At 67.4% G+C, this 56,170-nt stretch carries 51 protein-coding genes, 1 tRNA gene and 1 pseudogene (1 of these 53 cut by a window edge); 25 read left to right on the forward strand and 28 right to left on the reverse strand.

Annotated elements, in window-relative coordinates:
- Nucleotides 1-253 precede the first annotated feature (253 nt).
- Together AC5P66_RS12950 and AC5P66_RS12955 are read right to left on the reverse strand one after the other, a co-directional pair.
- The gene (locus AC5P66_RS12950; protein ID WP_049413241.1) at nucleotides 254-1,048 is read right to left on the reverse strand and encodes a MetQ/NlpA family ABC transporter substrate-binding protein; all 795 of its coding nucleotides are present in this window, start codon (nucleotides 1,046-1,048) and stop codon (nucleotides 254-256) included.
- Between the two features lie 25 nt (nucleotides 1,049-1,073).
- Complete coding sequence (locus AC5P66_RS12955; protein ID WP_005419539.1) at nucleotides 1,074-2,045, reverse strand: helix-turn-helix transcriptional regulator; 972 nt, start codon at nucleotides 2,043-2,045, stop codon at nucleotides 1,074-1,076.
- A gap of 80 nt (nucleotides 2,046-2,125) precedes the next feature.
- Between AC5P66_RS12955 and AC5P66_RS12960 the strand changes: the two genes are divergently transcribed.
- Together AC5P66_RS12960 and AC5P66_RS12965 are read left to right on the forward strand one after the other, a co-directional pair.
- Complete coding sequence (locus tag AC5P66_RS12960; RefSeq protein ID WP_049413239.1) at nucleotides 2,126-2,728, forward strand: LolA-like protein; 603 nt, start codon at nucleotides 2,126-2,128, stop codon at nucleotides 2,726-2,728.
- A gap of 106 nt (nucleotides 2,729-2,834) precedes the next feature.
- Nucleotides 2,835-3,611: a DUF481 domain-containing protein gene (locus AC5P66_RS12965; RefSeq protein ID WP_049413237.1), complete on the forward strand. Its 777-nt coding sequence runs from the start codon at nucleotides 2,835-2,837 to the stop codon at nucleotides 3,609-3,611.
- 117 nt (nucleotides 3,612-3,728) lie between these two features.
- On the opposite strand, the gene hemC is transcribed toward AC5P66_RS12965, so the two are convergent.
- The 5 genes from hemC to mdoH form a co-directional block, all read right to left on the reverse strand.
- Complete coding sequence (hemC, locus tag AC5P66_RS12970) at nucleotides 3,729-4,640, reverse strand: hydroxymethylbilane synthase (RefSeq protein ID WP_049413236.1); 912 nt, start codon at nucleotides 4,638-4,640, stop codon at nucleotides 3,729-3,731.
- A gap of 546 nt (nucleotides 4,641-5,186) precedes the next feature.
- The gene (locus AC5P66_RS12975) at nucleotides 5,187-5,918 is read right to left on the reverse strand and encodes a LytR/AlgR family response regulator transcription factor (RefSeq protein ID WP_049412539.1); all 732 of its coding nucleotides are present in this window, start codon (nucleotides 5,916-5,918) and stop codon (nucleotides 5,187-5,189) included.
- Between the two features lie 10 nt (nucleotides 5,919-5,928).
- Entirely contained in the window at nucleotides 5,929-6,972 is a 1,044-nt protein-coding gene (locus AC5P66_RS12980; RefSeq protein ID WP_495216402.1) for a sensor histidine kinase, read from the reverse strand.
- A gap of 3 nt (nucleotides 6,973-6,975) precedes the next feature.
- Complete coding sequence (locus AC5P66_RS12985) at nucleotides 6,976-7,635, reverse strand: alpha/beta hydrolase (RefSeq protein WP_495216403.1); 660 nt, start codon at nucleotides 7,633-7,635, stop codon at nucleotides 6,976-6,978.
- A 50-nt stretch (nucleotides 7,636-7,685) separates the two neighbouring features.
- Complete coding sequence (mdoH, locus tag AC5P66_RS12990; RefSeq protein ID WP_049435601.1) at nucleotides 7,686-9,611, reverse strand: glucans biosynthesis glucosyltransferase MdoH; 1,926 nt, start codon at nucleotides 9,609-9,611, stop codon at nucleotides 7,686-7,688.
- Nucleotides 9,612-10,107: 496 nt separating this feature from the next.
- Between mdoH and AC5P66_RS12995 the strand changes: the two genes are divergently transcribed.
- On the forward strand, nucleotides 10,108-12,156 hold the full coding sequence (locus AC5P66_RS12995) for a TonB-dependent receptor domain-containing protein (RefSeq protein WP_495216404.1): 2,049 nt from the start codon (nucleotides 10,108-10,110) through the stop codon (nucleotides 12,154-12,156).
- Nucleotides 12,157-12,216: 60 nt separating this feature from the next.
- Here AC5P66_RS12995 and AC5P66_RS13000 read toward each other — a convergent pair whose 3' ends face one another.
- Nucleotides 12,217-12,387, reverse strand: a complete 171-nt coding sequence (locus tag AC5P66_RS13000) for a hypothetical protein (RefSeq protein ID WP_021204097.1) — start codon at nucleotides 12,385-12,387, stop codon at nucleotides 12,217-12,219.
- Between the two features lie 214 nt (nucleotides 12,388-12,601).
- Here AC5P66_RS13000 and AC5P66_RS13005 point away from each other — a divergent pair, with 214 nt between their 5' ends.
- The gene (locus tag AC5P66_RS13005) at nucleotides 12,602-12,988 is read left to right on the forward strand and encodes a DUF2628 domain-containing protein (RefSeq protein WP_049415323.1); all 387 of its coding nucleotides are present in this window, start codon (nucleotides 12,602-12,604) and stop codon (nucleotides 12,986-12,988) included.
- 77 nt (nucleotides 12,989-13,065) lie between these two features.
- On the opposite strand, the gene AC5P66_RS13010 is transcribed toward AC5P66_RS13005, so the two are convergent.
- The 3 genes from AC5P66_RS13010 to AC5P66_RS13020 form a co-directional block, all read right to left on the reverse strand.
- The gene (locus AC5P66_RS13010; RefSeq protein WP_099494901.1) at nucleotides 13,066-15,597 is read right to left on the reverse strand and encodes a methyl-accepting chemotaxis protein; all 2,532 of its coding nucleotides are present in this window, start codon (nucleotides 15,595-15,597) and stop codon (nucleotides 13,066-13,068) included.
- A gap of 212 nt (nucleotides 15,598-15,809) precedes the next feature.
- Nucleotides 15,810-16,703, reverse strand: coding sequence for an NAD-dependent epimerase/dehydratase family protein (locus AC5P66_RS13015; protein ID WP_049411964.1), 894 nt, complete (start codon nucleotides 16,701-16,703; stop codon nucleotides 15,810-15,812).
- A 98-nt stretch (nucleotides 16,704-16,801) separates the two neighbouring features.
- The gene (locus AC5P66_RS13020; protein WP_099494900.1) at nucleotides 16,802-17,713 is read right to left on the reverse strand and encodes a S41 family peptidase; all 912 of its coding nucleotides are present in this window, start codon (nucleotides 17,711-17,713) and stop codon (nucleotides 16,802-16,804) included.
- A 50-nt stretch (nucleotides 17,714-17,763) separates the two neighbouring features.
- Between AC5P66_RS13020 and AC5P66_RS13025 the strand changes: the two genes are divergently transcribed.
- From AC5P66_RS13025 to AC5P66_RS13035, 3 genes and pseudogenes are all read left to right on the forward strand, one after another.
- Complete coding sequence (locus AC5P66_RS13025; protein ID WP_049411958.1) at nucleotides 17,764-18,228, forward strand: MarR family winged helix-turn-helix transcriptional regulator; 465 nt, start codon at nucleotides 17,764-17,766, stop codon at nucleotides 18,226-18,228.
- Nucleotides 18,229-18,542: 314 nt separating this feature from the next.
- Entirely contained in the window at nucleotides 18,543-18,848 is a 306-nt protein-coding gene (locus AC5P66_RS13030; RefSeq protein WP_111096736.1) for a KGG domain-containing protein, read from the forward strand.
- Nucleotides 18,849-19,031: 183 nt separating this feature from the next.
- Nucleotides 19,032-19,157, forward strand: a pseudogene (locus AC5P66_RS13035) (TetR/AcrR family transcriptional regulator); the annotation flags it as partial.
- A gap of 15 nt (nucleotides 19,158-19,172) precedes the next feature.
- On the opposite strand, the gene AC5P66_RS13040 reads toward AC5P66_RS13035, so the two are convergent.
- Complete coding sequence (locus AC5P66_RS13040) at nucleotides 19,173-19,523, reverse strand: VOC family protein (protein ID WP_049411953.1); 351 nt, start codon at nucleotides 19,521-19,523, stop codon at nucleotides 19,173-19,175.
- Between the two features lie 104 nt (nucleotides 19,524-19,627).
- Nucleotides 19,628-19,828, reverse strand: a complete 201-nt coding sequence (locus tag AC5P66_RS13045) for a hypothetical protein (RefSeq protein WP_049411972.1) — start codon at nucleotides 19,826-19,828, stop codon at nucleotides 19,628-19,630.
- 399 nt (nucleotides 19,829-20,227) lie between these two features.
- Here AC5P66_RS13045 and AC5P66_RS13050 point away from each other — a divergent pair, with 399 nt between their 5' ends.
- Entirely contained in the window at nucleotides 20,228-23,578 is a 3,351-nt protein-coding gene (locus tag AC5P66_RS13050) for an autotransporter domain-containing protein (protein ID WP_495216406.1), read from the forward strand.
- Between the two features lie 69 nt (nucleotides 23,579-23,647).
- On the opposite strand, the gene cml is transcribed toward AC5P66_RS13050, so the two are convergent.
- Nucleotides 23,648-24,835, reverse strand: coding sequence for a CmlA/FloR family chloramphenicol efflux MFS transporter (gene cml, locus AC5P66_RS13055; RefSeq protein WP_099494898.1), 1,188 nt, complete (start codon nucleotides 24,833-24,835; stop codon nucleotides 23,648-23,650).
- A 253-nt stretch (nucleotides 24,836-25,088) separates the two neighbouring features.
- Nucleotides 25,089-25,541 carry a PA2169 family four-helix-bundle protein gene (locus AC5P66_RS13060; protein ID WP_005419568.1) on the reverse strand — a complete coding sequence of 151 codons (453 nt, stop codon included), beginning with the start codon at nucleotides 25,539-25,541 and terminating at the stop codon, nucleotides 25,089-25,091.
- Between the two features lie 467 nt (nucleotides 25,542-26,008).
- Here AC5P66_RS13060 and AC5P66_RS13065 point away from each other — a divergent pair, with 467 nt between their 5' ends.
- A complete protein-coding gene (locus AC5P66_RS13065) occupies nucleotides 26,009-26,650 on the forward strand; it encodes a glutathione S-transferase family protein (RefSeq protein WP_049438521.1) in 642 nt (213 codons plus the stop codon).
- Between the two features lie 22 nt (nucleotides 26,651-26,672).
- On the opposite strand, the gene AC5P66_RS13070 is transcribed toward AC5P66_RS13065, so the two are convergent.
- Complete coding sequence (locus tag AC5P66_RS13070) at nucleotides 26,673-27,080, reverse strand: hypothetical protein (RefSeq protein WP_049411944.1); 408 nt, start codon at nucleotides 27,078-27,080, stop codon at nucleotides 26,673-26,675.
- 46 nt (nucleotides 27,081-27,126) lie between these two features.
- A complete protein-coding gene (locus AC5P66_RS13075; RefSeq protein WP_317987335.1) occupies nucleotides 27,127-27,546 on the reverse strand; it encodes an H-NS histone family protein in 420 nt (139 codons plus the stop codon).
- Between the two features lie 118 nt (nucleotides 27,547-27,664).
- Here AC5P66_RS13075 and AC5P66_RS13080 point away from each other — a divergent pair, with 118 nt between their 5' ends.
- Nucleotides 27,665-28,063 carry a DoxX family protein gene (locus AC5P66_RS13080; RefSeq protein ID WP_049411940.1) on the forward strand — a complete coding sequence of 133 codons (399 nt, stop codon included), beginning with the start codon at nucleotides 27,665-27,667 and terminating at the stop codon, nucleotides 28,061-28,063.
- A gap of 86 nt (nucleotides 28,064-28,149) precedes the next feature.
- The gene (gene chrA / locus AC5P66_RS13085; RefSeq protein ID WP_258390905.1) at nucleotides 28,150-29,559 is read left to right on the forward strand and encodes a chromate efflux transporter; all 1,410 of its coding nucleotides are present in this window, start codon (nucleotides 28,150-28,152) and stop codon (nucleotides 29,557-29,559) included.
- Nucleotides 29,560-30,219: 660 nt separating this feature from the next.
- On the opposite strand, the gene AC5P66_RS13090 is transcribed toward chrA, so the two are convergent.
- From AC5P66_RS13090 to dtd, 4 genes are all read right to left on the reverse strand, one after another.
- Nucleotides 30,220-30,295 (reverse strand) — tRNA-Ile (locus AC5P66_RS13090).
- 40 nt (nucleotides 30,296-30,335) lie between these two features.
- Entirely contained in the window at nucleotides 30,336-30,647 is a 312-nt protein-coding gene (locus tag AC5P66_RS13095) for a hypothetical protein (protein WP_495216407.1), read from the reverse strand.
- A gap of 265 nt (nucleotides 30,648-30,912) precedes the next feature.
- Nucleotides 30,913-32,766: an RNA polymerase sigma factor RpoD gene (gene rpoD, locus AC5P66_RS13100; protein ID WP_495216409.1), complete on the reverse strand. Its 1,854-nt coding sequence runs from the start codon at nucleotides 32,764-32,766 to the stop codon at nucleotides 30,913-30,915.
- Between the two features lie 90 nt (nucleotides 32,767-32,856).
- Nucleotides 32,857-33,297: a D-aminoacyl-tRNA deacylase gene (dtd, locus tag AC5P66_RS13105; RefSeq protein ID WP_049411932.1), complete on the reverse strand. Its 441-nt coding sequence runs from the start codon at nucleotides 33,295-33,297 to the stop codon at nucleotides 32,857-32,859.
- Between the two features lie 61 nt (nucleotides 33,298-33,358).
- Here dtd and AC5P66_RS13110 point away from each other — a divergent pair, with 61 nt between their 5' ends.
- The 4 genes from AC5P66_RS13110 (at nucleotide 33,359) to AC5P66_RS13125 (ending at nucleotide 37,611) form a co-directional block, all read left to right on the forward strand.
- Entirely contained in the window at nucleotides 33,359-34,279 is a 921-nt protein-coding gene (locus AC5P66_RS13110; RefSeq protein WP_049438517.1) for a lauroyl acyltransferase, read from the forward strand.
- Nucleotides 34,280-34,366: 87 nt separating this feature from the next.
- Nucleotides 34,367-35,503 (forward strand): GTP cyclohydrolase II RibA, encoded by a 1,137-nt coding sequence (gene ribA / locus AC5P66_RS13115; RefSeq protein ID WP_049411925.1) that lies wholly within the window; start codon nucleotides 34,367-34,369, stop codon nucleotides 35,501-35,503.
- A gap of 72 nt (nucleotides 35,504-35,575) precedes the next feature.
- The gene (locus AC5P66_RS13120) at nucleotides 35,576-36,076 is read left to right on the forward strand and encodes a PH domain-containing protein (RefSeq protein WP_005419594.1); all 501 of its coding nucleotides are present in this window, start codon (nucleotides 35,576-35,578) and stop codon (nucleotides 36,074-36,076) included.
- Entirely contained in the window at nucleotides 36,073-37,611 is a 1,539-nt protein-coding gene (locus AC5P66_RS13125; RefSeq protein ID WP_099494894.1) for a PH domain-containing protein, read from the forward strand. The genes AC5P66_RS13120 and AC5P66_RS13125 overlap by 4 nt, the downstream gene beginning before the upstream one ends.
- A 118-nt stretch (nucleotides 37,612-37,729) precedes the next feature.
- Here AC5P66_RS13125 and AC5P66_RS13130 read toward each other — a convergent pair whose 3' ends face one another.
- Entirely contained in the window at nucleotides 37,730-38,788 is a 1,059-nt protein-coding gene (locus tag AC5P66_RS13130; RefSeq protein WP_049438515.1) for a CDP-glycerol glycerophosphotransferase family protein, read from the reverse strand.
- On the opposite strand from AC5P66_RS13130, the gene AC5P66_RS13135 reads away from it, so the two are divergent.
- A complete protein-coding gene (locus AC5P66_RS13135) occupies nucleotides 38,787-39,593 on the forward strand; it encodes a glycosyltransferase family 2 protein (RefSeq protein ID WP_049411918.1) in 807 nt (268 codons plus the stop codon). The two genes, AC5P66_RS13130 and AC5P66_RS13135, sit on opposite strands and share 2 nt — an antisense overlap.
- A 30-nt stretch (nucleotides 39,594-39,623) precedes the next feature.
- Here the strand turns inward: AC5P66_RS13135 and AC5P66_RS13140 are convergent, their stop codons facing one another.
- From AC5P66_RS13140 to def, 5 genes are all read right to left on the reverse strand, one after another.
- A complete protein-coding gene (locus tag AC5P66_RS13140; RefSeq protein ID WP_049411916.1) occupies nucleotides 39,624-40,880 on the reverse strand; it encodes an O-antigen ligase family protein in 1,257 nt (418 codons plus the stop codon).
- A 152-nt stretch (nucleotides 40,881-41,032) separates the two neighbouring features.
- Entirely contained in the window at nucleotides 41,033-42,742 is a 1,710-nt protein-coding gene (locus AC5P66_RS13145; RefSeq protein WP_049411914.1) for an ArnT family glycosyltransferase, read from the reverse strand.
- 22 nt (nucleotides 42,743-42,764) lie between these two features.
- Nucleotides 42,765-44,096: a 16S rRNA (cytosine(967)-C(5))-methyltransferase RsmB gene (gene rsmB, locus AC5P66_RS13150; protein ID WP_495216410.1), complete on the reverse strand. Its 1,332-nt coding sequence runs from the start codon at nucleotides 44,094-44,096 to the stop codon at nucleotides 42,765-42,767.
- Between the two features lie 3 nt (nucleotides 44,097-44,099).
- On the reverse strand, nucleotides 44,100-45,023 hold the full coding sequence (gene fmt / locus AC5P66_RS13155; RefSeq protein WP_495216412.1) for a methionyl-tRNA formyltransferase: 924 nt from the start codon (nucleotides 45,021-45,023) through the stop codon (nucleotides 44,100-44,102).
- A 120-nt stretch (nucleotides 45,024-45,143) separates the two neighbouring features.
- On the reverse strand, nucleotides 45,144-45,656 hold the full coding sequence (gene def / locus AC5P66_RS13160; protein ID WP_005419619.1) for a peptide deformylase: 513 nt from the start codon (nucleotides 45,654-45,656) through the stop codon (nucleotides 45,144-45,146).
- A gap of 126 nt (nucleotides 45,657-45,782) precedes the next feature.
- On the opposite strand from def, the gene AC5P66_RS13165 reads away from it, so the two are divergent.
- The 9 genes from AC5P66_RS13165 to AC5P66_RS13205 all read left to right on the forward strand — a co-directional run bounded on the left by AC5P66_RS13165 (nucleotide 45,783) and on the right by AC5P66_RS13205 (nucleotide 55,303).
- A complete protein-coding gene (locus tag AC5P66_RS13165) occupies nucleotides 45,783-46,913 on the forward strand; it encodes a LysM peptidoglycan-binding domain-containing protein (RefSeq protein ID WP_495216413.1) in 1,131 nt (376 codons plus the stop codon).
- Between the two features lie 110 nt (nucleotides 46,914-47,023).
- Nucleotides 47,024-48,151, forward strand: a complete 1,128-nt coding sequence (gene dprA, locus AC5P66_RS13170) for a DNA-processing protein DprA (RefSeq protein ID WP_495216414.1) — start codon at nucleotides 47,024-47,026, stop codon at nucleotides 48,149-48,151.
- A 43-nt stretch (nucleotides 48,152-48,194) separates the two neighbouring features.
- Complete coding sequence (locus tag AC5P66_RS13175) at nucleotides 48,195-48,668, forward strand: DUF494 family protein (RefSeq protein WP_005419622.1); 474 nt, start codon at nucleotides 48,195-48,197, stop codon at nucleotides 48,666-48,668.
- A gap of 39 nt (nucleotides 48,669-48,707) precedes the next feature.
- A complete protein-coding gene (locus AC5P66_RS13180; protein ID WP_134709465.1) occupies nucleotides 48,708-49,466 on the forward strand; it encodes a pilin in 759 nt (252 codons plus the stop codon).
- Between the two features lie 49 nt (nucleotides 49,467-49,515).
- Nucleotides 49,516-50,445: an RDD family protein gene (locus AC5P66_RS13185; RefSeq protein ID WP_049438510.1), complete on the forward strand. Its 930-nt coding sequence runs from the start codon at nucleotides 49,516-49,518 to the stop codon at nucleotides 50,443-50,445.
- A gap of 193 nt (nucleotides 50,446-50,638) precedes the next feature.
- Nucleotides 50,639-53,122 carry a DNA topoisomerase I gene (locus AC5P66_RS13190; protein ID WP_495216415.1) on the forward strand — a complete coding sequence of 828 codons (2,484 nt, stop codon included), beginning with the start codon at nucleotides 50,639-50,641 and terminating at the stop codon, nucleotides 53,120-53,122.
- Nucleotides 53,123-53,234: 112 nt separating this feature from the next.
- A complete protein-coding gene (gene tsaC, locus AC5P66_RS13195; protein ID WP_099494890.1) occupies nucleotides 53,235-53,825 on the forward strand; it encodes an L-threonylcarbamoyladenylate synthase type 1 TsaC in 591 nt (196 codons plus the stop codon).
- Between the two features lie 43 nt (nucleotides 53,826-53,868).
- Nucleotides 53,869-54,558, forward strand: coding sequence for a DUF4124 domain-containing protein (locus AC5P66_RS13200; RefSeq protein WP_111175349.1), 690 nt, complete (start codon nucleotides 53,869-53,871; stop codon nucleotides 54,556-54,558).
- A 34-nt stretch (nucleotides 54,559-54,592) separates the two neighbouring features.
- Entirely contained in the window at nucleotides 54,593-55,303 is a 711-nt protein-coding gene (locus tag AC5P66_RS13205) for a hypothetical protein (RefSeq protein ID WP_049438507.1), read from the forward strand.
- Nucleotides 55,304-55,399: 96 nt separating this feature from the next.
- On the opposite strand, the gene AC5P66_RS13210 is transcribed toward AC5P66_RS13205, so the two are convergent.
- A protein-coding gene (locus tag AC5P66_RS13210; protein ID WP_014038643.1) for an SDR family oxidoreductase crosses the window boundary here: on the reverse strand, nucleotides 55,400-56,170 show its 3' portion. It continues 6 nt past the right edge of the window; the window shows 771 of its 777 coding nt (coding positions 7-777); its start codon lies off the right edge, out of view; it ends in the stop codon at nucleotides 55,400-55,402.

The following is a 56,170-nucleotide window of genomic DNA, read 5'->3' on the forward strand; positions in this document are numbered from 1 at the left end:
TATCGACGTTAAGGTGCGGGATGGGGATCGCTCGGCTCGTCTGTCGGCTGCTATCCGCAGATATCATGTTGACGGTCCCTCCACCCTGGCTCCTACATACCGCGTAGGAGCCGGGAGGAACATACAAGCCCATGCTCGGCTGCCGCTGGTGAAATGCCGGAAACTGCAGAGCCGAGCGTGGGCTCGGCTCTACAGGGAAGGCAGTGTCGACCAAGGTCGACACTCACCATTCAAATCAACAGATCAGCCGCAATCAGAACGCCGGCAGCACCGCGCCCTTGTACTTGGTCTCGATGAAGGCCTTTACCTGCGGGCTGGTCAGGGCCTTGGCCAGCTTCTGCACACGGGCGTCGTCCTTGTTGTCCGGGCGCGCGACCAGGAAGTTCACGTACGGCGAATCCTTGCTCTCGATCGCCAGCGCATCCTTGGTCGGGTTGAGGCCGGCGTCCAGCGCGTAGTTGGTGTTGATCAGGGCCAGATCGACCTGGTCCAGCACGCGCGGCAGCATCGCCGAGTCCAGCTCGCGGAACTTCAGGTTCTTCGGGTTGGCGGTGATGTCACGCTGGGTCGACAGCGCGTTGGCCGGGTCCTTCAGTTCGATCACGCCGGCCTTGTGCAGCAGGATCAGCGCGCGGCTGTTGTTGCTCGGATCGTTCGGGATCACCACGTCGGCACCGTCGCGCAGCTCGGCCAGCGACTTGACCTTGCGCGAGTACGCACCGAACGGCTCGATGTGCACGCCGATCACCTTCACCAGGTCGGTCTTGCGGTCGCGGTTGTAGGCATCCAGGTACGGCTCGGTCTGGAAGTAGTTGGCGTCCACCTGCTTCTGCACCAGCTGGTCGTTGGGCTGCACGTAGTCGTTGAATACGCGCACGTCCAGGTCCACGCCTTCCTGTTTGAGGATCGGCTTGACCACCTCGAGGATCTCGGCATGCGGCACGGCCGTGGCGGCCACCACCAGCTTCTGCGAGGGCTCGCCGGACTTGCCGCAGGCGGTCAGGGCCAGCGCAGCGGCGAGCAGGGACAGCAACAGGGTCTTCTTCATGGGGGACGGGGTTCTCGGGGGAGTGTCAGGATTTTTCGTAGTTGCTCAGGGCCAGCTCAAGCAGCGCCTTGGCCTGCTCGCGCAGCATGATCGGCTCGATGATCTCGGCATCCGAACCATAGTGCAGCACGTCCATCAGCAACTCACGCGAGACGCTGTACGGCACCTTCAGTTCGTAGCGGCCATCGGCCAGGAAACGACCCTGCTGCTTGGAATGCCAGTGCTCGTCGGCCACCCAGCGCGCAGCCTTGGCGCTGAACAGGATGGTCGCCCAGCCCTTCGGCGCACCCGAAAAAATGCCATAGCTGGCGCCGAGCTGCTCGTCCAGCTCGCTGTCTGCGACATCGCGGGCGGCACTGTCGATTACCCGTGCCTTGTGGATGCGGTCCACCGCGAAACTGCGCAGCGCCTCGCGGTCATGGTCCCAGGCGTCCAGGTACCAGTTGTCGCGGTAGTGGGTGAGGCGCTGCGGCGAGACGGTGCGCTTGGTCGGCTCATCGGTGGAGCGGGCGCGGTACTCGAACGCCAGCTGGCGGCGCTCCAGCACCGCCGAGGCCACGCTGCGGAAGCTGCCTTCGTCGAACTTGCGGCCACGGTGCGGAATCACCCGCACGCGGTCGACCGGCCAACTGGAAACACCGGCCTGCGCCGCCAGCAGGCTCTCGATGCGCTGCTGCAGCGGCGCCAGTACCGACGACAACACGCCACCGCCGGTGCGCGCCAGCAGGTGTTGCGAGGCCAGCAGGGCATGCAGCTCCTCCGAGCTGAGCCACAGGCCGGGCAGCTCGAAGCGGTCGCTCTCGTCGGCCTGGTAACGGAAGCCCGCCTCGCCGTCGCCCTCGATCGGTGCCATCAGCGCATCGCGCAGGAAGGCCAGGTCGCGGTAGACGGTGGCACGGGAACAACCGAGCTTGTCCTGCAGGGTCGCCACCGTCACCGGATAGCGCGCGGACTTGAGCAGACGATGCAGGGCGGTGATGCGTTCGTATCGGTCCATACCCCCGATTATGTCCGAGTCGCGGGTCTTGTGTGGGACGTTTGGGCTATCGTGGTCGCCCCCACCCCATGGAATGCCCGATGCGCCGGTTGCCTGCCCTGTTCCTGCTGGCCTGCCTGCTGCTGGCTGCCTGCGATCGCGCACCGGCGCCGGCGGGCACCGAGGCCCCGGTACCCGCCGCCGATCCGGCACAGGCGGTGCTGGGCGCCAGCCAGCGTTTCGCCGCCCTGCGCAGCTTCCACGCCGAACTGGAGGTGCTGGGCGCGCCGCAGCCGGTACGCAGCGCCATGGACTTCGTTGCACCCGACCGTTTCCGGGTGGAGACCCCGGCCGGGCCGCAGACCATCATCGGCGACACCCTGTTCCTGCAGGCCGACGGTGCGATCCGCCAGGTGCCGGCCCCTCCCGGCCTGCTCGAGCAGTGGCGCAACCCGCTGCCGGCCGACGCCCTGCCCGCCGACCTGAAGGCCGAAGACCTCGGCCGCCAGGCGCTGGACGGGGTCGAGACCCGTCACTACCGGCTGCGCGGCAGCCAGCCCGGCGAACGCCTGGAGTACTGGGTGGACGCCCAGGGCCTGCCACGCCAGATCGTGCGCAGCGGCAGCAGCAATGGCCGCAGCTTCCAGCTCCGCCTGCGCTATTCGCGCTTCAACGACCCCGCATTGCGTGTCGATCTGCCCTGAATAGGCGATCGCGGCAACGTTCGCTGAAGCACGCTTTGGATCGATTCGGACCGCCATCACGCTTCCAGTATCATCACCGGCTGTTAACCGTTCCGGAGAAGCCTCGATGTCCCTGCGCGTGTCCCTGCTGATCCCCCTGCTGCTGTGTGCACCGCTCGCATACGCGCAGGATGCCTCCGAACTGGCGGCGATGTCCTCGCCGTGGAGTGGCAGCGGCGGCGAGCTCGGCTTTGCCTCGGCACGCGGCAACAGCAGCACCGAGAGCTTCAACGGCCGCCTGCGCCTGCGCTACACCGACGGCGACTGGGTGCACAGCATGGACCTGTTCGGCCTGCGCTCCAGCTCCAAGGTGACCGAGACCAACGACGACGGCACCACCACCCGCCGCAGCAACACCACCGCCAACCGCTACACCGGCAGTGCGGGCAGCGCACTGCAGCTGGGCGAGCACCGCCAGCTGACCGCCACGGTGCGTACCGAGCGCGACGACTTCGCCACCTACGACCGCCAGAGCTCGTTCGGTCTGGGTTACGGCACCCGCCTGTGGAACACCGAGCGCTTCTCGTTCGACGCGCAGATCGGCCCCGGCGTGCGCCGTACCCACAGCACCGAGGATGACCGCACCCGTACCGGCATGATCGGCCGTGGCTTGTTCGACCTGAAGTACTCGCTGACCGACAACACCGACCTGGTGAACACGCTGCTGGTCGAGTCCGGTTCGTACAACACCTTCGGCCAGAACGACTTCGGTGTCTCGGTGAGCATGAACGAGCACCTGGCGCTGAAGGCCGGTTGGCAGGCGCGTTACAACAGCGACGTCGCTGTCGACAAGCGCAAGACCGATACGCTGACCACGATGAACGTGGTCTACAAGTTCAAATAAGCAGAACGGGCGCCCAGGGCGCCCGTTCTTCTTTCGGTAGTGCCGGCCGCTGGCCGGCAACTGCACTCAATCGGGGCAAGAGGTTGCCGGCCAGTGGCCGGCACTACCCGCGATGGCTCAGACGTTCAGCAGTTCGCCAGCACCATCGTCCAGCAGCAGCCGCGCCACCTGCTGGCCCAGCGCCTCCGGATCCCGGGCCGGGCCCACCGCTTCGGCACGCACGGCGCGGCCATCACTGGCGCTGCCGACCAGGCCCTGCAGGTGCAGGTCGTCGCCCTGCCACTGCGCGATCGCCGCCACCGGCACGTGGCAGCTGCCATGCAGCGCACGGTTCATCGCCCGCTCGGCTTCCACGCAGGCGCGCGTAGCAGCGTCATCAAGCGTGGCGAACAGCGCCATCAGGCGCGTATTGCCTCCGTCGCACTCTACCGCCACCGCGCCCTGCGCCGGCGCCGGCAGCCATTGTGGCGGCTGCAGGCGTGCGACGATACGCTCGCCCAGGCCCAGGCGCTCCAGGCCGGCCACGGCCAGCACGATGGCGTCGTAGCCACCGTTGTCGAGCTTGGCCAGGCGGGTGTTGACGTTGCCGCGCAGATCCAGCAGTTCGAGGTCCGGGCGCAGCGCGCGCAGCTGGGCCTGGCGGCGCAGCGACGACGTGCCGACCCGCGCGCCGATCGGCAACGCGTCCAGCGAGGCATACAGGTTGGAGACGAATCCATCGGCCGGGTCGTGCCGGGTCAGCATCGCCGGCAGTGCGAAGGGCGCGTCCAGTTCCATCGGCACATCCTTCAGCGAGTGCACGGCGCAGTCGGCCTCACCCCGCAGCATGGCCAGCTCCAGTTCCTTCAGGAACAGGCCCTTGCCACCGATGGCGGCCAGCGAGCGGTCCAGCACCTCGTCACCGCGGGTGCTCATCGGCACCAGTTCCACATGCAGGCCAGGGTGGGCCTGGCGCAGGCGGTCGGCGACGTGTTCGCTCTGCCAGAGGGCGAGCGGGCTCTTGCGGGTAGCGATGCGGACAGTTTCCATCCGGTCATTATCGCGCCTTCGGCGCGGATACGGCCAACGGCGGAGCCCCTCGTGGCTGGTGCATCGGCTGGATCTATCGCGCTTGGCCGGGCGGGGTGGGTTCGCGGGGGACGCCGTGAATCCGTCCGTGGAGGCTTGGCCGCGGCATCCATGCCGCGGACACCCCCGCGAACCCACCCCGCCCGGCCTTTGACAGTTTCCGTGTGCGCCAGCCACGGAAGATCAAAAAAAAAAGAGTGCAGAAGCAAAGGCAACAGCCGACGGCTTCCGGGGTCAGATCCCTTTTCCGCAGGAAAAGGGATCTGACCCCTCTTCCCCCCTCGATAACAACAATGCCCTTGCCGTCCGTCACCGGGAAATTCGCGAGGGTGAGGCGGGATGGGCGGGCGGGACCGTTGGCGCCATCGAGCCCCCATGGATGGGTTTACGGCGTGTCCCGCCCGCCCATCCCGCCTCACCCAACACGCAACAACACAGAGCCGACAACCCGCTGTTGCTGTTGCTGTTGATTTCACAGCAGTCGCGGCCGCAGGCCGCGCGGACCACTCACAGATGCCGCAGTTCCTGCTTCAGCATCGCCACGCACCGGCGGCTGACTTCCAGCGGCTGCTTGCCATGCCGCAATACCGCCTGCACCTGCCCGCCCGAGCCTCGACGCAGCTCCACCAGCTCGTGGCGTGCCACCAGGCAGTTGCGATGGATGCGGATGAAACGACTGGCGAACTCTTCTTCCAGCGACTTCAGCGATTCCTCGATCAGGTCCTCGCCGCGCGCGTGGTGCACCACCACGTACTTCTCCTCGGCCTGCAGGTAGTGGATATCGTCCAGCGGAATCAGGCGCAGGCTGCCGCGCAGGCGTGCGCACAGCACGCTGCGTGCCTGCTGCCCGCTGTGCTCCTGTGGCTGACCATCGCGGCCGGCCAGGAACGTGCGCGCACGTGCGATCGCCGCCGCCAACCGTTCGGCACGCACTGGCTTCATCAGGTAGTCGATCGCTGCAGCCTCGAACGCCGACAGCGCATGCGCATCGTAGGCGGTGCAGAACACCACCGCTGGCCGGGGTTCGAAGCTGGCCAGGTGGCGGGCCGCTTCCAGGCCATCCAGCCCGGGCATCGCGATATCCAGCAGGACCAGGTCCGGCTGCAGCTCCGCGCACGCGTGCAGGGCCTGCTCGCCGTTGCCGGCCTCGGCCACCACGTCCACGCCGTCCTGTGCCGCCAACAGGCTGCGCAGGCGCTCGCGCGCCAGTGGTTCGTCATCGGCGATGACTACCCTCACGATCGTTCCCTCACTGGATCGGCACTGTCACCTGGCAGGCATAGTAGCCCTCGCTCCAGCCAGCCGTCATCCGCGCCGCGCTGCCGAAGCGCCAGGCCAGCCGATGGCCGATGCTGTGCTGGGCATGGCCGGCGCCGCGTGCCAGCGCCAGCCCCGGCGCCTGCGGATCGGGTGCCGGGTTGCGTACGCGGATCTGCAGCTCATTGCCCTCGCGCGCCAGCTGCAGTGCGATGGTGCCGCCGTCGGGCAGGCGCGAGATGCCATGCAGCACGGCATTTTCCACCAGCGGCTGCAGCACCAGCCTTGGCAAGGGCAGGTCCCATGGCAGCGGCTCGTCGCGCTGCCAACGCACCTGCAGGCGTTCGCCCAGGCGCAGCGATTCGATCGACAGGTAGCGCTCGGCCAGCTCGCATTCGTCGCGCAGGGTGGAATCGCCCTCGCCCGCCCCAAGCGCGGCACGGAACAGATCGGACAGGTCCAGCACCGCGCGCTCGGCGACTGCCGGGTCACGATGCAGCAGGCTGGCGATCAGGTTCATGCTGTTGAACAGGAAGTGCGGGCGGATACGCGCCTGCAGCGCGTCGGCCTGCGCGCGCGCGTTGGCCTGCACCTGCGCGGCCCAGCGATCGCTTACGTAGAAGTAGCGCAGCGCCAGCGCGGCGATCAGCGCCGTGGTTGCCGCGCTGCCGAGGGTGAAACGCCAGAAGCTGATGCCACTGGCGAAGTTGTCGCCCAGCACCGCGTACAGCGCGTGCACGATGCCGGCGCAGACCACCGCGATCAGGGTGGCCAGCACGGTCGCCGCAATGGCGCCCAGCACCGGCGGCAGCCGCGACAGGGCCTGCCGCAGCAGGCAAAGGCTGGCGGTCACCGCCAGCGCCAGCCACAGCGCGAATCCGCTGGCCGACAGCAGTTCGCCGAAGGTCCAGTGACGGCTGCCGTCCGGCGCCAGCGCCAGTACCACCACCACCAGCTCGGCCAGGCCGAGCATCGCCGCCAGCCGTGGCAGGCGGCACAGTTCCGGCATCCACGGTGGTGTGCTGGCCGGCGACATGGCTCAGGCGGCGCCCAGGCGTTCCTGCAGCCAGTCAGCCAGTGCCTGGATCTCCTCGGCATAGACCTGGTGGGCCATCGGGTAACTGTGCCACGCCACGTCCAGGCCCAGCGTACGCAGCGCCTGCGCGCTGTGCGCGGCGACGGCCTGCGGGATCACCGGGTCGCCACTGCCATGGGCCATGAACACCGGCACCTGCACCGCGCCGTCAACACGCGTGGCGCTGTCGGCTTCGGGCAGATAGGTCGACAGCGCGATCAGGCCGGCCAGTGGCGCGGTACGCGACAGCGCGGCAGTCAGGATGATCGCCCCACCCTGCGAGAAGCCTGCCAGGAACATCTTCTCCGGCGCGATGCCGCGCTCGATCTCGCGCGCGATCAGTGCGTCCAGCTGCACCACCGATTCCTGCACGCCGGCCATGTCGGCGCGCGAACGGAAGTCCATGCCCACGATGTCGTACCAGCCGCGCATCGGCACGCCGTTGTTGATGGTGATCGGCCGCACGGGTGCGTGCGGGAACACGAAGCGCAGCGCCGGCCAGTGCGGCCGCACCAGTTCCGGCACGATCGGCGCGAAATCATGGCCGTCGGCGCCGAGGCCGTGCAGCCAGATCACCGACCACTGCGGCGAGGCGCCGGTTTCCTGTTCCACCGTTTGCAGCATGATGCGGCTCCTTCAAGTTCGAGCCGCATTATGCCGCCGGCGCGGGGCAATCAGTACAGCGGCGGTTGCTCGGCCGCTTCCCGCCGCAGCTGCGCGGCGCGTACCAGCACCGGTGGCGGAATGTTCTCTTCGGGAATATCGAGCAGGCCGAGGCGATGCAGGAAAGCACCGGGGCCGCGCGAGGAGGTCAGCGCCACCACCGGAACGGCCAGAACCATACCGATCACCACCGGCGCCATCCAGGCCGCCAGCGACGGCGATACCGCCCAGGCCAGCACGCCCATGAAGGCGCCGAACACACCCAGGCCACCGTAGCCACGGATCAACGCCATCCACGAGATGCCGCCGTCGTCACGCTGCTGCGCATCCCAGCCGGAATCGCGCCCGGACAACACTTCGGCCACGCCGCGTGACTGCACGTACATCACCACCGGCGCCATCAGCGCGGCCAGCACGGTTTCCACCAGCATCGATACGAAGGCACGGATCGGACCGCCACAACCGCGGCGGTCGACCGGGTCCAGCAGCATTGCCAGGTAGCCGAGCACCTTGGGCAGCAGCAGCACCGCCATGGTGGCGGCGAACAGGCGCACCACCTGCTCTTCATCCTGTGCGCGCCAGTACACGCTGGGCGACAGGTGCAGCAGGGCGTTGAAATCAATGCCTTCCTGGAACAGCGGGATGGCGATGCCGATCAGCATCAGCATCGCCCACATCGGTGCGGTGAAATAGTGGCCGATGCCGATCAGCATGTGCGTGCGGCTGATCCAGTGCAGGCCGCGGCTGCCGACCACCTTGCCGTGCTGCAGGTTGCCCTGGCACCAGCGGCGGTCGCGCACCAGCAGGTCGGTCAGCGTCGGCGGGCCTTCCTCGTAGCTGCCACCAAGGTAGGGCACCATGTGCGCGGCCCAGCCGCCACGGCGCATCAGCGCTGCTTCGACGAAGTCGTGGCTGAGCACGTGGCCGCCGAACGGCTTGCGCCCCGGCAGCGCCGGCAGGCCGGCGTGGTCGGCGAAGGCGCGGGTGCGGATGATCGCGTTGTGGCCCCAGTAATTGCTTTCGGCGCCATGCCACCACGCCACGCCACGGGCGATCACCGGCCCGTACACGCGCCCGCCGAACTGCTGCATGCGCGCGAACAGGGTGCGGCCGCCGATCACCGACGGCAGGGTCTGGATCAGTCCGACGTCGGCGTTGTGTTCCATGCCGGCCACCAGGCGCACGATGCTGTCGCCGGTCATCAGGCTGTCGGCGTCAAGGATCAGCATCTGCGGGTAGGCACCGCCGAAGCGGCGGACCCAGTCGGCGATGTTGCCGGCCTTGCGCCCGCTGTTGTCACCACGGCGTCGATAGAACAGGCGCGCCTGCCCCTCCGGCACACGCTCGCGCAGCTCGGCGAACACCTGTTCCTCGGCAGCAGCGATGTCCTCGCGGCGGGTGTCGCTGAGCACGAAGAAGTCGAAGCGGTCGAGCTGGCCGGTGGCCGCCACCGACTCGTAGATCGCTTGCAGGCCCGCCAGCAGGCGGCGCGGGTCTTCGTTGTAGGTCGGCATCAACAGCGCAGTACGGCTGTGCACGGCCGGCAACGGCTTGTCCGGGTCGATGCCGAGCCGATAGCCCCGGTCGAACACCGCGGTCAGGAAGCCGGCCAGGGCGCTGGCAAACGAGAGCGCGATCCAGGCAAACAGGCCGACGAACAGCACCAGCAGGCAGGCTTCGAGCACGCTGATGCCATTGGCCGACAGCACCCGCCACATCATCCGCGTAGCCACCGCGGTCATGCCGAGCGTGCCACCAAACAGGTACAGCCGGCGCAGGCCGATCAGGCGCGGCGAGGTGCGATGGCGCCGGACCTTCAGTGCGCCTTCGCGCAGGGTCTGTTCGGGCATCGGCAACGGCGATTCAGCGGGCAGCAGCGCCCAGCCGGCATCGAGCCGGGGCGTTCCTGCTTCCGCATGGATGGTCTGCACCCCCATCGTCGCTTACTCCGCGCCGTCGGCACGGCCGGCCATCCCGGCCGGGCTGCATGCACCAAGGTTCCCGGCGCGCTTTCCCGGCGCCCGCACTTGTCCTGGCTGTGTCGGCCTCACGCCGCACAGTCGATGTCTGTCACTACCGGAACCCACACGATCTCCAACGGGGCGGAATCGAAAATGCGGCCCAGTCTAGGGCCCAGAATGTAAGCCGGGTGCGAAGGTCTACACCGGGATTTGTCCCCATTCAGCAAGTAGCAGGCGATCACGCCAGGGCATGGCCAGATGTCACGGCATCGCCCCCGATACTGGATCGTAACAAACGCGAACGGTTATCATTTCATTAACCAGGCAGGTCACCGTCTTCCGCACGGCCGCGACCCACCCAGCTGCGCCGGTCCAGACCGCGCACCCGATGACCCACGGAAGGGGTGGCTGCCTGCTGTCTACCTGCGCCTGCTGCTTCCACCGGGTCACCCCACCCCCCATGGAAGCCGTCATGTCCCTGTCGTCCCGTTCCCGTTCCGCGCGCCTGCCGCGCACCCGCCTGGCCACCGCCCGCCTGACCACCGCCTGCCTGCTGGCCTTGCCCGGCCTGGCCGCCGCAGAGGCCGCCGCCGATGCCTCCACCAAGGACCTGGATACCGTGGTGGTCACGGCTTCAGGCAGCCAGCAGTGGATCAAGGATGCCCCGGCCAGCATCAGCGTGATCGGTCGCGAGGACATCGAGCGCCAGCCGGTACCGGACCTGGCCGCCCTGCTTAGCCGCGTACCGGGCGTGACCGGCGGCCTCAGCGCCGTCGGCGAGCAGTCCAAGATCAAGCTGCGTGGCATGCCGTCCAACTACACGCTGGTGCTGGTGGACGGCAAGCGCATGGGCAGCTCGGCCTCGACCCACTATCGCCCCGACCTCGGCCGCCAGGACCTGAACTGGATCTCTCCGGACCAGATCGAGCGCATCGAGGTGGTGCGCGGGCCGATGTCGTCGCTGTATGGCTCCGATGCGATGGGCGGGGTGATCAACATCATCACCCGGCGCATCGGCGACGAATGGAACGGCAGCGCCACCCACAGCTACACCCGCCCGGCTGACGGCAAGCGCGGCGATACCCAGCAGATCGGCGCCACTTTCTCCGGACCGCTGGGCGAACGCTTCGGCCTGCGCATCGGCGCCAACAGCATGCGCCGCGATTCGGACCGCTCCAACGGCGGTGTCTACGGCAATGCCTATGCAGGCGAGAAGGATCGCAATGTCGATGCGCTGCTGCAGTGGAAGCTGAGCGACGCACAGGAACTGTCACTGGAAGCCGGGCACGGCGTGCAGCAGGCCTTCATCGATGCGTCGCTGGAAAAGCAGGACGAAGGTGCCTGGGGTGCCAGTGAGCTCAAGCGCAGCTCGCTGGCGCTCAACCACGATGGCAGGTGGCGCTTCGGCAATTCGAAGATCAGTGCGTACTGGACCGAGTACAAGAACGACATCGGTGCTGCCGGCCGTTCCGAAGCGACCGATACGATCATCGAGGGCAGCCTGACCACGCCGTTCACCCTCGGCGTTGAGCACCAGTTCGCCGCAGGCGGCCAATGGAAGCGGCAGGAGCTGACCAACACCGACACCATCGGCCGCGCGCCGATCGACTATGCCGGCAACGCGGTCAGCGGCTCCACTCTGGACGTGGACACCTGGGCGCTGTTTGCCGAGGACGAGCTGAAACTGCACCGCACCCTGGCCCTGACCGTGGGCGCGCGCCTGGACCATCACGAGCAGTTCGGCGGCCACGTCAGCCCGCGTGCGTACCTGGTGTGGCACCCTGCCAAACAGTGGACGATCCGCGGTGGCGTCTCCAAGGGCTTCCGTGCGCCCAGCCTGACCGAGAATTCGGCCAGTGCCGCTACCCAGTCCGGGGGCCGCGGCTGCACCTCGCTGATTCCGCTGGGCTACACCCGCGGCGGGTGCTACATGGCCGGCAACCCGGACCTGGATCCGGAGACCAGCACCAACCGCGAGATCGGCATCAGCTTCGACAATGACCTGATCGATGTCGGCGTGACCTATTTCCACACCGACTTCCGGAACAAGATCGAATACGCACCGCTGGGCCGGTTCAATGGCATCTGGTGGACGCGCATGAGCAACGTACAGCGCGCGCGCACCCGCGGCATGGAAGGCAACCTCAACGTCCGCTTCGGCGAGCAGTGGCGCTGGCGCACCTCGGCGACCTGGATGAAGGAAGCCAAGAATCTGACCACCGGCCGCAACCTGATCGATACGCCGGAGTTCTCCGGCTATTCGTCGCTGGACTGGACGCCCAGCACGGTGTTTTCCGGCAGCCTGTCGGCGCAGTACACCGGCAAGCAGACCGGCACCGCCACGACCTTCCTCAAGGCCTATACCCTGTATGACCTGACCGCGGCATGGAACGTCAACCAAGTGCTGACCCTGCGCGGTGGCGTCAGCAACCTGGCCGACAAGAAGCTGTATGCGGAAGGCTCCACCGACTACTTCGTCGCCGGGCGCAGCTACTTCCTGAGCATGACCGCGCGGTTCTGACCGGCGGCACGCGCCGTGATCGCGCTGGCGACATGCCAGCGCGATCGACGGTGTTGCCGGTTACTCGCTTTCCAGCGCGGCCGGTGCCGCATCCCGCGTGGCGGCCGTGCGCGCACGGTCCATCGCCACCGCCAGTTGCTGGCGTGCGAGCAGTTGTTGTGCCTGCACCACTTCAGGTGTCGGCAGGAGCACCGGTCCCGGTGCGTTTTCCGGTGTAGCAGCTGTGGTCATGCAACCTCCATGGACATCCCGCCGCCGCACGGGTTCAGCCGGGGCGGCAGCGGAACTGCGCACCCTATCCTAAAAACAAGGCGGGTGGGTGACGGCGCGGCGCTTGGCCGCAGGCGCGGGAACAAGGCAGGCGTCACATTCTTGACGGTAGCGCTTGGATCCTGAATAGGACTTGTCCTATCATGAAAACGTTTTCTCACAGGGATGTTTCCCAATGAATACCACTGACCTCTCCCAGTTCAGCCCCAAGTGGCAGTTCCGCTTCAACTTCTTCCGCCAGCACGGCGCCCCCAAGAACCCCGGCTTCAAGCAGGCCTGGAAGGCACTGTCCTTTGGCGACCGCCTGAAGATCAACCTGAACTTCTTCGCGTTGTTCTTCGGTGCCATCTACCTGCTGATTCTCGGCATGTGGCGCAAGGCACTGGTGGTGATCGGCATCAACATCGCGCTGGCCATCGTCACCATGTTCCTCCCGGACATCGTCGGGCGCATGTTGTTCATCGCCATGAACCTGCTGGTCGCCTCCAGCACCAACTACAGCTACTACCTGGAAAAGGTGGAAGGACGCGCCAGCTGGAATCCGTTTGAAGGAATGTTCTGAGCCATCAGACCTGCGCAGGATGCGCGGCAAGGATGCATCCGACGCCCGGCACCCGCCGGGCGTCTTCGTTTCCGGCATCAGGCCGCGCGGCGGGCCATGCCCTCCGGCTCGGCCTGCAGGCGGAAGCGCGACACCGCCACCGCCAGCTGCTCGGCCTGCTCCTCCATCGCACGGGCGGCGGCACTGGCTTCCTCCACCAGCGCGGCGTTCTGCTGGGTGGTTTCGTCCATCTGCACCACGGTCTGGTTGACCTGCTCGATGCCGGCCGACTGTTCGCGCGACGCGGCCGAGATCTCGGCCATGATCTCGTTGACCCGGCCGACCTGACCGACGATGTCCTGCATGGTGCGCCCCGCACCGTGCACCAGCTGCGCACCGGCACCGACCTGGGCCACCGAGGCGTCGATCAGCTCCTTGATCTCCTTTGCAGCACCCGCCGAACGCTGCGCCAGCGCCCGCACTTCACTGGCCACCACTGCGAAGCCACGGCCCTGTTCACCGGCGCGCGCCGCTTCCACTGCGGCATTCAACGCCAGGATGTTGGTCTGGAACGCAATGCCGTCGATCACCGAGATGATCTCGGCGATGCGCTGCGAAGACGCCTCGATCTGCTCCATGGTGTGCACCACCTGGCTGACCACCTGGCCGCCTTCGCTGGCCACGCCCGCTGCGGAACCGGCCAGCGTGTTTGCCTGCAGCGCATGGTCGGCGTTCTGGCGCACGGTGGAGGTCAGTTCTTCCATCGACGCGGCGGTTTCCTCCAGGTTGGCGGCCTGCTGTTCGGTGCGGCGCGACAGGTCGCTGTTGCCGGCCGCGATCTCACCGGCGGCCAGGCGGATACTGGCTGCCGACTGCTGGATCTGGCCCACGATCTGGGTCAATTGCTGCACGGTGCTGTTGGCATCGTCGCGCATCACCGCAAACACCCCGTGGAAGTCGCCCTGCATGCGGGTACTGAGGTCACCGGCGGCGATCGCGCGCAGCAGCGTCGACAGTGCCGCCAGGTTGTGGTCGCTGACCTGCATCATTGTGTTCAGGGTCTCCACCATGCGGCGGAAATCATGGTCGAAGCGCAGTGCATCACCGCGCACGGCGAAGTCACCGGCGGCGGCGGCGGCGGCCAGCTGCTGGATCTGCTCGTTGATCGCAGCCAGGTTGCGCTTGGTGGTCGCCATTGCGGCAGTGAACACCGCCTTCTCGCCCGGCAGCGCTTCCATGTCCACGCTGAGGTCGCCCACGGCATAGCACTGCATCACTTCAACCAGGCGCTGGGTGACCGCATTGCTGGAGGCCACCAGCTGGTTGCTGTCGGCCACCATGCGGCCGTACTCGCCCGGGAAGGCCGCAGCATCCATGCGATAGCTGAGTTCACCGGCATCGTGGCGGCGCGCCATTTCGGCCTGCGCAGCCATCACCGACTGCAACTGCCCACGCATGCCCTGCATCGCGTCCAGCAGGCGCCCCACTTCGTCGTTGCTGCGCGCCGGCAGCGTGCTGTCCAGCTTGCCGGCGGCGACATCCCCGGCCACGCGCACCGCTTCGGCCAACGGGCGGATTGCCAGGCGGCGCAGCAGCACGTAGACACCGGCGCTGAGGGTCAGCGCGGCGATCACGCCGACCAGCAGGGTCAGCCACAGCAGCTGGCGTGCCTCAGACACGATCACCGCATGCGGCATCACCACGCCCAGCGCGAAGCGTTGCGGGGCTTCGCCCACGCGCAGCGGCACGTACACGCGTACGTTGCCGGCCGCGTCGGGGCTGAAGGCCTCGAACGGACGGTCGGCGGCGATGTCGGCCAGCATGCTGCGGGTCAGCGCATCGTTGCGCGGCTTGCCGATCTCGGCGGCATTGGCCGAGGCCAGCACCACGCCCTTCGGCGACAGCAGTTCGACGCGGCCAGCCCCCATCGGCTTCAGCGTTGCCAGATGCTTCTGCAGCGCTGCCAGCGAGAAGTCGACGGTGAATACACCGAGGAACCTGTCGTTCTCGATGATCGGCGTGCTCAACGTGCTCATCAGCACCTGCTGCCCGGCGATGTCATACGCATAGGGTTCGCTGACCTTGGGCAGCTTGTCGCGGCTGGGCACCATGTACCAGTCACCGGAACCGCTGGCAGTCTCGGTGTAGTCGGTCATCACCGACTGCTGCGGTTTGCCGTCTTGCCAGGCCCAGTAGCTCATGTAGCGGCCGGTGGCATCGTGTGCTTCGGTATTGACGAACTCCGCATCCTTGCCGTCGAAGGCATCGGCCTCCCACATGGTGCTCTTGCCCAGCCATTGAGGATGAGCACGCAGCTGTTCGCCGAGCACCGCCGCCAGGCTGGCGCGGTCGGGGATGTCACCACGGGCACGCTGGGCCAGCACGGCCTCGACCATGGCGTCATTGCTGGCGAAAGCGGTGCCCAGATCAGCCGCCACCTGGCGCGCCTCGGCGTTGGCCTCGCTGGTCATGGTCTGGCGCGAGGCGCTGATCAGACTGGCGCTGGCCTGCCGGTAGATCAGGAAGGCGGTCAGGCCGAAGCACAGCAGCGCGATCACGGCGGTGCCCAGCATCAACTTGTGGGCGATGCTGCCCGGGCGTTGGGCAGTGGCAGAGCGGGAAGAAGACATGGGAGGGTCCGCAGGGCAGTTCAGGACGACCGGCACCACGAGGGCACCGCGCAGGCGCGCGATCCGTCGCGCAGGCCACCGGCCGCCGGGGCGCGCCCGGCGCTGGAAGCGCACTGGGTTAGCGGCCGCCCGCCAACGAGGTTGAGGCGGTAGGCCTGCACATTCCTGAATCCGCTCAGGGTCGGCTCAGCGCCCCCCCCCTCGCGATGCCCTCACTCGGCCACGCGGTCCTTGATCCACTGTGCCCGCGGCAGTACCTCGATGCTGCCGACGGCATACTGCTGAAGCACGTCGTCCGGCCCGAAGCACGGTTTCCAGCCCAGCGCGCCGCGCAGGCGGGCACTGTCGTAGACACGGTCGATGCTCAATGGCAGCGGCCAGCCACGGCGTTCGAATTCGGCCAGCAGCTGCGGCGCGCGACGGGCCAGCACGCTGCGCGGGTGGGTGGCCAGCTCCAGGCAGTCCTCGCGCCGGAACGGCGTCGGCGCACAGGCAAGGTAGCGCGCGAACGGGGCGCCTTCGTCGAGCAGCAGTGCAGCATGTGCGCTGGCCACATCGCGGGCGTCGATGCCGCGGTGCAGGCGGAACATCGCCATCCGTTCGGGCGGTTCCGGGAAACACCGGCCCATGCGCAGCACGCGAACGCTGAAGCCCGGCGTAGCGGCGGCTTCGGCCAGGGTCTCTGCCTGCAGCTTGGTACGGTGGTAGATCGTGCGCGGCAGCGGCTCGGTGTCTTCGTCGATCCAACGGCAGCCACCGGCCACCACGGCATGGCCATACAACGCAGTGGTGCTGGTCAGCACGAAGCGCCGTGCACCGGCTTCGCGTGCCGCCTGCAGCAGGTGCGCCGTGGCATCCACGTTGATCTGCTGGAACACCGCATCCGGCACCAGGCCGACATGTGGGGCATGCAGGGCCGCGGTATGGATGACCGCATCCACGCCCTGCATCGCGCGCGCGACGGCCTGCCGATCGCTGACATCGGCAATGATGCGCGTGGTGGCAAAAGGGCTGCGGTCCAGCCCCACCACTTCGTGGGCGGCCGCCAACGCACCGAAGATCGCGCGCCCGATGCGGCCGGAACTGCCGGTCAACAGAATCTTCATTGAGTCCATTCACTCGAAGCGCCCGGGAACTACCGGGATGCTTCGATTCTAGGCATGCAATCGCGCATCCGCGATAGGACAGCCATGCAATCGTGCGTTCATCTTGACGACTTCGCAGGCGCCAGCAGTTGCCGCGCGATGAACAGCGGATCGTCGCCGCCGGCCACATCAGGCCTCACGCCAGTACGTTCCCAGTTGCCACCGGTGCGCAGATTGATGGGTTGCCGGTCGGGAATACTGATCTGATAGCCATCGGGCAGAAGCACAGGATCACCAAACATATGCGCGGCACCGCCACTGCGCGTGCCGACAATCCGCGCGCGGCCCAGTGCCTGCAGCGAATAGGCGACGAATTCGGCCGCCGAAGCGGTGCGGCGGTCGATCAGCACCACCAGCGGTTTCAGGTACGCAGGCAGGCTGGCAGGCGGCAGCGGTACCGGCGTGCGCCGGCCGCGCTGGTCCAGCTGCTGCACCGCGTCGATCTTCGCGTCCAGCAGCGTGCGTACCAGCAGGTCGGCACTTGCATCGTCGCCGCCCCCGTTCTGGCGCAGATCCAGCACCAGGCCATCGGTGTCAGCCAGCACGGTAAGGGCCGCAGCGAACTTCGGGCGCGCCAGATCCAGCGGATAGAAGGTACTCAGTCGCAGGTAGCCAATGTTGCCCTCCATCACCCGCACCTCGCGCACGCCGGCACCATTGCTGCGGGCATCGGCGCGCCAGGCCATCAACCAGTCGTCCTGGCCGGCCGCTGCGTCCACGCGTTCAACGTGGAAGTGGCCATCGAACATGTCCAGGTCCTGGTTCAGGCGTGCGCTGAACGCAACCGGATCCGAACAGCTGTCCGCATAGCGCTGCTGCATCGACCAGGTGCGCAGGGCATCGGCGATACGGGCGCCCTCCGCCTCGTCAAGGTACTGCGCCTGCACGGCGGTGGCCGCCGCGCGCAGCACTCCATCCTGCGCCGGGCAGGCCGCTACCAGCAACGCACCGAGCATCCAGGACACTGCCATCAACCACCTCCGCGTTGAAGATATATAAGCACTTATATATCATCCCGGTCATGGATCTCCAACACGCCACGCTCGGCACGTTGCTGCGCGCCCTGCTCGACCAGCTGGACCCGGCGGTCGAGCAGGCCTACCGGGACCTGCAACTGGACTACCGGCCCCGCTACACACCGGTGCTGCGCACGCTGATGGCGCGGGGCCCCTGCCGGATCAAGGACCTGGCATCGGCCTGCGGGCTCAGCCATTCGGCGCTCAGCCAGACCGTGGCGGCGATGGTGCGCGATGGCTGGCTGCACGCGGCCAGCGGCGACGATGGACGTGAACGCATCCTGCAGCTGAGCCCGCGCGCGCAGCGGGCGCTGCCTGCGCTGCAGGCGCAATGGCAGGCCACTGCCGTAGCGGCGCGCAGCCTCGATGCCGATCTGGGGCAGCCGCTGGAGCAGGTACTGCGCGAAGCACTCGCCGCGCTCGAACAGCGCCCCTTCACCCAGCGCCTGCAGGACGCGCGCCGGCGCTGACGCGCTCCTGCTCGGCGGCCATCTCGATTTCGCTGACGAAGGTCCAGCTGCCGTTGGTCACGCGCAGTCCGCCTGGGCCGGCGCAGCGCAGGCCAGCAAGACAAGCCATCCGAATCTGTGGATGGTCCTTCCCTGTGCGGGCAGCCAACCCCATGTTCGCCCGCCCTGGCCAAGCAGGGCGGTGCGCGCAGCAGGGTACTTGCGCCGTGAAAGGCAGCACGGTGCGGCGTGAAGGCAGCAACGCCGGTGCGGACACTCCCTTAGCCGGGCAGCGGCAAGGATGAGCTTCCCTTCCATGCAACGGGAGACTTCCCATGGCCGACCAGCACCACGGCACTTCCCATCGTGGCTTCGCCTCGATGGACCAGGACAAGCAGCGTGCGATCGCCGCAAAGGGGGGACGCGCCGCGCATGCGTCCGGCAATGCACATGAGTTCAGCCCGGCCGAGGCACGCGTGGCCGGCCGCAAGGGCGGCGAGGCGATCAGCCGCAACCGCCGGCATATGGCAGCGATCGGTCGCGAAGGCGGGCACGCTCGCCATGCCAATGCACGGCAGCAGCAGCGGCAGGGGGCCGAAGCGACGCCAACGAGGGACGGTCCACAACGCCAGCAGGGCTGACCGCGGCGCGTTCAGGCGCGTCTGCGCTGCCGGAGCAGCCCGGGTGCCGCGAGCAGGGCCAGCACGCCGGAGACGGTCATCGCCCAGCCGGAGCCGCTGGCCATCGCGCCGCGATGCCAGGCCAGCGTCTACGTCCCGGGCAGGGATGACGGCGGCTGCAGGATCAGCGCGCGCGCCTGCGTGGCCACCGATGACCTGATCGCTGCGCCCGCGCAGGACGCGGACACCTTCATTGCGGCGGTGGTGGCCGATTGCCTACGCATGGTTGGCGTGTCACCTCGCCCCGCGCGCGCCACCAGGCGCGGCTGAGGCACTATCCACCGCTCAGGCGTGGGCGAGGATGTTCAGCAAGCGACCGAACGGATCGCGGACGAAGAAGCGCCGCACGCCCCAGGGTTCGTCGGCCGGGCCATATTCCAGCGCAATGCCCGCCGCGCGCATGCGCTCCAGCACGTCCTGCAGATTGTCCACTTCGATCGACAGGTCCGGCACTGGCGTGCCGGAGCCTCCTTCACTGGCGAAGCTGACCTGCGCCAGCGCACTGCCCTGCCCGCCGTGGGTGACGATCCAGCCATGGTCCATCACCACCGGCATGCCGAGGAGCTCGCCATAGAACGCCGCGGCACGTGCGGGATCGGGCGTGGCGATGTTGGCGACGACACGCTTGACGGCCATGTTCCACTCCAGCAGGAAGAATGCGTCGAGACTGCCCGACCTCGCGCACGAACAGAAGAGCCCCGCCACGGACGGGGCCCGTCTTCAGCCGAGCATGGCCGGGCTTACACCGCGCCGCAGCGCTCCATGACACATCGATCGTATTCGTACTGGCATTCCATGGCATCACCACCACCGGATACACACGCCTGGTAAGCCTTCCAGCAGGGCAGATCGCAGGGCTGGACCGGTCCGGCCACGGCCACCGAGCCGCTGCAGGCCAACGCGAACACAGCACCGGCGATCACTTTCCTGAAAGTACGCATCGACATCACTCCTTGATAAGCCTGGTGAGCCCAGGCCAGGCCACCATAGCGCTGCACACAGGACGCCGGGTGAAGGCGGCTGCGGCTCGACGCAGTGTTGCAGCAGACCCAGCACACGCAGCGGCGCGGCCAGCTCATCCCGGCTGCGCCACGGCAGGATCGGGGAATTGCCGCGCTCGTCCGGCGGGTTGTGCGGCAGCGCGTCGGACCCGCCACCGGCCCCGGCAAGACGGCTCCAGCGCCTCGGAAAGAGGTCACGGTGCGCTGCCCGGCGGAGCCGCCGCAGATGCCCGTCACAGAAAATTAACGCGTTCATAAAATTGTCTTCACATCACTGGGGGATGTCGCCTTGCCTTGCCGTTAACGGCCTTGATGTCCGTCAACCAAGGAAGTTGTCCGATGAATCACCCGCTGTATGGCCGTTCGTCCCGCTCCCTGTCGCACCGCCCGCTGGCGCTTGCCGTCGCCAGCTCGCTGCTGCTGGCCACCGCCCTGCCAGCCATAGCCAGCGAATCACTCGAGGCCTGGCAGCAGCAGCGCCAGCTGCAGGCCGCGTGGGCGCAGCCCGCTGCCATTACGGCACCCGCAGCGACAACCGCTGCACCTGCCGCCAGCAGTACCGCCGTTCTTGGCACCGCCGGCGATCCCGCCAGCTGGCGCAGCGATGAATTCAACGCCGATTGGGGCCTGGGCGCGATGGGCGCGGACTACGCCTATGCACGCGGCCTGACCGGCAAGGGCGTACGCCTGGCGCTGTTCGACTCGGGCTCCGCGCTGGCGCATCCGGAGTTTGCAGGACGCAATACCTCCAGCATCACCATCGGTGCCGACTGTGCGACGCCGGGTGTGGTCGCCGGGACCGGTGCCTGCGGGCAGACGCGCGGCGAACAGCCCGGCTACAACTACTACGGCCTCGGTGCCGGCGTTCCGGCCGCACTCGCGGCACGTCTGATCGCCGCCGGCCAGCCCTATGGCTTCAGCTATGCCGACCACGGAACGCATGTGCTTGGCACCATCGGCGCCAACCGCAATGGCAACGGCATGCATGGCGTGGCCTTTGGTGCGGATCTCACCGCTGCCCGCGTGTTTGGCGACACCTACTATGAGTGGCGCCTGGATCCGGACAACTACTATCGCCCGCGCGCGGTGTACCGCACCGATCCGGATGACGCCGCCACGCTGGACATGTATGCACAGATCCAGGCGCAGGGCGTGCGTGCCATCAACCACAGCTGGGGCATTTCCACGCGCAACATGACCGCCGCCGCGCTGGACCAGCAGTACGCCAGCATCGGTGCCGACTACGGCGTGTACGGCAGCATCTACGCCAGCAATGGCGATACTCCGGGCTCCACCCTCATCCAGGTGTGGTCGGCTGGCAACGGCAGCGGCGCCGTCGCCGGAATCACGGCCGCCATGCCGCGCTGGAAGCCCGAACTGGAACCGTACTGGCTGGCGGTCGCCAACGTCCGCCGGCCCAACGCCGCTGCGGGCGAAACGGACTACGTGATCGATGGCAGTTCCAGCATCTGCGGCGTTGCCGCCAACTGGTGCATCTCGGCACCCGGTACCGACATCGTCAGCACCATCGTTTCCGGTGATATCCAGGGCCGCATCGAAAACACCTCCGCCTACGTGCGGCTGATCATCGACAGCGAGAACACCCAGTATGTCTATGGCACCAAGACGGGTACGTCGATGGCGGCGCCGCACATTACCGGCGCGCTCGGCCTGCTGATGGAGCGCTTCCCCTATCTGGACAACGCCCAGGTCCGCGACGTACTGCTGACCACCGCACGCGACCTGGGTGCAGCAGGCATCGATCCGATCTACGGCTGGGGCATGGTGGATCTGAAGAAGGCCATCGAAGGCTATGGCTCGCTGCGCGTGGACACCAACGTGGTGATGAACCAGAAGGCCGGCGGCCTGAAAGTCTGGGAAGGCGATGCCTGGGACAACTGGACCAACGACATCGGTGGCCTTGGCAAGCTGACCAAATCCGGTATCGGCTGGCTGCGCCTGAGCGGCAACAACAGCTTCAACGGCGCGGTACTGCAGGACGGTACGCTGGAATTGAACGGCGCCAACACGCTTGCCTCGGCGGTCGAAGTACAGGGCGGTCAGTTGCTGCTCAACGGCAGCCTGGTCTCCACCGCACTGACCACTACCGGTGGCGTGAGCACGGTCAGCGCCAGCGGCGTGCTGAACAACAGCAACCTGGTGATCAACGGCGGCGTGGTGTCCTTCAACGGCACGCAGGCCGGCGGCACCACCACGGTCGGTGCCAATGGCCTGCTGAAGGGCGTCGGCACGCTCGGCAATACCCGCGTGGACGGCATCATCGCGCCGGGCAACTCGATCGGCACGCTGACCATCAACGGCAACTACGTGCAGGGCGCAACCGGCGTCTATGCCGCCGAGCTGGCCCCGGGTGGCCGCAGTGACCAGTTGCACGTGACCGGCACCGCCACCCTTGGCGGCACGCTGGTCGCGCTGCCGGAACCGGGCGTGTACTACCTGGGCGAGCAGTTCAACTTCCTGCGGGCCGACGGAGGCGTCAACGGGCAGTTCGCCAGGACCGACTTCAGCGCGTTCTCCCCGTTCCTGCAGTTCAGCCTGGCCTACGGCGCCAACGGCACGCGCATCGATGTGGCCCGTGGTGCATCGCTGACCACCGCCGCGCACACGCCCAACCAGCGTGCCGTGGCGGCCGCCGCCGACCTGCTGCCGATCGCCCAGGGCCTGCCCAAACCGCTGACCCAGCTGTTCCCGCAGCAGGTCGGAGGCGTGCTCGATGGCCTCAGCGGCGAGCTGCATCCGGCCACGGCCCTCGCCCTGGTCGAGGGCAGCCGCTACGTGCGCGATGCCGCGTTATCGCGCCATGCCGGCGCCGCCGCGCCCGGTAGCGACGTGGCTGATGCGACGGGTGCGTGGGTGCAGGCCATCGGTGGCAACGGCAAGCTGGACGGAGACGTCAACACTGCCCTCACCGAAGCCAACAGCAACGGCCTGCTGGTCGGCATCGACCGCGAGTTCTCCGGCTGGCAGGTCGGCGTGCTGGCCGGCACGGGCCGCACCGACGTGAAGCAGCAGGAGCGTCGCGCCAAGTCGAAGATCGACAACACGCACTTCGGTGCCTACGCCAGCCACAACTGGGGCGGTTTCGGCCTGCGTGGCGGTGTGGCGTGGAGCAAGCACGAGGTGAAGAGTACGCGTGACGTCGCCTTCGCAGGCTTCAGCGACAGCCTGAGCGCGCGCTACGACGCCCGTACCCGCCAGGCCTTCATCGAAGCCGGCTACCGCTTCGGTGGCCCGGAAGCCGGGCTGGAGCCCTACCTGCAGGTCGCACGCGTCGAAGTGGATCTCAAGCGCGTCAACGAACGCGGTGGAGCGGCGGCACTGCAGGGCAAGGTGGACGATACCGGAACCACGATTGCCACTGCCGGCCTGCGCTTCGACAAGGGACTGAAGGCTTCGTTCCAGCAGGAGAGCTGGCTGCACCTGCGCGGTGGCGTCGGCTATCGCCGCGCTTCCGGTGATCGCAGCCAGGTCGCCAACTTGGCCTTCGCCAACGGTAGCACGGCATTTGCGGTCAATGGCGCACCGATTGCCGACAACGCGGTGGTGGCCGAACTGGGCCTGTCGGCCTGGCTGACCGCGCGCCAGCAGCTGGAGCTGGGCTACAGCGGCCAGTTCGGCAATGAAAGCCGCGACCACAGCGCCAACGTGCGCTGGTCGGTACGCTTCTAGTTCCAGTCACCTGTTCTCATGAAGGATTGGGGCGGCCTCATGGCCGCCCCTTTTTTCCACCGGCCGAGGCTAGCGGCGGCCGCGCAACATCGCCGCGGCGACCAGGCTGGCCACTGGCAGCAACAGCCCATAGGCCACCAGCGGCCATACCGTATCGCCCGGCAGCAGCACCGTAGCCAGTGTCCCGAAGCAGGCCACGAGCAGGCTCTGCATCGCGTAGTAGAGCGCCACCGCCGTACCCGACGCATCGGCAAATTCACTCAACGCGCCGTTGGCAGCCACCGAAACCACCATCACCAGCCCCACCGCGATGCCCCACATGGGCAGCACGACGCTGGCGAATGACCGTGGCAACTTCGCAGCGAGCGCCATCACCAGCACACCCACCACCATCACGCACAGGCCACGCACGAAAGTGCCAGGCACTGCCCAGCGTGCAATGAACGTCTTTGCCACGCGCGACGTGAGGATCATCACCAGTGCCACCGTCGCGAACGCCAGGCTGAAGGTGATCTGGGAGTACTGCATGCGCTCGACCAGCACGCGCGGTGCGATCGAGAAGAACACGAAGAACGTACCCATCGCGGCACTGAATCCCAGCGTGTAGACCCAGAAGGCACCACTGCGAAGAATTTTCTGCAGTGCCGGTCCAGCGCCTCTGCGCCCTGCGGGTCGGGTTTCCTGCCACTGGCGTTGCGCGCGCAGGCCGGCGATCAGGCCAAGCACACCCAGCAGCACGAAGATCGCGCGCCAGCCTGCTGCCGCAGCCACCAGTGCGCCCAGCATCGGCCCCAGCGCCGGTACGAAGGCCAGCATCGAAGCGAACAGTCCATACAAGGACGCCCCCTGCGGTGCATCCGCGTACACGTCGCGGACGGTGGCAAACGTCGCTACCAGCGCTGCCGACGCGCCAATCGCCTGCACTGTGCGCCAGGCCAGGAAGATCACGCTGTTGCTGGACAGCGCCAGCGCAAACGAGGCGACAGTGAACAGCAGCGCCCCCAGCAACAGCACCGGGCGGCGCCCGATCCGGTCGGACAACGGGCCGAACAACAACTGGCCCAGGCCCAGCACCAGCAGGTAGATGCTCAGCGTCAACTGCACCCGCGCAGGCGATGCGTCCAACGCGCTGGGCATCAAGGGCACTACAGGTAGATAGATATCCATGGCCAGCGAGGCCAGGATATCGAACGGCGCCATCAGGACAAGCGCCGACGGCAGCGAATGGGCCCAACGCGGGGCCTGTCGATTGAGCATGGGGAGTCTCCGCCAAGAGTGAGTCCGGCGGTGATCCATCCACTTCGCATGCATCGCAGGGATGTTCACCGCAACAACGTCTGCGTCGTTGTTGCGGCTCAGCGAACTGTCTGCGGACCGTTCCCGTTGTTCATGGTGCTGATCGTTGGCAGTGCGGGACCAGCAAGAGTGTAGCAGCGACCGATTCAGGGTGGCCGGGGCAGCGGTGCCGCCCCGGCCGCGGCGGCCCTGGGGAGTGGGCCGCCGCTGATCGTCAGGCCGCCTTCATCGCATGCTTGCGCGCGCGCATCACGTTGTGGCACTCCTGCACTTCCGGCAACAGCTGGGTGACTTCCTGACGTACCGCCGGCGGAAGCTCGTTGTCCTTCAGCACGTCCTTGAACGCGCCCAGCAGGCGGTCTTCCGATTCTTCCAGCTCGGCCACATAGCCATAGTTGGTGTCACCGAAGGCTGCACGCACCTTGCCGTAGAACTGCTGCATCGAACCCACCACGGTGCCATGCTCGGCCGGCTTGCCGCCGCTGGCAGCCACCGAACCGCTCAGCGCCGCGACGATGCGGCCCTTGACGCCGGCGATACGGGTGAACAAGGCCGACAGCTCGGCATCCTTCACCTTGGTTGCGGCCTCTTCGTAGAACGACTTGCCGTCACGAGCGATCTCGATCAGGTCGTTGAGGCGATGTTCGATGGTGGACTGGGTGCTCATGGCGTTGCTCCTGTATCTTCGTTTCAGGGGAGAAAAGCAGCCTCGACTGCGCTGCCTGCGGATCCACTCTGGACACGCCCCTGTGGTTCCCGGGTGAGCAACGATTGATACGCACATCACGTCACCCAACCCGCACTGACTTTTTCACGCGGCGGTGGCGCGTGGATCACATCGAGCGATCCTGGGCAGGGTCACCAAGGGACGAAGAGGATGATCAGCACGATCACCAGGACCGCAACGAGTGCTCCCATCAGCACGTTTCTCTGGCGCCAACTGGGTTTCGGTTTTCCGGGAGTATTCATGCCTGCTACCTGTCTCTGCGGATGACCCCGGCAGACTGATGGATCGGCGACGGTGCGTGCGTGCAGGACACGTGCAGGCGACGTGCAGGGCACCGCCCCCATGTCGATTTTCGGCACACTCGCTCGTCAGACCATCAAAGCCATCCTTGACTGCGGACTGCTCCCATGCCTCCCATCCTCACCGCCTTCGCCACCTCCCCCGACCGCGGCCAGGGCCTGGCCCGTGACATGCGCGTGCGCTGGGCACTGGAGGAGCTGGCCGTAGCCTACGACGTACAACTGCTCACCTTCGCCGAGATGAAGCAGCCTGCACACCTGGCACGGAATCCGTTCGGGCAGATTCCCACCTGGCAGGAGGGCGACCGGACCCTGTTCGAATCCGGCGCCATCGTCCTGCACCTGGCCGAACAGCACCCCGGCCTGCTGCCGCGCGATCCGGACGCCCGCATGCGCGCGCTCATGTGGGTGTTCGCTGCGCTGAACACGGTGGAACCACCCATCGTTGAGCGCTCCATGGCCTGGGTGCTGGAGCGCGAGCAGCCGTGGTACGCGCAACGGCTGCCGATGCTGGATGAGCGGGTTCGGGCGCGACTGGCGCAACTGTCGACATGGCTGGCCAAGGCGCTGTGGCTGGACGGCGAGTTCAGCGTGGGCGACCTGATGATGGTCTCGGTGCTGCTGCGCCTGAAGAGCAGCGGGTTGCTCGACGAGTATCCGACGGTGGCCGCCTATGTGGCCCGCGCGACGCAGCGGCCCGCCTATCAGCGTGCGTTCGCCGCGCAGCTGGCGGTGTTCCAGCACGCCTAGCGCTGCGCCCCGCGCGGAGTCTTCAGCGCAACCTGCGCCGGCAGGCGGCCTGCACCAGCATCAGCTGCGCCACCAGGATCAGCATTGCGCAGCCCGACAACAGCCAAGGGTCGATGTACCACTGCTCATTGAAAGTGAAATCACCGGCGGAAATGCGTTTCCAGCCGTTGAAGTGCTGCATCGCTGCGACCACGAAGGCGAAGCCACCCGCTGTGTACGACAACCAGGGCACGATGAGGCTCCCCGGGCGCGCGAACAGCGTCAGCAGGCCGAGCACGCCGATGACCGTTCGCTGCACGCGGCAGTACGGGCAGACATAGGCCATCCCGCTCCATTCCACCGCCCAGGCCAGCAGGCTGACCAGCACGGCCGCGCCTGCGGCTGTGTGCAGGACTTTCGGCGTGATCGTCATGCCACTCTCGTGTGCCATCCCGTGCTCCTTTGAAAGACCCGGGCAGGGTAGCAGTGCTGCAGCCTCATCCCTTCTTGATGACGGTCCGCTTGCCGATGGTGCTGGTCTTGCCAGCGGTCGGCCTGGCCAAGCCAGGAATCAGGAAATCGGTGACCTTGTGGCCCATTGACACCTTGGACACCAACCAGCGCGGCATGCGCCCGCGACCGGTCCAGGTCAGGCGCTTGTATTCCGGGTCGCGATACTTGGGTGCGACTTTGCCGGATCTACGGCGGGCGGGTTTGCGGGCGGGCGCAGGTGTTTCCGAGGCTTGGCCACCAAAGAGTTCTTCAAGGGTATAGCCGGCTTCGGCGGCGGCGGCCTTCAGCATCCGCCGCACCGCACTGGCCGGACGGCGGCTGGAAATCAGCTGTTTCCGCTGTTCAGCGGCAACCACCAGGGCACCCAGCTCGCGAAGGCTGAGCGATTCAATATCGATCGTCATGCGGGAAAGGTCTACTGCAGCGCGGCAGCTGTCAAGGCGCCTTGTCCGGCGCGTAGACACAGGCTTCACCGCCGGTGGGCTCCGATCGCTCGGGTCGGCCATCTCCGAGGACATCGACGTGAGCACTTCATCGCATTCGCTCGCCTACCTGCTTGCGCGCATCCTGCTGATGGCCCTGTTCCTGGTCTCCGGGCTGGGCAAGCTCGGCGATCTCAGCGGTACCCAGGGCTACATGGAGGCGATGGGAGTACCCGGCATCCTGCTCTGGCCGACCATCGCCTTTGAGATCGGCAGCGGCCTGTGCATCCTTCTCGGCTTGCAGACCCGGCTGGTGGCGGTCGTGCTCGCGGGTTTCAGCCTGGTCACCGCTTTCATCTTCCACCACGACTTCGCCGATCAGACCCAGCAGATCATGTTCCTGAAGAACCTGGGCCTGGCCGGTGGCTTCCTGCTGCTGGCCTGCACCGGGGCGGGACGCTACAGCATTGATGGGCGGAGGCGGCGCACGCAGCTGTAACGCCAGTCCAGGGCATCGAGAGTACCCTCGCCGGATGCGGGAGGCACCGGACCAGGACGATCAACGGCTGACCGCGACTTCCGTCATTGCTGACGGCTGGCTGGCCAACCTCGTCAGGGAATCGTCTCAACGTGAAGCACACAGTGCAGGACACGCAGGATCCGCTGCAGCCACCGCGATCGGTCAGCTTCCGGGAGGCCGTTGCCTTCTGGCTGAAGCTCGGCTTCATCAGTTTTGGCGGTCCCGCCGGCCAGATTTCGATCATGCACCAGGAGCTGGTCGAGCGTCGGCGCTGGATTTCCGAACGGCGCTTCCTGCATGCACTGAACTACTGCATGTTGTTGCCTGGCCCGGAAGCCCAGCAACTCGCCACTTACATTGGCTGGCTGATGCACCGTACCTGGGGCGGGGTGGTTGCCGGGATGCTGTTCGTGCTGCCCTCGCTGCTCATCCTGATCGGGCTGTCATGGCTCTATGTGACGTTCGGTGAAATGCCCGTGGTGGCCGGGTTGTTCTACGGGATCAAGCCGGCCGTCACGGCCATCGTGGTGCATGCCGCCTATCGCATCGGCACGCGCGTGCTGAAGAATGCTTGGCTGCAGGTGATCGCCGCTGCTTCGTTTCTGGCCATTTTCGCCTTCGGCCTGCCCTTCCCGCTGATCGTACTGGGTGCTGCGCTGATCGGTTATTGCGGCGGACGATTCGCCCCACGGATGTTCGGCGTCGATGGCGACCAACGTGCCCCGCAGCAGACGTTCGGTCCTGCGCTGATCGACGACGACACCCCTGCGCCGGCGCATGCGCGCTTTCGCTGGCGGCGCCTGATCGTGCTGGCGGCCACAGGCGCGGCGCTATGGGCGTTGCCCATGGGCGTGTTGATCGCGCTGTATGGTTGGGAAGGCACGTTGACCCAGATGGGCTGGTTCTTCACCAAGGCCGCACTGCTGACCTTTGGCGGCGCCTATGCGGTGCTGCCCTATGTCTACCAGGGCGCGGTGGGCCACTACGGCTGGGTGACGCCCACGCAGATGATTGACGGCCTGGCCTTGGGCGAGACCACGCCGGGACCGCTGATCATGGTGGTGGCCTTTGTCGGCTTCGTCGGTGGGCATGCCGCGCATGCAGTGGGTACTGGTCAGGCATTCCTGGCTGGCGCGGTGGCTGCCAGCGTGGTCACCTGGTTCACCTTCCTGCCCTCTTTCCTGCTCATTCTCGCGGGTGGCCCGCTGGTGGAATCGACGCACAACGAACTGAAGTTCACCGCACCGTTGACGGCCATCACCGCCGCCGTGGTCGGCGTGATCCTCAACCTGGCCCTGTTTTTTGGCTACCACGTGTTCTGGCCGCAGGGGTTCGTCGGCCCGCTCGACTGGCCATCGGCACTGCTCACGCTGTTCGCCGCCGTGGCCCTGTTCCGTTTCAAACGGGGTGTCATCCAGGTATTGGCCTGCTGCGCGCTGCTGGGTTTGGCTGTGTACCTGATGCGGAACTGGTGAGTGAGCGTGCGCGTGGAGCACCATGGGCCGCACAGGGGCGTAGGCCACTGGCGCACAGCCCGGCGAACGTCTGGTGGAGGCGACGTGACTGTCCCTGAAATCCCGTTCGCCGATCTCCTGGGTTCCGGCACGGCCCGTACTGCGGCAGGGTGGTCGGGACACGTTGGCGAAGATCTGGATGGATACCTCTGAACCCGACATTTCCCTGCAGGAGATCAAAGCTCTCCGCCAGCAGTTGGCGGTCCTTCGTTTCGATATTTCAGGCAAGGAGTGGCTCACTGTTGACGAGGCCGCGCACTATTGCGGCAGTCGTCCGGCCAGCTCCGGAAGAACGCTCCTGATCTCGGCCTTGTCCCTGGGAACTTCATGGGCAAGCAGCTCTATGAGAAGAGTGAACTGTATAGGGCTGTTCACAATGCCAGCGACTGGGCCATGCGTGGGCGTGTTGGCTCCAACACTCCATCTGCTGCACCGAGGTCTGCGCGGGTGGAAGAGGCTCGTGCCCGCTTGAGCCGCTGTGACCAACGAAGGGGGAGCCGCTGATGGATCAGGCTAACAAGCTGATGACGCTCGCTCAGGCGGCGGAGCTTTGTGCATGCCACCGGGTCGCGCTGGCTCGACGAAAAAGACACTGCAGATAATTCTAAGTGCCTGATTCGATGGTGGGCCCACCAGGATTCGAACCTGGAACCAAGGGATTATGAGTCCCCTGCTCTAACCGTTGAGCTATAGGCCCTGCGCAGCGCCACAGTGTAGTGGAGGCCACGCTCGATCGGCTACCCGGCAGCAGCCAGAGCCTCAGCAACACGCCCCAACCGCTTCTCCGCCACGTCCACAAACCACATCTGCCGACGCAGATGTGCCTGGAACAGCGCCACCGTCCTCCTGGCCTCTTCCAGTCCCTGCTGATTGTCGCCGCTGAAGCCGGCAAGCAATCCAGCCTCAGACAGCGTCAGCAGCGCATACGTCGTCCGACGTGCAAACCCCAGCGGATCCTCACCCTCATCCCGCATCACCTCATCCCAGTTCAGCAGCAGCGGGAAATCGATTTGCACGGGCTCAGGCATATCGTGCTCCACGTCATTCATGGCGTGACTCCAGATGCATGACGAATCAGTGCCGCAGGCCGCATGTGATGTACGTGACCTGCTGCGCGCTTGCATCAGCGCCGATGAAGATCGGCTTGCCTACGCGATGTGTTGAGCATCTGCACGGTCAGCGTGCGGCCGCCGCGGGACGTAATCAAATGGCAGGTGCGACATCGTCAGGATCCGATCGGCATGGCCGGGAGCTACCAAAGAAAAACCCCGCACCAGGCGGGGTTTCTCTCAACGCTTCAACAGGCGCTGGCTATCAATCGATATCCAGGAAGCTGCGCAGCTGCTCCGAGCGGCTCGGGTGACGCAGTTTGCGCAGGGCCTTTGCTTCGATCTGGCGGATGCGCTCGCGGGTCACGTCGAACTGCTTGCCGACCTCTTCCAGCGTGTGGTCGGTATTCATGTCGATGCAGAAGCGCATGCGCAGCACCTTGGCTTCCCTCGGGGTGAGGCCGGCCAGCACGTCGCGCACGGTTTCAGACAGGTTGATGTTGGTGGTGTTCTCGATCGGGGACTCCACGTTGGTGTCCTCGATGAAGTCGCCCAGATGGGAATCCTCGTCGTCGCCGATCGGGGTTTCCATCGAGATCGGCTCCTTGGCGATCTTCATCACCTTGCGGATCTTGTCTTCCGGCATGTCCATTTCCTTGGCCAGCTCCTCCGGCGTAGCCTCGCGGCCGTACTGCTGGAGCATCTGGCGGGAAATGCGGTTCAACTTGTTGATCGTCTCGATCATGTGCACCGGGATACGGATGGTGCGCGCCTGGTCGGCGATCGAGCGGGTGATCGCCTGGCGGATCCACCAGGTGGCGTAGGTCGAGAACTTGTAGCCGCGGCGGTACTCGAACTTGTCCACGGCCTTCATCAGGCCGATGTTGCCTTCCTGGATCAGGTCGAGGAACTGCAGGCCACGGTTGGTGTACTTCTTGGCGATCGAGATCACCAGGCGCAGGTTGGCCTCGACCATTTCCTTCTTGGCCTTGCGCGCCTTGGCTTCGCCGTAGGCCATGGCACGGCTGATTTCCTTCAGCTCTTCCAGGTCCAGCTGGGTCAGCTTCTCGATGTCGATCGTCGCCTGCTGTTCGGCGATGATCTGGTCCTTCACTTCGCGCAGGGCCGACGACCACTTCTGCTTGCGCTTCAGTGCGTCTTCCACCCACTCCAGGTTGGTCTGGTTGCCTTCCCAGGAACGGATGAAGTCCTTGCGCGGCATGCGCGCGGTGACGGTGGCCAGGTTCAGCACACGGCGCTCATGCGACTTGATGTCGGCCATGGTGTCGCGCAGCTGCTTGGTCAGCACGTCGGTCAGCGGCAGCGGCAGCTTCAGGGTGACGAACACCGCCGACATCTCTTCGCGCAGGCGCGGCAGGTTCTTCTTGTCGCCCTTGGTCGCGGCCTTCTTGAAAGCGTTGAAGGCATCGCTCAGTGCCTGCATGCGCGCGGCGACTTCCTCCGGATCCGGACCGGTCGGTGCGGCTTCTTCATCGCCACCGTCGACATCGTCGTCCTCGTCCTCGTCGCCTTCGGCGTCCGCATCGGCGCTGTCATCGGCAACGACCGCCGGCGGTGCCGGCTCTTCGTCGACCAGGTCATTGAAGCCGACGATCACTTCGGCCAGGCGCTTCTTGCCTTCCTTGTGGGCTTCGTAGTCGTTCAGCAGCGACTCGACCGAGACCGGGAACTGGCCCAGGGCGGCCTGGACCTGCGAAAGGCCTTCCTCGATGCGCTTGGCGATGGCGATTTCGCCTTCGCGGGTCAGCAGCTCGACGGTGCCCATTTCGCGCATGTACATGCGCACCGGGTCGGTGGTACGGCCACCTTCGGTGTCGAGCGCGCTCAGCGCGGCGGCAGCTTCTTCAGCCGCAGTGTCATCGACTTCGCGGTTGCCGGTGTTGCCATCGTTGAGAAGCAGGGTTTCCACATCCGGCGCAACTTCATGGACATCGATGCCCATGCCGTTGATCATGCCGATGATGTCTTCGATCTGTTCCGGGTCGACCATGTCGTCCGGCAGATGGTCATTGACTTCGGCGTAGGTCAGGTAGCCCTGTTCCAGGCCCTTGCTGATCAGTTGCTTGATTTCGGATTGGGCAGGACGTTCGTTGGCCATGTAGTGCTCGCGCCACCGGCTAGGGAGAAATAGGGAACGTAGCATTATACCAGCCCGGGGCCCCGCCTGCCGGGCGGTGGTCCCGCAGGCTCAGGGCCTGAGAAGGAAGGTCACGGGACCGTCATTGACCAGGCTGACGACCATATGGGCACCAAATCGGCCCGTTTCCACCCCGGGCGCGTGATTTTCACGACAGATGTCGACAAATCGATTGAACCCGCGTTCAGCCTCGTCCGGCGGTGCGGCGGTCGTGAAGCTGGGGCGCATGCCCGAACGGGTATCGGCGGCCAGGGTGAACTGGCTGACCAGCAGCAGGCCGCCGCCGGTGTCGCGCAGCGACCGGTTCATCTTCCCGGCCTCGTCGGCGAATACCCGGTAGCCCAGCAGGCGCTCGGCCATCCGTCGCAGCTGGGCCTCGGTATCGCCCGGTTCCATGCCGACCAGGGCCAGCAGGCCGGGACCGATCTGCCCCACCACTTCCTCGTCGACATGGACGGCGGCCTGGCTGACGCGCTGGATCAGGACGAGCATCGTGGGCTTCCAATGAACAGGGCCGGCCACGATAGCAGCGCCCTTGGCTAAACTGGCGCCGATGAATCCGCAACGCAAAGCCCGGCTGGTCTACCGCGCCACCACCCTGTTCGCCCGCCTGCCCTGGCCAGTCCTGCGGGGGTTCGCGCATGCCCTGGCGTGGACGTGGGTTCGTCTCAACGCTCGCGAGAGCCGCGTCACCCGGCGCAACCTGGAACTGGCCTACCCGGAACTGGACGGTCCGGCGCGCGACCGCCTGCACCGCGAGCTGCTGCGCTCCACCGCCCTGCAGGCCATCGAGACTCTGCGGCTGTGGAGCCGGAGGCCGGCCGACAACCTGCACCTGCACCTGAAGCAGCGCCACGGCGAAGCCCTGTACGACGCGGCGCTGGCCAGCGGCAAGGGCGTGATCGTGGCCGCACCCCACTTCGGCAACTGGGAGCTGCTGAACCAGTGGCTGGCCTCGCGCGGGCACATCGCCATCGTCTACAAGCCTCCGGAGGACGAGGCCAGCGACGCCTTCCTGCAGCTGGTGCGCGGCGGCCAGAACGTGCAGCAGGTACGCGCCGAGGGCCCCGCCGTGCGCCAGCTGTTCAAGGTACTCAAGGACGGCGGTGCCACCGGCATCCTGCCCGACCAGCAACCCAAGGCCGGCGACGGCGTGTTCGTGCCGTTCTTCGGCGTGCAGGCACTGACCATGACCCTGGTCAACCGGCTGGCCGAGCGCACCGGCGCCACCGTGCTGTATGGCTGGTGCGAGCGCATCGGGCCGGACATGGAATTCGCCCTGCACATCGAGCCGACCGACCCGGCCGTGGCCGACCCGGACCCGGAGGTGGCGGCCACCGCGCTCAACGCCGGCATCGAGCGCATCGCCCGCCGCGACCCGACGCAGTACCAATGGACCTACAAGCGCTATACGCTGCGGCCACCGGGCAGCGGCGAGGAAGACCCTTACGCGACCGAAGAGCATCCGCACTGACGGTCGCACCACGCGGGCCCGTCCGGCCCCTGCGACCGGCGGCCGCACCACGTTGAATACGACGCCGTCGCCCCCATAGAGACTGCGATGTCCGCCTCCCCCGGTCCTGCCATGCCTGCTGCCTCTTCCCTGTTCGGCGACCCCGCCGCGATCCGCTGCGAACGCGCGGTGGCCGAACTGCGTGCCGGTCGCCCGGTACTGCTCCACGATGGCCAGGGCCAGCGCCTGGCGGTAATTGCACTGGACAGCGCCACTGCCAGCAGCTTCGCGACGTTCGCCGGTGCCGCGCGCGAGCGCCACTACCTGTTCCTGACCGCCACCCGCGCCCGCGTGCTCGGCGTGGAAGCGCCGGAAGGCGCGCGCCTGCCGCTGGCCGGCATTGCCTTCGATACCCTGCCCTCGCTGGGTTACCTGCGCGAGCCCGGCCCGATGCCCGACGGCTGGGCAGCCGGCGACGCCTTCGATGCCGGCGCGGTCGAGCTGGCCCGCCTGGGCCTGCTGCTGCCGGCGATGGTCGCGGTGCGCCTGGACGTGGATGACCACACTTTCGACGGTGCCGCCGAGGTGGCCCTGTGCGACCTGGCCGAAGGCGCAGCACATGCGGCCCACGACTACGAACTGGTGGCGCGTTCGCCGGTACCGCTGCGCGACGTCGGCATGACCACCTTCGCGGTGTTCCGCGGCGGCGTGGCCCAGCGTGACCAGGTCGCGATCATCGTCGGCGAACCGGACCTGTCGGCGGTGGTACCGGTACGCGTGCACTCCTCGTGCCTGACCGGCGACCTGTTCGGCTCGCTCAAGTGCGACTGCGGCGACCAGCTGCGGCGCGGCCTGCGCAAGCTGAAGGAACTGGGCGGTGGCGTGCTGCTGTACCTGGACCAGGAAGGCCGCGGCACCGGCATCGCCGCCAAGATGCGCGCCTACGGCTACCAGCACGACGGCCTGGACACCATCGACGCCGATGCACAGCTGGGCTTCGGTGCCGACGAACGCCGCTACGGCAGTGCGGTGGCGATGCTGCATGGCCTGGGCATTTCGCGCGTGGCCCTGCTCAGCAACAACCCGACCAAGGCACAGCGCCTGCGCAATGCCGGCATCGAGGTGCTGGACTGCATTCCGGTCACCGGCGAGATCACCGCCGAAAACGAACACTACCTGCGCACCAAGGCCGATCGTGCTGGCCACCTGCTGGATGTCGATGCGCTGATCCAGGCTGCCCAGTAACACAGCCGACCTGCTACCGTCTGCGCGGTGCGGCCACCGCCGCCGCTCGCCCTGCCACCTGACGGAGCCCGCGTGACCGACGTCGCCCCCATCGCCCCGACCACCGAAGCCTGGCAATCGCTACCGCAACGTGCCGCCCGCCTGGCCGCACTGGAAGGCGCCTTCGGCGGACTGTTCGTGCCGGGTCTGCCACTGGCCGCAGCTGCCTGGTTCTTCGATCTGCCCGGCGGCCTGTGGACTGCCGCCCTGGGGCTGCTGATCGGCATCCTCTTCGGCGCCTGGCTCGGCCGCCGGCGACTGACCCGCACCCGCTGGCGCCTGGATGACCAGGGCCTGGGCCTGCGCCGCGACCTGATGTGGCAGCTGGAAACCCGCATTCCCATATCGCGCGTACAGCACCTGGACCTGCGCCGGGGCCCGTTGGAGCGCCGCGCCGGCCTGGCCACGCTGATCGTGCACACTGCCGGTACCCGCATGAGCGCGGTCACCGTCAACGGCCTGGATGAGGCCGACGCCGAGCGCCTGCGCGACACCCTCTCGCACCAGCTCGACCAGGACGCCGACGCCCTGTGAGCCTGCCGCCGCCCCTGCCCGCATCGCTGCCTGCCGGTGGCGAGGATCATCGCCTGCACCCGTGGTCGTGGCTGTTCGTGCTGCTGATGCAGCTGCGCCACTACTTCCTGCCGCTGGTCGCGCTGCTGGTGTTCGGCCAGCGTGGCGAGCGCGACCCGATGTGGGCGCAGTTGATTCCACTGTCGGCGATCGCGGCACTGGTGCTGGTCTCGGTGCTGCAGTACCTCAGCTACCGCTACCGCATCGGCAGCGATGCCATCACCGTGCGCAGCGGGCTGCTGGCGCGCAACCGCCGCGAGATCCCGTTCGCCCGCATCCACAACGTGGAAGTGCGGCAGAACCCGTTGCACCGGCTGTTCGGTGTGGCCGAGCTGCGCCTGGAATCGGCCGGCGGCGTGCGGCCGGAAGCCGAGATGCGGGTACTGAAGCTGGACCAGGCGCTGGCGCTGGAACGGCTGGTGCGCCAGCGTGGGCAGGCACCGCAGACCGCCGACGTCGTCGCCACTCCCTCGATCACCGGGGCGGACACCGAACAGGTGCTGCTGCGCCTGTCGAGCTGGGACGTAGTGCGCATGGGCCTGCTCTCCAACCGCGGATGGGCACTGGCGATCGCCGCCTTCGGCGTGCTGTTCCAGACCGTGCCGCGCCCGGTGATGGACGCGGCCATCCAGCGTGGTGGCAGGGAGGCCTTCGGCTACGCAAGCCACCTGCATCCCGGCATGGCCGGCGCCTTCCTGCTGCTGGCCGCAGCCCTGCTGCTGGGCTGGCTGGCGCTGCGTGCGTTGTCGGTGGTGCTGACCCTGCTGCGCTATCACGGCTTCACTCTCAGCGAGCAGGATCGCCGGCTGACCGTCTCGGCTGGCCTGGTCAGCCGAACCCGCAGCAGTGTCGCGCGTCGCCGCATCCAGGCCTGGACGCTGTACGAGACCACCCTGCATCGCTGGTTCGGCCTGCGCCAGCTGCGCGTCGACAGCGCCGCCGGCGGCCCTTCGCGGGACCAGGACCGCGCTCTGCGCGAGCTGGCACCGCTGGCCCCGGCAATGCGCTGCGAGCAGTTGGTGCAGCACCTGTTGCCTCAACTGCAGTGGCCACCGGCGCAATGGCAGTCCATTCCGCAGCGTGGCTGGTGGCGGCTGTGCCTGGGTGCGCTGCTGCTGGTCCCCGTGCTGGCCGCAGCCGCGTACTGGCGCTGGGGATCATGGGGCCTGATCGTGCTGGCCTGGCTGCCGCTGGCGCTGCTGGTGGCACATCGGCAGATGGCGCGCATGGGCTGGTATCTGGATGACCACTACGTCGCCGTGCGCGGCGGCTGGTGGAAGCGCTGGTGGCGCTGGGCCGAGCTGGACAAGGTGCAGGGCCTGCGCCTGCTGCGCTCGCCACTGGACAAGCTGTTGGGCACCAGCAGCCTGCAGCTGGATACCGCCGGCGCGCATGGTGATGTGGCGTTGATCCTGCACTACCTGCCGCAGGCGCAGGCGCAACAGGTGATGGATCAACTGGCGGCCGCGCTGGCGCGGCGCAAGCTGCGCTGGTAGGGAGTGCCGGCCGCTGGCCGGCAACCGCACACATCCCCGAGGTTGCCGGCCAGCGGCCGGCACTACCGCGGCGAGCGGGATCGCGCATCCACGCATGGCGTGTATCCGCATCAACCCATCAGCGCTGCGACGGCCCCCAATACCCCAGGTCCTTGCGGATCTGCAGGTCGCGCACCCAGCTGCCGAACGGCTTGCGCCGCAGCACGCCCATTTCACCGGACAGGAAATCCTCGGTAGCCGCAATCACGCGCTCGCTGGACAGGCCATCGCGGTACGGATGGATGGCATCGGCGTAGCGCACGATCTCCGCCTGCAGCGCGGCGTCGGGATGCAGCGCGCGCTGCAGCATCGCCGGCAGCTGCACCGGGTCGTCGAAGTCGATCATGTGCGGCTTGGGCACCCGGTTGCGGAAGGTCACCACCGGCTTGTGCTGGACGATGAACTCCGAAACGATCGACGAGGTATCCGACACCAGCACATCGGCGGCGCGCTGTGCGGCCATCACCTGCTCCGGCTCGATGAAGCGCGCATTGGCGCCGGCCAGCGCGCGGTAGCGTTCGAACAATTCCGGTGGGCACTTCGGGTGCAGGGTCAGCAGCCAGTAGCGGTTGCCTTCGGCGATGTCGGCGGCGATCTGCGCATGCAGGTGCGGGGCTGCGCTCAGGCGTTCGGTGAAGGTCGAGCCGAACAGGATCACCGGGCGTCCTCCAGCGGCGGCGCGCAGCGCGGCGCTCTCGCCACCGTCGTCGCGGAACAGCGGATCCAGCTTTGGCCAGCCGGTCTCGGCCACCGCGAAGTGGCCCTGCAGGGCCGCGATCTCACGGAACGGCGCGGTGGTGGCCGGCCCCTGCGTGCAGTAAAGGTCGAACATGCCGCGCACCCGGAAGTGGCCACGCGCGCTGTCCCGCTTCTCCACGTTGAAGCCATGGAAAAGCTGCACCTTGGCTCCCGAAAGGAAGGTCGGCACCCAGTTGGCGGCGCTGAACACCGCCCGCGGCCGCAGTGCCAGCGCCTGCTTGAGGCCGATGTTGGGCACTCCTGGCAGCTGGCTGCCGGCCGCGCCGCCCTCGAACCAGGCTGCCACCTCCTGCCCGGAGGCGTGCAAGGCCTGCGCCAACGGGGCGAGAATAGGCAGCGCATAGCGCTCCGTCGCAAACAACAGGTACCCGGCCATCATGTCCTCCACGACCGCTCCCATCGAACGGCCTCGCATCTCGGCCTGCATTATCGCGTTCAACGAGGCCGGCCGCATCGGCGACTGCCTGGCCTCGCTGGCCTTCTGCGATGAGATCGTCGTCGTGGACTCCTACTCCACCGATGCCACCGTGGCCATCGCCGAGGCCGCAGGCGCCCGCGTGCTGCAGCGCCCGTTCGACGGCTTCCGCAGCCAGAAGGCGTACTGCGTCGAGCAGGCCGGCCACGACTGGGTACTGTGCCTGGACGCCGATGAGCGGATCAGCCCGGAACTGCGTGCGGCCATCGAACAGGCCCGCGACGGTGGCTTCGCTGGCCATGCCGGCTATCGCTTCGCACGCCTGTCGGAGTACTTCGGCAAGTTCCTGCGCCATGGCAATGCCTACCCGGACCGGGTGATGCGCCTGTTCGACCGCCGCCGTGGCGGCTGGCGCGGCAAGCGCGAGATCCACGAGGCCGCCAGCGTCGATGGCAGTGTCGGTACCCTGCGCGGCGACCTGGTCCACTATCCCTACCGCTCCTTGCAGCAACAGCTGGCCAAGACCGAGAAGTACGCGCGGATGATGGCCGAGCACGAGTTCGCGCGCGGCAAACGTGCCACGCTGGGCAAGCTGGTGCTGGCACCGGCCTGGCGGTTCTGGCGCGGCTTCGTGTTCCGTGGCGGCTTCCGCGACGGCTGGCATGGCCTGGTCTACGCCTATGTGCGCGCCAACTACGTGCGCCAGAAGACCATCATGCTGTGGATGCTGGGCAACGGCCAGGCCGTGGCTGATCCGCCCAGTCCCTGATCGCCGGGCCCTGCCCGGCGCGCCGATGCGTCACGCCCCGGTGACTGCCCGGTGGCGCGCGCCTTCGACGATCGACAGGCCGGTCAGCAGGCCGACCAGGGTCACGTAGAAACTGGCCGTCATCTGGTGCGCGAACATCGACTGGGTCAGGCCGCACAGCGCATAGGTGATCACCAGCATGATGCCGGCTGCGGCCGGCCCCCGGAAGGTCGACCGTCCGCTGCGGCGATGAAGCCGCACGAACAACCCTAGCGGGATGCCATACACCGCCAGCAACAGCAGCAGGCCCGGTACGCCCTGGGTCGCTGCCCATTCGGCAACATCGTTGTGTGCATGCCCCAGGTGGCAACGCAACTCTTCCGGATTCTCACGGCAGACCGGCACGCGCAGCATCGCGCTGTCGAAATGACCGATGCCAACCCCCACCAGCGGGTGATCGAGGAAGGTCTCCCAGGCCACCTGCAGGCGTTCCACGCGGGCACCGGCGGAAGAATCACTGTCGCCCAGCTCCATCCGCTGCACGTCACTGTGCAGCTCGCTCAGGCGCACCTGGTGACGCAGCTCCGGCACCGACAGCAACAGGGTCGCGCCGATCGCCAGCATGCCGGCCAGCACCGACAGGCGCGCCGCACCGGTGCGCCAGCGCAGGCTCAGCGCCAGCACCACCAGCAGCGCCAGCAGGGCGGCGAACACGCCGCGGCTGCCGGTCAGCACGATGGTGCCGCAGCCGGCGGCCATGCCGAGGATCACCAGCGACCAGCGCCGCGACGGGCGACAGAACACCAGCAACACCATCAACACCATCACGATGTCGGCCAGCACGATGGCGTTGGTGAACAACTCTGCGCGCGGGGCGCCACCCAGCACCTGCCACAGCGACATCGCGAAGGTGGCGAGCAGGCCGGTCAATGATCCGTACCAGAGCCACCGCAGGTTGGGACGCAGCGCGCAGACCCAGAGCGCGATCCACGGGATCACCACGAATCGCGAGCGGTTGTCGACGTCTCGCAGGCCCTGCTCGAACAACACCACCGACAGTACGCCGAGCGCCAGCACCGCCAGCATCAGCCAGGCCAGCACTTTCACCGGCTGACCGGCCATGCCGCGCGCGCGCCACAGCAGCTCCGGCGCCAGCAGCGTGCTGAGCAGCAGCAGCAGGCCATACGGCAACAGGTTGATCGGCACGGTCAGCACCAGTGCCGGCAGGCAGAACAGGCCCAGCTGGGCGAGCGCATGCGCGACCCCATGGCGCCCACCGGCGGGAACGCCCAGCGGGTTTCCGGCCATGGGGTTCAGGTTGTCCGGTGAAGCTGGCACGTCGGGAAGTATCGCTGCAATCTGAGGGAAGAACGGGACGGGCCAACGCAGGCCGTCCCAGCCTGCTGTTTTACTGCCTTTGGGCCCGCTTGGGCAGACTGGACAAGCCGGAATCGTGGTGGCTAGTCATGTTCCTGCAAACGCCGTTCACGTTCGCGCTCCTCTGCAGTGACCACGCAGGGCACCTTCACCGCTGCTGCCGGCACCAGCCACCAGCGCCGCCGGTTGGCCACGCCGGCCAGTTCAGAACGGTTGCGGTCGACGCACGACAGCATCGCGTATTCGTGCACCAGCAACCAGCGGCGTCCGGGCGCCAGCCGCTGCCAGCGCGTGGCCGCAATCAGCTGCTCGTCCCAGTCCGTCTCGAAACCGAAGGTCGCTGCAGGACGGTCGGCCAGCAGCAGATGCTGCTCCTTCCAGGCCACCAGCCCCAACTCGGCATCCGGGCCCAGACGGCTACCAACCGTGCGCATCAGGCCGCGGGCGGAACTGGAATCGTTCAGCAGCGGATAGCCGACCAGGCTGTACAGCACCCAGACCATCGCCAGGGTCGACACCAGCGCCAGATGCCGGCGACGGCCGCAGGCCAGCAGGCTCAATCCGCCCCACACACCCATCGCCAGGATCGTCCAGGCCAGTGCGTCGACGGCGCCGGGCCCCAGCCCGCGGCTGTGGGTCAGGCGCAGCTCGAAGGCCGGCTCGCCCAGCACCGCCATCGCACCGGCCAGGGCCAGGCCCAGTGACAGCAGGCCGGTGAACGCCCCCACCACGGCCTGCACATCGCGCCGCCTCAGCAATCCAGGCAACAGCGGCGCCAGCACCAGGCAGAACATCGGCAGCGCCGGCAGGATGTACACATCGCGCTTGCCGGCGGGAATCGAGAAGAACAGCACCACCATCAGCCACCAGGCCAGCGGCAGCAGGTAGCGCGGGTCGCGGCGGCGCAGCCGGCGGCGCCACGCCGGAATCGCCCAGGGCAGGGCCAGGAACGCCGGGATCCACATCAGCGGCATCGTCGCCAGGAAGTACCAGGCGGGCTGATGGTGGTCCCAGGAATGGGCGTAGCGCCGCGCCGTCTGCTGGAACAGGATGTCGTCCATGTAGGCCCGGTACTCGTCCGAGCCGGTGGCAAAGCCGGCCAGCAGCATCGGCGCCAGCCACAAGGACACGGCCAGCAGGAAGGCCAGCGGCGCCAGCCAGAAACGCGCGTCGCGCGCATGCAGTCCCACCCGTGGCCACTGCAGCGCCGCGGCGATCGCCGCAGGCACGAGCATCAGCAGCGCCAGCATCCCCACGCCCTTGGTGATCACGCCGATGCCAGCAAAGAACCAGCCCAGCCACCACCAGCGCCAGCTTGGTCCCAGCAAAAGGTGGCGCAGCAGGCCGTAGTTGGCCAGGGTGATGAACAGCAGCAGCAGTGGGTCGATCTGCGCCTTCTTCGCCTGGAAGGTGAACTGCAGCGCGAACAGCAGCGCCCAGCCGGCATACAACCCCACCCGCCGCGTCCACAGGCGCCGCCCCAGGTCGACCACGCACCACAGCGTGCCCAGCGCCGCCAGCAGCGACGGCAGCAGGAAGGCCACGCGCCACTGCCCGACCAGGCTGTACAGCGTGGCCTGCCACCACATCAGCATCGGCGGCTTGTCCGAGTACAGCTCGGTGCCGCGATGCGGGAACAGCCACTGCCCGCTGTCGAACATCTGCTTGGCCACCAGTGCGAAGCGCGGTTCGTCCGACGGCCACGGATCACGAAGGCCCAGCCCGGCCCCCAGCACCAGCAGGGCCATCACCACGAACAACCACGTCTCGCGCGACGCGCGGGATTTCAGCATGGGACTCGGAACGTCAGCGGGGTCAGGCTGTTTTTAGCAGACGCGCGTAAAAGAAACCGTCGGCATCGTTGTCACCCGGCAGGCGCTGGCGCGCAATCCCCTCGCAATCCAGGCCGAATGTGTCATCCAGAGGCTGTGCCGCTGCGTCCGGATGCCACTTCAGGAAGGCTCGCACCTGATCGACGTTCTCGGCGCGCAGGATCGAACAGGTGGCGTACAGCAGCACGCCTCCCGGGCGCAGCATTGACCAGCACGCCTCCAGCAGGCGGGCCTGCACGCCGACCAGCGCATCGATGTCCTCGGCGCGGCGGTGGAACATCACGTCCGGCTGGCGGCGGATCACGCCGGTGGCCGAGCACGGGGCATCCAGCAGGATGGCGTCGAACGGCGTGCCGTCCCACCAGGCCCCGGGATCGCTGGCATCGGCCACCCGGGTCTGCGCGCCCTCGCCCACACCGGTGCGGTTATAGGTATCGCGGGCGCGCGCGAGGCGACGCGCATCGATATCGAGCGCCAGCAGGCGCAGACTGGGGTCACGTTCCAGCAGGTGCGCCGACTTGCCACCGGGCGCCGCACAGGCGTCCAGCACGCGGGCGCCGGTCGCGGGCGCCAGCGCGTCGGCTGCGCATTGCGCCGACAGGTCCTGTACCGACAGTGCACCGTCGGCAAAACCCGGCAGCTGGTTCACGGCAACCGGGGCCGCCAGGCGCAATGCATCGGCGCAGAGCGCGCTGGGTTCGGCGGCAATGCCCGCCTCGGCCAGTGCCGCCAGTGCCTTGTCACGGCCACCGTGCTGGCGATTGGCACGCAGCCACAATGGGGCCGGTTGCAGGCTGGCGCTGAAGATGGCGTCGGCCTGTGCCGGCCAATCGCGTTCCACCGCATCGGCCAGCCATACCGGGAAGGCATCGCGCGCCGGCTGCTCCGGGAAACCCTCGCGCTGCGCGCGGCGCAGGATCGCATTGACCAGGCCGGCCTGGCGCTCGCGGCCCAGCGCACGCGCGGCATCGACCGTGGCCGACAGCGCCGCATGCGCCGGCAGTTCCAACACGTCCAGCTGGGCAAAGCCCACCATCAACAGGGTGCGCAGGTCGGCGTCGCGCGCCGACAGCGGCTTCTGCATCCACGACTGCAAGGCAGCGTCATAGGTACTGCGGCGACGCAGGACCGCAAAGCACAGCGCTTCCAGCAAGGCACGATCGCGGCTGTCGGCCAGCTTCGGCAGCGCCCAGGCCAGTTCGGCCTTCAATGAACGGCCACGGGTGAACACCTGTGCCAGCACGCGTGCGGCCAGCATGCGCGTGGACGCGCCCGGCGCCGCCTTGGCCACGGAGAAATCGTTCTGCTTCGACACCGCTTATGCTCCCACGCGCAGATCACGGCGGGCGTTGAGGTAGTCGGCGGCGGTGATCGCCTTGCCGCCTTCGCGCTGCAGCGTACGCAAGCGCAGTGCGCCCTGGCCACAGGCGATGTCGATGCCATCGCGGCTGGCCGCCAGCACCGTGCCCGGCGCCTGGCCGTGGGCCTCGTCCAGCGCCACCGCGCCATGGATGCGCACGCGTTCGCCAGCCAGCGTCGCTTCGGCGATCGGCCACGGATTGAAGGCACGCACGGTACGCGCCAGCACATCGGCGCCCTGCGCCCAGTCCAGACGGGCTTCGGCCTTGTCCAGCTTGTGCGCATAGGTCACGCCCTGCTCCGGCTGCGGCCGTGCGATCGGCTTGATGCCGGCCCGCAGCAGGCCCAGGCCGTCGGACAGGACCTGTGCACCCAGCTCGGCCAGCTTGTCATGCAGCTGGCCACCGGTATCGGTGGCAGCGATCGGCAATTCCTGGTGCAGCAGCACCGGGCCGGTATCCAGGCCCGCTTCCATCTGCATCAGGCACACACCGGTCTTTGCGTCACCGGCCTGGATCGCGCGCTGGATCGGCGCAGCACCGCGCCAGCGAGGCAGCAGCGAGGCATGCACGTTCCAGCAGCCGTGGGTCGGGATCGCCAGTACCGCCTTGGGCAGGATCAGGCCGTAGGCCACCACCACCATCAGGTCCGGCTGCAGCTCGCGCAGCTGCTGCTGTGCAGCCTCGTCCTTCAGTGATTCGGGCTGGTAGACCGGAATGCCACGGGCCACGGCCTCGAGCTTGACCGGCGACGGTGCCAGGCCACGGCCTCGGCCGGCCGGCCGGTCAGGCTGGGTATAGACGGCCACGACCTCGTGGTGGCGCGCCGCGGCGCGCAGCGACGACACCGCGAATTCCGGCGTACCGGCAAAGACAATCCTCATGGCTACCCCACTTGCAGGATGGATTCGTGCAGGAAAGAAAACGGCGCCGTCGGCCGGCGCCGTGCAGCCCGCGCGCGTCGCGCAGGCACGGGCCACCCGAAGGGCGGCCCTGATGGGCGATCACGCCACGTGCTTGCGCTGCTTGGCCAGCTTCTTGCGGACCATCTCGCGCTTGAGCGGCGACAGGTAGTCGATGAACAGCTTGCCGTCCAGATGGTCCATCTCGTGCTGGATGCAGGTGGCTAGCACTTCACCGGCCTCCAGCTGCTGTTCCTGGCCGTTGCGGTCCAGGTACTTCACGGTGATGGTGTCGGCGCGGGTGACGTCGGCGAAGATGCCCGGGACCGACAGGCAACCCTCCTGGTACACCCGGCCCCCGTCCCTGGCGACGATTTCCGGGTTGATGAACACATGCGGTTCATTCTTCTCTTCGCTGACATCGATGACCATGAAGCGCTTGTGCACGTCCACCTGGGTGGCCGCCAGGCCGATGCCCGGGGCGTCGTACATGGTCTGGAACATGTTGTCGATCAGTTCCTGGAAGGCCGGCGTGGTGACTTCGGCGGCGTCGATCAACGCAGCCTTGGTACGCAGGCGCGGATCGGGGAACTCGAGAATGGGGAGAAGGGCCATGGCTGTTTCCGGATAGGGGGCCGGCACGCCGGCATACGTCGCAGATTCTAGCTCCAACGCTTGCCTTGCGCCCCGGTTTCTGGACTATAGTGCGCGGACCTGTTGGGGAATCAGGGCTTCACACCTATGTTGCTTCGTTTTCGTACGGTCGTCGCCGCGGCGATGCTGACCGTGGCTGCCTATGCTACCGCCGTGGAAGTGAATGGCGGGCACCCGGACACCTATGTGGTCCGAAAAGGGGATACGTTGTGGGATATCGCCGCACGTTTCCTGCAGAAGCCTTGGCTGTGGCCGGAGATCTGGCAAGCCAATCCGCAGATCGCCAACCCGCACCTGATCTATCCAGGTGACGTGCTGAGCCTGGCCTACCTGGACCGGGTGACCGTGTCCCAGGCCGGCCCGCGCCAGGAGGCCCCGATCGACGCCATTCCGCTGGCCCAGGTCGAGCCGTTCCTGAAGCAGTTGAGCGTTGTCGACAGCATCAAGCAGCTGCCCTACGTGGTCGGCCTGGAGGACAACCGCCTGCGCGTGTCCGGCGGTGACACCGTCTACGTGCGCCTGGCCGATGCCCAGGTGGGCCAGCGCTGGGCCGTGGTACGCCCGACCGTGCGGTACGCCCAGCCCAAGCCGACCGAAGACCTGACCGCCAATGGCGACGTGACCCCGGGCAGCGGCAACCTGTGGAAGGCCTACAACGCGCCCAACGCCCGCCGTGGCGTGCTCGGCTACGAGCTGGCCCAGGTCGCTACCGGCACCATCACCCAGATTGCCGACGGCAAGGTCGAGGCCTCCACGCTGGTGCTGGACAAGAACGACGGCGGCCGCGAAGTGCGCGCCGGTGACCGCCTGGTGCCGGTCGAAGCCAAGCCATACGACCTGCAGTTCGTCCCTCACGTACCCGCTGCCGGTGTCGAGGGTGTGGACGTGCGCGTGCTGGCCGTCACCGACATGTTCAATGCCGGTGGCCCGCGCGACGTGATCGCGATCTCGGCCGGCCGTGCCCAGGGCGTGGACAACGGGACCGTGTTCTCGCTGTGGCGCCCGGGCCGCCATGTGGCGCACCGCATGAAGTACCCGGGCTCCTCGCGCATGGACGACTCGCTCAGCACCGGCGCCGGCCGGGTCTCGCTGCCGGACGAGTATGCCGCGCACGCGATGGTGTTCCGCACCTTCGACAACGTCAGCTACGCGCTGGTGATGCAGGGTGTGAAGCCGGTGCAGGTGGGGTACAACGCGCTGCACCCGGACGCAAAGTAACCATTGCCGGGCGTGCCGGCCGCTGCCCGGCGGGCGTCTGCGGGAAAACCTGACGATCACGTGCGAAGGCGCCCTAGGGCGCCTTTGTTGTGTGCGGCCGATAGTGGGGGATGATCACGCATGCATATGAGGCGCTGCTGCGCCTGTTGGTGGCGGGAGGCGCACTGGCGCCACGACGGGCCCTGCTGCAGGCCGCGGGCGGTGCGCAAGCCGCCATCGCGCAAGGCCCGGCGAACTGGCGCGCGCACGGCTGCACGCCGGAGCAATGCGCCGCGCTGGAACGTCCCGACGCCCGGGTGTGTGCAGCCGCCCTGCGCTGGCTGGAACAGGACAACCATCACCTGCTGCCCTGCACCGATCCGGCCTTTCCACCTTCGTTGCTGGAGGTGCTCAACCCGCCGCTGGCGCTGTTCGTCGCCGGTGACCCCAGCCTGGCCTGGCGCCCGTCGGTGGCGCTGGTCGGCAGCCGTTCCCCCACCCCGGGTGGGCGCGCACTGGCCGCGCGTTTTGCCGGCTGTTTCGTCGAGGCGGGCCTGGCGGTGACCAGCGGCCTGGCCGCAGGCATCGATGCGGCTGCGCACCAGGCCACGCTGGACGCCGGCGGCTGCACCGTGGCGGTGATCGGCACCGGTCCTGACCGCGCCTATCCGGACAGCCACGCCCGGCTGCAGGCGCGCATCGCCGCCGAGGGCGTGGTGCTCAGTGAGTACCTGCCGGGTACGGCGGCCCGCCCAGGCCACTTCCCCGCGCGCAACCGGCTGGTAGCCGGGCTGGCGCTGGCGACCGTGGTGGTCGAGGCCGCCCAGCGCTCGGGCGCGCTGATCACCGCGCGGCTGGCCGCCGAGGCAGGCCGCGAGGTCTGTGCCCTGCCCGGATCGGTGCTCAACCCGCGCGCGGCTGGCTGCCACCGCCTGATCCGCGAGGGCGCGGCGCTGGTCGAGCGCCCCGAGGAGGTTCTGGAACTGCTCGCCCCTGCCCTTCGCCAGCAGCTGCCGGGCTTGCAATCGCGGCTGGCCACCCCCACTGAACAGGCACCGCCGGCCCTCCTGCCGGCGCGCTGGGCCGACGACCCGGACTACCAGTGCTTGTGGCGGGCCCTGGACCACAACCCAAGCGGTATGGATTCACTGATCACGCGCTGTGGATTGACGGCGTCCCAGGTGTCCTCCATGCTGCTGGCCATGGAACTGGCGGGAATCGTGGTGTGCGTACACGGCCGCTACTGTCGAACTCCCTAGTTTCTTCACCTCCACAGCGTCGCGCGACGCAGGCCGAGGGGCAATGAAAGAGAGCATCCTGGATGTACTGCTGTACCTGTTTGAACACTATTTCAGCGAAGATGCGGACCTGATCCGTGACCGCGATTCGCTGCAGAACGGCCTGATCCAGGCCGGTTTCAGCCCCACCGAGATCAACAAGGCGTTCGACTGGCTCGATGCCCTGGCCGCGCAGCGGCCGAGCGTGGCCCAGGCGCGGGTCGATGGCCCCGTGCGCATCTACCATGGCCCCGAGCTGGACAAGCTGGATGTGGAATGCCGCGGCTTCCTGCTGTACCTGGAACAGCACGGCATCCTCGACGCCGACCAGCGCGAGCTGGTGCTGGACCGGGCGATGGCCCTGGACCAGGACGAACTGGACCTGGACGACCTGAAATGGGTCGTGCTGATGGTGCTGTTCAACCAGCCCGGCTCAGAAGCGGCCTATGCCTGGATGGAGACGCAGATGTTCATGGACGAGCCAGAACCCCTTCACTGACCGTACACTTGGGGGCATAGCGCATTCAGGAGCGTCCCCGTGAGCGAGTGGTTCCATGCAGAAGGCAACCGGCAGCAAGGCCCGCTGCCGGCGGAACAGTTGGTCGAGTTGTTCCGAAACAACCAGATCTCCCTGGACACCCTGGTCTGGCGCGACGGCCTGCCGCAATGGCAGCCGTTGCGCACCGTTGTCGACGAGCTGGGCCTGATCGTGCCGGCGCTGGACGTTGCTGCGCCGGCCCAGCCACCCGAGCCGGAACCGGAACCGGTGGCCCCCCCTCCGCCGCAGCCGCCTGTGCTGCCGCCGTCCACGCCCTATGCCACCCAGGCGGCAGCCGGGGTCCTGCCACCGCCGAAGAAGAAGCTCTCCGGTTGCGCCCTGACCGCGATCATCGGCGGCGGCCTGCTGCTGGTACTGGTACCGATCATGGCCATCCTCGCGGCGATCGCCCTGCCCGCATACAACGACTACACCGTGCGTGCCAGGATCGCGACCGCGGTCAATGCCCTGCAGCCGCTGAAACAGCAGGTGCAGCACTTCGCCGACGATGAAGGCCGCTGCCCCGGCGCCAACGATGCCGGTTTCCCGGCCCCGGGTGACTTCAGCCAGGCCGGCCTGTCGGCGGTGAACATCGGCCGCTTCAACAACGGCCACTGTGGCATCGAAGCAACGCTGGCCGTGCCCGGCAAGAGCCTCGATGGCGACCTGCTGTGGCTGGAATATGATCGCGACAGCGGCCGCTGGGAATGCAGTGGTGAAAGCGACGACAAGTACCTGCCGACGTCATGCCGCGGCTGAGCCACGCGCACGGCAGCACCTCCAAGGACGATCCAACAGGGAACATGCAATGACTGAGTGGTACTACGCCGAAGGACAGCAACGCCAGGGCCCGCTGTCGGTCCAGGAGATCCGCCAGCGCTTCCAGCGCGGCGAACTGAACCTGGACACCCTGGTCTGGCGCGAAGGCATGGCCCAGTGGGCTGCACTGCGCCAGGTGGTCGATGAACTGGGCCTGCAGACGCTGGCCGGCGCCAGCACCGCCACTGCCAGTGGCGGCTTCGACCTGCGCAGCGACTACGCTGCCATCGACAACGGCACTGCGCCGCTGCCTGGCACGGGCGCGCTCAGCAGCTCGCCCTACAACGCCCCGGCCGCCGCCGCTGCCGGTGGCGCGCGGCCGGTGATCGGCGGCGAGGTGGTCTACGCCGGCTTCTGGAAGCGCGTCGCGGCCTACATGATCGACTACTTCGTGCTGGCCGTGCCGGGCGGCATCATCGGCGCCATCATCGGCGTGGTGCTTGGCGCCAGCATGGGCGCGGTGGGCAGTGGCGAGACCTCCATCGAAATCGTCGCGCAGCTGGCCAGCGCGCTGATCAACATGGCCATCGGCGTGGCCTACTACACCTGGTTCCATTCCTCGCAGGGCGGCGCCACGCTGGGCAAGATGGCGGTCGGCATCAAGGTCGTGCGCAGCAACGGTGACCGCCTGACCCGTGGCCGCGCCTTCGGTCGCTACTGGGCCATGCTGCTGAGCAGCTTCACCCTGGGCATCGGCTTCCTGATGGCCGCCTTCACCGAGCGCAAGCAGGGCCTGCACGACATGATCTGCGACACTCTGGTGGTCGACCGCTGGGCCTATACCGACCAGCCGCAGCTTCAGCGCCATGAGCTGGGTACGGTCACCATCGTGATCCTGGTGCTGACCGGCCTGCTGGCGGTGGCGGGCCTGGTGCTGCTGGTGGCTGCGGTCGGCTTCATCGCCAAGATGGCCTCATGAACGGCCATCCTCACGTCTGGCTGCTTGACAGGGGCTGGCCGGGCGTGATTCCTCTAATAAGGTGAAACCTGAACGCCCGGCACACTACCGGGCGTTCAGCGTATTGATTTGTCCGTGGCCGCTTCACTAATGCGGCCGTTTGCTCCACCCTAGCGGCCCCTTCCCTGCGGCTCGCCCCACAGACACTGCTGCCATGCCCAAGCACCTGCTCATCGTCGAATCGCCGGCCAAGGCCAAGACGATCAACAAATACCTCGGCAAGGACTACACCGTCCTGGCCTCGTATGGGCATGTGCGTGACCTGATTCCGAAGGAAGGCGCGGTCGACCCGGACAACGGGTTCGCCATGCACTACGACGTGATCGACAAGAACGAAAAGCATGTCGATGCGATCGCCAAGGCCGCCAAGGGCGCCGACGACATCCTGCTGGCAACCGACCCGGATCGCGAGGGTGAAGCGATCAGCTGGCATATCGCCGAGATCCTGAAGGAACGCGGGCTGGTCAAGGACAAGCCGATGCAGCGCGTGGTGTTCACCGAGATCACCCCGCGCGCCATCAAGGAAGCGATCAGCCAGCCGCGCGCGATCGCCAGCGACCTGGTCGATGCCCAGCAGGCCCGCCGCGCGCTGGACTACCTGGTCGGCTTCAACCTGTCGCCGGTGCTGTGGCGCAAGGTGCAGCGCGGCCTGTCCGCCGGCCGCGTGCAGAGCCCGGCGCTGCGCATGATCGTCGAGCGCGAGGAAGAGATCGAAGCCTTCATCGCCCGCGAGTACTGGTCGATCGCTGCCGAGTGTGCGCACCCGTCCCAGCACTTCAATGCCAAGCTGGTCAAGCTGGACGGGCAGAAGTTCGAGCAGTTCACCGTCACCGATGGCGACACCGCTGAAGCGGCGCGCATGCGCATCCAGCAGGCCGCGCAGGGCTCGCTGCACGTCACCGACGTGGCCAGCAAGGAGCGCAAGCGCCGCCCGGCACCGCCGTTCACCACCTCCACCCTGCAGCAGGAAGCCTCGCGCAAGCTCGGCTTCACCACCCGCAAGACCATGCAGGTGGCGCAGAAGCTGTATGAAGGCGTGGCCATCGGCGACGAAGGCACCGTCGGCCTGATTTCGTACATGCGTACCGACTCGGTGAACCTGTCGCAGGACGCGCTGGCGGAAATCCGCGACGTGATCGCCCGCGACTACGGCATCGCCTCGCTGCCGGACCAGCCCAACACCTACCAGACCAAGTCGAAGAACGCCCAGGAAGCGCACGAAGCGGTGCGCCCGACCTCGGCCCTGCGCACGCCGTCGCAGGTCGCCCGCTTCCTTACCGACGACGAGCGGCGCCTGTACGAGCTGATCTGGAAGCGTGCGGTGGCCTGCCAGATGATCCCGGCCACGCTCAACACCGTCAGCGTCGACCTGTCGGCCGGCAGCGAACACGTGTTCCGCGCCAGCGGCACCACCGTGGTCGTGCCTGGCTTCCTGGCCGTGTACGAGGAAGGCAAGGACAACAAGAGCGCCGAGGACGAGGATGAGGGCCGCAAGCTGCCCGCGATGAAGCCGGGCGACCGCATCCCGCTGGAACGCATCCTGGCCGAACAGCATTTCACCCAGCCACCGCCGCGCTACACCGAAGCGGCGCTGGTGAAGGCGCTGGAAGAGTACGGCATCGGTCGTCCCTCGACCTACGCCTCGATCATCCAGACCCTGCTGTTCCGCAAGTATGTGGAAATGGAAGGCCGCAGCTTCCGCCCATCCGACGTGGGCCGCGCGGTGTCCAAGTTCCTGTCCAGCCACTTCACCCAGTACGTGGATTACGACTTCACCGCCAGGCTTGAGGACGAGCTCGATGCCGTCTCGCGCGGTGAGGAAGAATGGATCCCGCTGATGGCCCGTTTCTGGGAGCCGTTCAAGGAACTGGTCGAAGACAAGAAGGAATCGGTCGACCGCGCCGAGGCCAGTGGCGCGCGCGAGCTCGGCACCGACCCGAAGACCGGCAAGCCGGTCAGCGTGCGGCTGGGTCGCTTCGGGCCATATGCCGCCATCGGCAGCACCGCCGAGGACGCCGAGGAAAAGCCGAAGTTCGCCTCGTTGCGCCCCGGCCAGTCGATGCACACCATCTCGCTGGAAGACGCGTTGGAACTGTTCCTGATGCCGCGCGCACTGGGCGAGGACAATGGTGAGCCGGTCAGCGTCGGCATCGGTCGCTTCGGCCCGTTCGCCAAGCGCGGCAGCACCTACGCCTCGCTGAAGAAGGAAGACGACCCGTACACCATCGACCTGGCCCGCGCCGTATTCCTGATCGAAGAGAAGGAAGAAATCGCGCGCAACCGGATCATCAAGGAGTTCGAGGGCAGCGACATCCAGGTACTGAACGGCCGCTTCGGCCCGTACATCAGCGACGGCAGGATGAACGGCAAGATCCCCAAGGATCGCGAACCGGCATCGCTGACCCTGGCCGAAGTGCAGCAGCTGATGGAAGAAACCGGCAAGCCGGTGCGCAAGGGCTTCGGCGCCAAGAAAGCCGCCGCGAAGAAGGCGCCGGCCAAGAAGGCTGCGGTGAAGAAGGAAGCAGCGCCGAAGAAGGCCGCGGCCAAGAAAGCACCGGCCAAGAAGACGGTGAAGAAAGCTGCCGCAAAGAAGGCACCGGCGAAGAAGGCCGTCAAGAAGACCGCTGCAAAGAAGTAGATGAGGGGTAGTGCCGGCCGCTGGCCGGCAACCCCGGAAACATCAGATGCCGGCCAGCGGCCGCCACTACCGAGTGGTGCGTTCCACCCCTTCTGCACGCGGCGGGGGGATAATGGAGGCCCACGCCGGGCTGGTCGCCGTCATGAAAGAACTCACCCTGAACTCTGCTGTCGCCACGCTCCGCGCCGGTGGCGTGATCGCCTATCCGACCGAAGCGGTCTGGGGCCTGGGCTGCGATCCGTCACATGAAGCCGCGGTGCACGCGGTGCTGCGGCTGAAGCAGCGCCCGATCGAAAAGGGCATGATCCTGGTCGCCGCCGAACTGTCGCAGCTGGAGGGCTGGGTCCGCCTGCAGGCATTGCCCGACGCCCGCCAGCGCGCGGTGCTGGCCAGCTGGCCGGGCGCCAACACCTGGATCCTGCCGGCCGGTCCGCACGCGCAGCCCTGGGTCACCGGCGAACACAGCGGTATCGCGGTGCGCATCAGCGCCCACCCGCTGGTCGCCGCCCTGTGCCGCGCCTGGGGTGGCCCGCTGGTCTCCACCAGCGCCAACCTGGCCGGTGAACCACCGGCCCGCAGCCGTGCCGAGCTCGATCCGCGCCTGCTGCGCCTGCTCGATGGCCTCCTCGACGGCGAGACCGGCGGCCTGGCCCAGCCAACCCCGATCCGCGACGCGCTCAGCGGCAACGTGCTGCGCTCCTGAACCGACGATTGCACTACCGCGGACAATCACGCACCCTGCCGCCATGAACCTGCTGCGCACCGCCCTGGGCCTGTGCCTGTTGCTGCCATGGACCGCACCCGCCGCCGAGGACGTGCGCGTGTACCGCTGTGTCGCCAGCAACGGCGCCGTGGCCCTGCAGGACAAGCCGTGCAGCAGTGGCCGGCAGGAAGTGCGTGACCTGCAGCGCCCGCGCGATCCGGCGCCCCGGGTGGTGCGCAGCGACGCGGCCCCCGCCCGGCCGGACGAGGTTCCGGTGATGCGTGATCGTGAGGTCCGCCACGTCTACCTCCAGCCACCACAACCGTTGTACGAGTGCGTAAGCGACGACGGTCGTCGCTACACCAGCGACAACAACGAGGGCAATCCGCGCTGGGTGCCATTGTGGACCAGCGTCTGGCTCCCGCATGGGCACCACGGCCCGGTCCATCCCGGCCCACGCCCGGCCTTCGGCACGCCGGTCGGCACCCCCATCGGTGAAGGAACCGGCTACCGGCCGCCAGCGGTGGGTGTCGGTGTGCAGGTTCCGGCCGGCAGCGTGCTGGTCCGCGACAGCTGCCATGCGCTGCCGCCACAGGAAGTCTGCGCGCGCCTGCGCGACCGCCGCTGGGAACTGGACCGCCGCTACAACAGCGCGCTGCAAAGTGAACGCACCGCCATCAGCAACGAACAGCGTGGCATCGACGCGCGCCTGTCGCGTGACTGCGAACGCTGAGCGCAGCGCCTGCCGTGGCATGTACGCTGTGCGCATGAAGAACCTGATCTGGCTGGCCCTGGGCCTGTTCGCCGGCAACGCAGTGGCCGACGACGGGCTGATCTACCGCTGCACCTCCAGCAACAGCGATGTGCCCACCCTGCAACGTACGCCCTGCCCAGCCGGCAACAAGCAGCAGGTGGTGCGGATTCCGGCCGCTGCCAGTGCGTCGCCCACGCCGGCCCCTGTGCCGTCGCCACCCGCACCGGCGGCGGCGGGTACGCCGCCGGCTTCCGCGCCCAGCCCCCGCCGCCCCGGCGAAGGACGCACGATCATGGAAGCCGGCATGGTCGAACGCGAAGGCGGCGATCTGATACTCGACAGTGCATCGCTGCCACGCCAGGCCGATGCCGCGCCGGACAGCAATGCGCCACCGAAGCCGCCGCTGCCGCCCATCTTCCAGTGCACCGACAGCCAGGGCGGTGGCTACCTGCACGAATACGAAGCTGCCCCCGGCCGCTGCGAACTGATGACCGTGCAGGGCCTGGGCGGCGCCACACCGGTCAATGCTGCAGGCTGCGAAGTGGTGCGCGACCGCTGCGAGGAACTGCCGGACGCGCAGCGCTGCAGCAGCTGGCAGCAACGCTTCCGCGACGCACGTGGCCGCGAGCGGTTCGCCTCACCGGAGAACCGCGACAACGCCCGGGCGGAACGCGAACGGTTGCAGGGCGTGCTGGAGGCCAGCAACTGCCCGGTCCCGGGGTGACTGCCATGCGGTAGTGCCGGCCGCTGGCCGGCAATCGCAGGATCTTCAAAAATGATTCCAGTTGCCGGCCAGCGGCCGGCACTACCCGCTGGAAGATCAGAACCCGTAGCGCAGGAAACCGCCATCCACTGCGATGCACTCGCCGGTGACATAGCTGGCCGCCGGCAGGCACAGGAAGCCTACCGCAGCAGCCACTTCCTCCGGCTCGCCGATACGACGCATCGGCGTGCGATTGATGACTTCTTCGTAGTAGTCCGGGTCCGACAACGGGCCGGACGTGCGCCGCGTGCGGATGTACCAGGGCGCCACCGCGTTGACCCGGATGCCATCCTCCGCCCACTCGACGGCCAGGTTGCGGGTCATCTGGTGCATCGCGGCCTTGGTCATGCCATAGACCACGCCACTGCGCACATGGGTCAGGCCGGACACGCTGCCGACGTTGACGATGGACGACGACGCATGCCGTGCCAACAGCGGATGCGCGTAGCGCGACAGCTCGAAGGCCGAGAACAGGTTGGTCTCGAAGATCTTGCGCCATTCGTCCTCGGAATACTCCGTGGCCGCCTTGGTGACGTTGCCACCGGCGTTGTTGACCAGGATGTGCAGGCCATCGCTGTGGTCCTCCACCCAGTCCAGGATCTGCCGGCGGTCCTCGTCATCGGAGACATCGGCAGCCAGCGCGTGCACCTGGTGCTGCGGATACACGTCCAGCAGTTCGTCGCGCGCCGTCTCCAGCATATCGATGTCACGGCCCACGATCATCAGGTCGGCGCCGAGGCCGGCCAGTTCGTGCGCGATGGCCAGGCCAATGCCGGCGCTGGCGCCCGTAATCAGGGCAGTCTGGCCGTCCAGGCGCCACCGTTGCTG

It is taken from the genome of Stenotrophomonas sp. YJH_SMC_122 (assembly GCF_059369535.1).

Coding starts and splice junctions, on each gene's coding strand:
- AC5P66_RS12950 (WP_049413241.1), bottom strand. CDS start 1,048: ATGAAGAAGACCCTGTTGCTGTCCCTGCTCGCCGCTGCGCTGGCCCTG.
- AC5P66_RS12955 (WP_005419539.1), bottom strand. CDS start 2,045: ATGGACCGATACGAACGCATCACCGCCCTGCATCGTCTGCTCAAGTCC.
- AC5P66_RS12960 (WP_049413239.1), top strand. CDS start 2,126: ATGCGCCGGTTGCCTGCCCTGTTCCTGCTGGCCTGCCTGCTGCTGGCT.
- AC5P66_RS12965 (WP_049413237.1), top strand. CDS start 2,835: ATGTCCCTGCGCGTGTCCCTGCTGATCCCCCTGCTGCTGTGTGCACCG.
- hemC (WP_049413236.1), bottom strand. CDS start 4,640: ATGGAAACTGTCCGCATCGCTACCCGCAAGAGCCCGCTCGCCCTCTGG.
- AC5P66_RS12980 (WP_495216402.1), bottom strand. CDS start 6,972: ATGTCGCCGGCCAGCACACCACCGTGGATGCCGGAACTGTGCCGCCTG.
- AC5P66_RS12985 (WP_495216403.1), bottom strand. CDS start 7,635: ATGCTGCAAACGGTGGAACAGGAAACCGGCGCCTCGCCGCAGTGGTCG.
- mdoH (WP_049435601.1), bottom strand. CDS start 9,611: ATGGGGGTGCAGACCATCCATGCGGAAGCAGGAACGCCCCGGCTCGAT.
- AC5P66_RS12995 (WP_495216404.1), top strand. CDS start 10,108: ATGTCCCTGTCGTCCCGTTCCCGTTCCGCGCGCCTGCCGCGCACCCGC.
- AC5P66_RS13000 (WP_021204097.1), bottom strand. CDS start 12,387: ATGACCACAGCTGCTACACCGGAAAACGCACCGGGACCGGTGCTCCTG.
- AC5P66_RS13005 (WP_049415323.1), top strand. CDS start 12,602: ATGAATACCACTGACCTCTCCCAGTTCAGCCCCAAGTGGCAGTTCCGC.
- AC5P66_RS13010 (WP_099494901.1), bottom strand. CDS start 15,597: ATGTCTTCTTCCCGCTCTGCCACTGCCCAACGCCCGGGCAGCATCGCC.
- AC5P66_RS13015 (WP_049411964.1), bottom strand. CDS start 16,703: ATGAAGATTCTGTTGACCGGCAGTTCCGGCCGCATCGGGCGCGCGATC.
- AC5P66_RS13020 (WP_099494900.1), bottom strand. CDS start 17,713: ATGGCAGTGTCCTGGATGCTCGGTGCGTTGCTGGTAGCGGCCTGCCCG.
- AC5P66_RS13025 (WP_049411958.1), top strand. CDS start 17,764: ATGGATCTCCAACACGCCACGCTCGGCACGTTGCTGCGCGCCCTGCTC.
- AC5P66_RS13030 (WP_111096736.1), top strand. CDS start 18,543: ATGGCCGACCAGCACCACGGCACTTCCCATCGTGGCTTCGCCTCGATG.
- AC5P66_RS13040 (WP_049411953.1), bottom strand. CDS start 19,523: ATGGCCGTCAAGCGTGTCGTCGCCAACATCGCCACGCCCGATCCCGCA.
- AC5P66_RS13045 (WP_049411972.1), bottom strand. CDS start 19,828: ATGCGTACTTTCAGGAAAGTGATCGCCGGTGCTGTGTTCGCGTTGGCC.
- AC5P66_RS13050 (WP_495216406.1), top strand. CDS start 20,228: ATGAATCACCCGCTGTATGGCCGTTCGTCCCGCTCCCTGTCGCACCGC.
- cml (WP_099494898.1), bottom strand. CDS start 24,835: ATGCTCAATCGACAGGCCCCGCGTTGGGCCCATTCGCTGCCGTCGGCG.
- AC5P66_RS13060 (WP_005419568.1), bottom strand. CDS start 25,541: ATGAGCACCCAGTCCACCATCGAACATCGCCTCAACGACCTGATCGAG.
- AC5P66_RS13065 (WP_049438521.1), top strand. CDS start 26,009: ATGCCTCCCATCCTCACCGCCTTCGCCACCTCCCCCGACCGCGGCCAG.
- AC5P66_RS13070 (WP_049411944.1), bottom strand. CDS start 27,080: ATGGCACACGAGAGTGGCATGACGATCACGCCGAAAGTCCTGCACACA.
- AC5P66_RS13075 (WP_317987335.1), bottom strand. CDS start 27,546: ATGACGATCGATATTGAATCGCTCAGCCTTCGCGAGCTGGGTGCCCTG.
- AC5P66_RS13095 (WP_495216407.1), bottom strand. CDS start 30,647: ATGAATGACGTGGAGCACGATATGCCTGAGCCCGTGCAAATCGATTTC.
- rpoD (WP_495216409.1), bottom strand. CDS start 32,766: ATGGCCAACGAACGTCCTGCCCAATCCGAAATCAAGCAACTGATCAGC.
- dtd (WP_049411932.1), bottom strand. CDS start 33,297: ATGCTCGTCCTGATCCAGCGCGTCAGCCAGGCCGCCGTCCATGTCGAC.
- AC5P66_RS13110 (WP_049438517.1), top strand. CDS start 33,359: ATGAATCCGCAACGCAAAGCCCGGCTGGTCTACCGCGCCACCACCCTG.
- ribA (WP_049411925.1), top strand. CDS start 34,367: ATGTCCGCCTCCCCCGGTCCTGCCATGCCTGCTGCCTCTTCCCTGTTC.
- AC5P66_RS13135 (WP_049411918.1), top strand. CDS start 38,787: ATGTCCTCCACGACCGCTCCCATCGAACGGCCTCGCATCTCGGCCTGC.
- AC5P66_RS13130 (WP_049438515.1), bottom strand. CDS start 38,788: ATGATGGCCGGGTACCTGTTGTTTGCGACGGAGCGCTATGCGCTGCCT.
- AC5P66_RS13140 (WP_049411916.1), bottom strand. CDS start 40,880: ATGGCCGGAAACCCGCTGGGCGTTCCCGCCGGTGGGCGCCATGGGGTC.
- AC5P66_RS13145 (WP_049411914.1), bottom strand. CDS start 42,742: ATGCTGAAATCCCGCGCGTCGCGCGAGACGTGGTTGTTCGTGGTGATG.
- fmt (WP_495216412.1), bottom strand. CDS start 45,023: ATGAGGATTGTCTTTGCCGGTACGCCGGAATTCGCGGTGTCGTCGCTG.
- def (WP_005419619.1), bottom strand. CDS start 45,656: ATGGCCCTTCTCCCCATTCTCGAGTTCCCCGATCCGCGCCTGCGTACC.
- AC5P66_RS13165 (WP_495216413.1), top strand. CDS start 45,783: ATGTTGCTTCGTTTTCGTACGGTCGTCGCCGCGGCGATGCTGACCGTG.
- dprA (WP_495216414.1), top strand. CDS start 47,024: ATGATCACGCATGCATATGAGGCGCTGCTGCGCCTGTTGGTGGCGGGA.
- AC5P66_RS13175 (WP_005419622.1), top strand. CDS start 48,195: ATGAAAGAGAGCATCCTGGATGTACTGCTGTACCTGTTTGAACACTAT.
- AC5P66_RS13185 (WP_049438510.1), top strand. CDS start 49,516: ATGACTGAGTGGTACTACGCCGAAGGACAGCAACGCCAGGGCCCGCTG.
- AC5P66_RS13190 (WP_495216415.1), top strand. CDS start 50,639: ATGCCCAAGCACCTGCTCATCGTCGAATCGCCGGCCAAGGCCAAGACG.
- tsaC (WP_099494890.1), top strand. CDS start 53,235: ATGGAGGCCCACGCCGGGCTGGTCGCCGTCATGAAAGAACTCACCCTG.
- AC5P66_RS13200 (WP_111175349.1), top strand. CDS start 53,869: ATGAACCTGCTGCGCACCGCCCTGGGCCTGTGCCTGTTGCTGCCATGG.
- AC5P66_RS13205 (WP_049438507.1), top strand. CDS start 54,593: ATGAAGAACCTGATCTGGCTGGCCCTGGGCCTGTTCGCCGGCAACGCA.